General features: G+C 50.7%; 69 protein-coding genes, 1 tRNA gene and 2 pseudogenes (2 of these 72 running past the window's edge). 61 read left to right on the forward strand and 11 right to left on the reverse strand.

Annotated features, from left to right (window positions below):
• Positions 1–517, forward strand: partial view of a S1C family serine protease gene (locus tag IDM48_RS04095; RefSeq protein WP_238398041.1) — the 3' end only. It extends 950 nt beyond the left edge of the window; 517 of the gene's 1,467 nt are visible here — the last part of the coding sequence; the start codon falls outside the window, past its left edge; its stop codon occupies positions 515–517.
• Positions 518–640: 123 nt separating this feature from the next.
• On the opposite strand, the gene IDM48_RS04100 is transcribed toward IDM48_RS04095, so the two are convergent.
• A complete protein-coding gene (locus IDM48_RS04100) occupies positions 641–1,111 on the reverse strand; it encodes a tRNA (cytidine(34)-2'-O)-methyltransferase (RefSeq protein ID WP_068170566.1) in 471 nt (156 codons plus the stop codon).
• Between the two features lie 128 nt (positions 1,112–1,239).
• On the opposite strand from IDM48_RS04100, the gene IDM48_RS04105 reads away from it, so the two are divergent.
• From IDM48_RS04105 to secA, 10 genes are all read left to right on the forward strand, one after another.
• The gene (locus tag IDM48_RS04105) at positions 1,240–2,481 is read left to right on the forward strand and encodes a cysteine desulfurase family protein (protein ID WP_068170564.1); all 1,242 of its coding nucleotides are present in this window, start codon (positions 1,240–1,242) and stop codon (positions 2,479–2,481) included.
• 64 nt (positions 2,482–2,545) lie between these two features.
• Entirely contained in the window at positions 2,546–3,739 is a 1,194-nt protein-coding gene (gene mnmA, locus IDM48_RS04110; protein WP_190618162.1) for a tRNA 2-thiouridine(34) synthase MnmA, read from the forward strand.
• Between the two features lie 81 nt (positions 3,740–3,820).
• Positions 3,821–4,189 carry a chorismate mutase gene (locus IDM48_RS04115; protein WP_068170561.1) on the forward strand — a complete coding sequence of 123 codons (369 nt, stop codon included), beginning with the start codon at positions 3,821–3,823 and terminating at the stop codon, positions 4,187–4,189.
• A 24-nt stretch (positions 4,190–4,213) separates the two neighbouring features.
• The gene (locus tag IDM48_RS04120; protein WP_190618164.1) at positions 4,214–5,311 is read left to right on the forward strand and encodes a uroporphyrinogen decarboxylase/cobalamine-independent methonine synthase family protein; all 1,098 of its coding nucleotides are present in this window, start codon (positions 4,214–4,216) and stop codon (positions 5,309–5,311) included.
• A gap of 64 nt (positions 5,312–5,375) precedes the next feature.
• Positions 5,376–6,065 carry an MtrAB system response regulator MtrA gene (mtrA, locus tag IDM48_RS04125; protein WP_068170557.1) on the forward strand — a complete coding sequence of 230 codons (690 nt, stop codon included), beginning with the start codon at positions 5,376–5,378 and terminating at the stop codon, positions 6,063–6,065.
• Between the two features lie 11 nt (positions 6,066–6,076).
• Positions 6,077–7,837 carry an MtrAB system histidine kinase MtrB gene (gene mtrB / locus IDM48_RS04130; RefSeq protein ID WP_238398043.1) on the forward strand — a complete coding sequence of 587 codons (1,761 nt, stop codon included), beginning with the start codon at positions 6,077–6,079 and terminating at the stop codon, positions 7,835–7,837.
• Positions 7,827–9,515, forward strand: a complete 1,689-nt coding sequence (locus IDM48_RS04135; RefSeq protein WP_190618166.1) for an LpqB family beta-propeller domain-containing protein — start codon at positions 7,827–7,829, stop codon at positions 9,513–9,515. The genes mtrB and IDM48_RS04135 overlap by 11 nt, the downstream gene beginning before the upstream one ends.
• A 288-nt stretch (positions 9,516–9,803) precedes the next feature.
• On the forward strand, positions 9,804–10,490 hold the full coding sequence (locus IDM48_RS04140) for a ComF family protein (RefSeq protein WP_190618167.1): 687 nt from the start codon (positions 9,804–9,806) through the stop codon (positions 10,488–10,490).
• Between the two features lie 120 nt (positions 10,491–10,610).
• Entirely contained in the window at positions 10,611–11,237 is a 627-nt protein-coding gene (gene hpf / locus IDM48_RS04145) for a ribosome hibernation-promoting factor, HPF/YfiA family (RefSeq protein ID WP_068172532.1), read from the forward strand.
• A gap of 260 nt (positions 11,238–11,497) precedes the next feature.
• Positions 11,498–14,143: a preprotein translocase subunit SecA gene (gene secA / locus IDM48_RS04150; protein ID WP_068172535.1), complete on the forward strand. Its 2,646-nt coding sequence runs from the start codon at positions 11,498–11,500 to the stop codon at positions 14,141–14,143.
• Between the two features lie 107 nt (positions 14,144–14,250).
• Here the strand turns inward: secA and IDM48_RS04155 are convergent, their stop codons facing one another.
• Both IDM48_RS04155 and IDM48_RS04160 read right to left on the reverse strand, forming a co-directional pair.
• Positions 14,251–14,802 (reverse strand): Rv3235 family protein, encoded by a 552-nt coding sequence (locus tag IDM48_RS04155; protein ID WP_068172539.1) that lies wholly within the window; start codon positions 14,800–14,802, stop codon positions 14,251–14,253.
• Positions 14,803–14,820: 18 nt separating this feature from the next.
• Positions 14,821–15,546 (reverse strand): LysM peptidoglycan-binding domain-containing protein, encoded by a 726-nt coding sequence (locus IDM48_RS04160; protein ID WP_068172544.1) that lies wholly within the window; start codon positions 15,544–15,546, stop codon positions 14,821–14,823.
• 193 nt (positions 15,547–15,739) lie between these two features.
• Between IDM48_RS04160 and IDM48_RS04165 the strand changes: the two genes are divergently transcribed.
• On the forward strand, positions 15,740–16,288 hold the full coding sequence (locus tag IDM48_RS04165; protein WP_141669436.1) for a histidine kinase: 549 nt from the start codon (positions 15,740–15,742) through the stop codon (positions 16,286–16,288).
• Here the strand turns inward: IDM48_RS04165 and IDM48_RS04170 are convergent.
• Positions 16,285–16,521, reverse strand: a complete 237-nt coding sequence (locus IDM48_RS04170; protein ID WP_151144414.1) for a helix-turn-helix domain-containing protein — start codon at positions 16,519–16,521, stop codon at positions 16,285–16,287. The genes IDM48_RS04165 and IDM48_RS04170 overlap by 4 nt on opposite strands.
• A gap of 216 nt (positions 16,522–16,737) precedes the next feature.
• On the opposite strand from IDM48_RS04170, the gene IDM48_RS04175 reads away from it, so the two are divergent.
• The 3 genes from IDM48_RS04175 to IDM48_RS04185 are packed head-to-tail and all read left to right on the forward strand — an operon-like array spanning position 16,738 to position 20,397.
• On the forward strand, positions 16,738–17,394 hold the full coding sequence (locus tag IDM48_RS04175; protein WP_068172551.1) for an SAF domain-containing protein: 657 nt from the start codon (positions 16,738–16,740) through the stop codon (positions 17,392–17,394).
• An 8-nt stretch (positions 17,395–17,402) separates the two neighbouring features.
• Complete coding sequence (locus IDM48_RS04180; RefSeq protein WP_190618169.1) at positions 17,403–18,776, forward strand: CpaE/TadZ family protein; 1,374 nt, start codon at positions 17,403–17,405, stop codon at positions 18,774–18,776.
• A gap of 52 nt (positions 18,777–18,828) precedes the next feature.
• Positions 18,829–20,397, forward strand: coding sequence for a sensor histidine kinase (locus IDM48_RS04185; protein ID WP_190618170.1), 1,569 nt, complete (start codon positions 18,829–18,831; stop codon positions 20,395–20,397).
• An 84-nt stretch (positions 20,398–20,481) separates the two neighbouring features.
• On the opposite strand, the gene IDM48_RS04190 is transcribed toward IDM48_RS04185, so the two are convergent.
• The gene (locus IDM48_RS04190; protein ID WP_068171655.1) at positions 20,482–20,730 is read right to left on the reverse strand and encodes a WhiB family transcriptional regulator; all 249 of its coding nucleotides are present in this window, start codon (positions 20,728–20,730) and stop codon (positions 20,482–20,484) included.
• Between the two features lie 279 nt (positions 20,731–21,009).
• Between IDM48_RS04190 and IDM48_RS04195 the strand changes: the two genes are divergently transcribed.
• Positions 21,010–21,420 carry a hypothetical protein gene (locus tag IDM48_RS04195; protein ID WP_141669414.1) on the forward strand — a complete coding sequence of 137 codons (411 nt, stop codon included), beginning with the start codon at positions 21,010–21,012 and terminating at the stop codon, positions 21,418–21,420.
• On the opposite strand, the gene IDM48_RS04200 is transcribed toward IDM48_RS04195, so the two are convergent.
• The gene (locus IDM48_RS04200; protein WP_190618172.1) at positions 21,388–25,095 is read right to left on the reverse strand and encodes an FtsK/SpoIIIE domain-containing protein; all 3,708 of its coding nucleotides are present in this window, start codon (positions 25,093–25,095) and stop codon (positions 21,388–21,390) included. The genes IDM48_RS04195 and IDM48_RS04200 overlap by 33 nt on opposite strands.
• A gap of 413 nt (positions 25,096–25,508) precedes the next feature.
• Here IDM48_RS04200 and glf point away from each other — a divergent pair, with 413 nt between their 5' ends.
• The 8 genes and pseudogenes from glf (at position 25,509) to IDM48_RS11725 (ending at position 34,180) form a co-directional block, all read left to right on the forward strand.
• Positions 25,509–26,696: a UDP-galactopyranose mutase gene (glf, locus tag IDM48_RS04205; RefSeq protein WP_190618174.1), complete on the forward strand. Its 1,188-nt coding sequence runs from the start codon at positions 25,509–25,511 to the stop codon at positions 26,694–26,696.
• Positions 26,689–28,725, forward strand: a complete 2,037-nt coding sequence (locus IDM48_RS04210; RefSeq protein WP_238398045.1) for a glycosyltransferase — start codon at positions 26,689–26,691, stop codon at positions 28,723–28,725. Before glf ends, IDM48_RS04210 begins: the two co-directional genes overlap by 8 nt.
• A complete protein-coding gene (locus IDM48_RS04215) occupies positions 28,722–29,618 on the forward strand; it encodes an ABC transporter permease (RefSeq protein ID WP_068171639.1) in 897 nt (298 codons plus the stop codon). The genes IDM48_RS04210 and IDM48_RS04215 overlap by 4 nt, the downstream gene beginning before the upstream one ends.
• 2 nt (positions 29,619–29,620) lie before the next feature.
• A pseudogene (locus tag IDM48_RS04220) lies at positions 29,621–30,382 on the forward strand (ABC transporter ATP-binding protein); the annotation flags it as partial.
• A gap of 594 nt (positions 30,383–30,976) precedes the next feature.
• Complete coding sequence (locus tag IDM48_RS04225) at positions 30,977–32,236, forward strand: TadA family conjugal transfer-associated ATPase (RefSeq protein WP_190618179.1); 1,260 nt, start codon at positions 30,977–30,979, stop codon at positions 32,234–32,236.
• Positions 32,233–33,090 carry a type II secretion system F family protein gene (locus IDM48_RS04230; protein WP_145173388.1) on the forward strand — a complete coding sequence of 286 codons (858 nt, stop codon included), beginning with the start codon at positions 32,233–32,235 and terminating at the stop codon, positions 33,088–33,090. The genes IDM48_RS04225 and IDM48_RS04230 overlap by 4 nt, the downstream gene beginning before the upstream one ends.
• Positions 33,087–34,019: a type II secretion system F family protein gene (locus tag IDM48_RS04235; protein ID WP_068171630.1), complete on the forward strand. Its 933-nt coding sequence runs from the start codon at positions 33,087–33,089 to the stop codon at positions 34,017–34,019. The genes IDM48_RS04230 and IDM48_RS04235 overlap by 4 nt, the downstream gene beginning before the upstream one ends.
• A gap of 35 nt (positions 34,020–34,054) precedes the next feature.
• Positions 34,055–34,180 carry a hypothetical protein gene (locus IDM48_RS11725; RefSeq protein WP_274382301.1) on the forward strand — a complete coding sequence of 42 codons (126 nt, stop codon included), beginning with the start codon at positions 34,055–34,057 and terminating at the stop codon, positions 34,178–34,180.
• A gap of 122 nt (positions 34,181–34,302) precedes the next feature.
• On the opposite strand, the gene IDM48_RS04240 is transcribed toward IDM48_RS11725, so the two are convergent.
• The 4 genes from IDM48_RS04240 to IDM48_RS04255 are packed head-to-tail and all read right to left on the reverse strand — an operon-like array spanning position 34,303 to position 36,892.
• The gene (locus IDM48_RS04240; protein WP_190618180.1) at positions 34,303–35,430 is read right to left on the reverse strand and encodes a tyrosine-type recombinase/integrase; all 1,128 of its coding nucleotides are present in this window, start codon (positions 35,428–35,430) and stop codon (positions 34,303–34,305) included.
• A 52-nt stretch (positions 35,431–35,482) separates the two neighbouring features.
• Positions 35,483–36,130 carry a hypothetical protein gene (locus IDM48_RS04245; protein WP_190618182.1) on the reverse strand — a complete coding sequence of 216 codons (648 nt, stop codon included), beginning with the start codon at positions 36,128–36,130 and terminating at the stop codon, positions 35,483–35,485.
• A 10-nt stretch (positions 36,131–36,140) separates the two neighbouring features.
• Positions 36,141–36,515 carry an ImmA/IrrE family metallo-endopeptidase gene (locus tag IDM48_RS04250; RefSeq protein WP_190618184.1) on the reverse strand — a complete coding sequence of 125 codons (375 nt, stop codon included), beginning with the start codon at positions 36,513–36,515 and terminating at the stop codon, positions 36,141–36,143.
• Positions 36,515–36,892: a hypothetical protein gene (locus IDM48_RS04255; RefSeq protein WP_145173098.1), complete on the reverse strand. Its 378-nt coding sequence runs from the start codon at positions 36,890–36,892 to the stop codon at positions 36,515–36,517. Before IDM48_RS04255 ends, IDM48_RS04250 begins: the two co-directional genes overlap by 1 nt.
• A 162-nt stretch (positions 36,893–37,054) precedes the next feature.
• Here IDM48_RS04255 and IDM48_RS04260 point away from each other — a divergent pair, with 162 nt between their 5' ends.
• Together IDM48_RS04260 and IDM48_RS04265 are read left to right on the forward strand one after the other, a co-directional pair.
• On the forward strand, positions 37,055–37,285 hold the full coding sequence (locus IDM48_RS04260) for a hypothetical protein (protein WP_145173095.1): 231 nt from the start codon (positions 37,055–37,057) through the stop codon (positions 37,283–37,285).
• Between the two features lie 47 nt (positions 37,286–37,332).
• Positions 37,333–37,581 (forward strand): hypothetical protein, encoded by a 249-nt coding sequence (locus IDM48_RS04265; RefSeq protein WP_190618186.1) that lies wholly within the window; start codon positions 37,333–37,335, stop codon positions 37,579–37,581.
• Between the two features lie 170 nt (positions 37,582–37,751).
• Here IDM48_RS04265 and IDM48_RS04270 read toward each other — a convergent pair whose 3' ends face one another.
• Entirely contained in the window at positions 37,752–37,988 is a 237-nt protein-coding gene (locus tag IDM48_RS04270; protein ID WP_145173090.1) for a hypothetical protein, read from the reverse strand.
• Positions 37,989–38,092: 104 nt separating this feature from the next.
• Between IDM48_RS04270 and IDM48_RS04275 the strand changes: the two genes are divergently transcribed.
• The 35 genes and pseudogenes from IDM48_RS04275 to IDM48_RS04435 all read left to right on the forward strand — a co-directional run.
• Entirely contained in the window at positions 38,093–38,875 is a 783-nt protein-coding gene (locus IDM48_RS04275) for a phage antirepressor N-terminal domain-containing protein (RefSeq protein WP_190618188.1), read from the forward strand.
• A gap of 18 nt (positions 38,876–38,893) precedes the next feature.
• Complete coding sequence (locus IDM48_RS04280; protein WP_190618189.1) at positions 38,894–39,412, forward strand: hypothetical protein; 519 nt, start codon at positions 38,894–38,896, stop codon at positions 39,410–39,412.
• Positions 39,409–39,597, forward strand: coding sequence for a helix-turn-helix transcriptional regulator (locus IDM48_RS04285; RefSeq protein WP_190618191.1), 189 nt, complete (start codon positions 39,409–39,411; stop codon positions 39,595–39,597). The genes IDM48_RS04280 and IDM48_RS04285 overlap by 4 nt, the downstream gene beginning before the upstream one ends.
• A 142-nt stretch (positions 39,598–39,739) precedes the next feature.
• A complete protein-coding gene (locus IDM48_RS04290) occupies positions 39,740–39,961 on the forward strand; it encodes a hypothetical protein (RefSeq protein ID WP_190618193.1) in 222 nt (73 codons plus the stop codon).
• Positions 39,954–40,187, forward strand: a complete 234-nt coding sequence (locus tag IDM48_RS04295) for a hypothetical protein (protein WP_190618195.1) — start codon at positions 39,954–39,956, stop codon at positions 40,185–40,187. The genes IDM48_RS04290 and IDM48_RS04295 overlap by 8 nt, the downstream gene beginning before the upstream one ends.
• Positions 40,184–40,969 (forward strand): hypothetical protein, encoded by a 786-nt coding sequence (locus tag IDM48_RS04300; RefSeq protein ID WP_190618197.1) that lies wholly within the window; start codon positions 40,184–40,186, stop codon positions 40,967–40,969. The genes IDM48_RS04295 and IDM48_RS04300 overlap by 4 nt, the downstream gene beginning before the upstream one ends.
• Entirely contained in the window at positions 40,966–41,670 is a 705-nt protein-coding gene (locus tag IDM48_RS04305; protein ID WP_190618198.1) for a hypothetical protein, read from the forward strand. The genes IDM48_RS04300 and IDM48_RS04305 overlap by 4 nt, the downstream gene beginning before the upstream one ends.
• Before the next feature lie 82 nt (positions 41,671–41,752).
• The gene (locus IDM48_RS04310) at positions 41,753–41,959 is read left to right on the forward strand and encodes a hypothetical protein (protein WP_202939907.1); all 207 of its coding nucleotides are present in this window, start codon (positions 41,753–41,755) and stop codon (positions 41,957–41,959) included.
• Entirely contained in the window at positions 41,956–42,333 is a 378-nt protein-coding gene (locus IDM48_RS04315) for a hypothetical protein (RefSeq protein WP_190618201.1), read from the forward strand. Before IDM48_RS04310 ends, IDM48_RS04315 begins: the two co-directional genes overlap by 4 nt.
• Before the next feature lie 37 nt (positions 42,334–42,370).
• Entirely contained in the window at positions 42,371–43,150 is a 780-nt protein-coding gene (locus tag IDM48_RS04320; RefSeq protein ID WP_190618203.1) for a bactofilin family protein, read from the forward strand.
• A 91-nt stretch (positions 43,151–43,241) separates the two neighbouring features.
• Positions 43,242–43,355, forward strand: a pseudogene (locus IDM48_RS11840) (helix-turn-helix domain-containing protein); the annotation flags it as partial.
• A gap of 345 nt (positions 43,356–43,700) precedes the next feature.
• Entirely contained in the window at positions 43,701–44,006 is a 306-nt protein-coding gene (locus tag IDM48_RS11640; RefSeq protein WP_238398046.1) for a hypothetical protein, read from the forward strand.
• Positions 44,003–44,422: a hypothetical protein gene (locus IDM48_RS04330; RefSeq protein ID WP_190618206.1), complete on the forward strand. Its 420-nt coding sequence runs from the start codon at positions 44,003–44,005 to the stop codon at positions 44,420–44,422. The genes IDM48_RS11640 and IDM48_RS04330 overlap by 4 nt, the downstream gene beginning before the upstream one ends.
• A gap of 793 nt (positions 44,423–45,215) precedes the next feature.
• Complete coding sequence (locus IDM48_RS04335; RefSeq protein WP_190618793.1) at positions 45,216–45,584, forward strand: hypothetical protein; 369 nt, start codon at positions 45,216–45,218, stop codon at positions 45,582–45,584.
• Positions 45,584–46,141: a hypothetical protein gene (locus IDM48_RS04340; protein WP_190618208.1), complete on the forward strand. Its 558-nt coding sequence runs from the start codon at positions 45,584–45,586 to the stop codon at positions 46,139–46,141. Before IDM48_RS04335 ends, IDM48_RS04340 begins: the two co-directional genes overlap by 1 nt.
• Positions 46,142–46,345 carry a hypothetical protein gene (locus IDM48_RS04345; protein WP_190618209.1) on the forward strand — a complete coding sequence of 68 codons (204 nt, stop codon included), beginning with the start codon at positions 46,142–46,144 and terminating at the stop codon, positions 46,343–46,345.
• Positions 46,346–46,516, forward strand: a complete 171-nt coding sequence (locus IDM48_RS04350) for a hypothetical protein (RefSeq protein WP_190618210.1) — start codon at positions 46,346–46,348, stop codon at positions 46,514–46,516.
• Positions 46,509–46,688: a hypothetical protein gene (locus tag IDM48_RS04355; protein ID WP_190618212.1), complete on the forward strand. Its 180-nt coding sequence runs from the start codon at positions 46,509–46,511 to the stop codon at positions 46,686–46,688. The genes IDM48_RS04350 and IDM48_RS04355 overlap by 8 nt, the downstream gene beginning before the upstream one ends.
• Complete coding sequence (locus IDM48_RS04360) at positions 46,685–46,945, forward strand: hypothetical protein (protein ID WP_190618214.1); 261 nt, start codon at positions 46,685–46,687, stop codon at positions 46,943–46,945. The genes IDM48_RS04355 and IDM48_RS04360 overlap by 4 nt, the downstream gene beginning before the upstream one ends.
• A gap of 13 nt (positions 46,946–46,958) precedes the next feature.
• Positions 46,959–47,441 (forward strand): hypothetical protein, encoded by a 483-nt coding sequence (locus IDM48_RS04365; RefSeq protein ID WP_190618215.1) that lies wholly within the window; start codon positions 46,959–46,961, stop codon positions 47,439–47,441.
• On the forward strand, positions 47,438–47,953 hold the full coding sequence (locus IDM48_RS04370) for a nucleoside triphosphate pyrophosphohydrolase family protein (protein ID WP_190618217.1): 516 nt from the start codon (positions 47,438–47,440) through the stop codon (positions 47,951–47,953). The genes IDM48_RS04365 and IDM48_RS04370 overlap by 4 nt, the downstream gene beginning before the upstream one ends.
• Complete coding sequence (locus tag IDM48_RS04375; RefSeq protein WP_190618220.1) at positions 47,943–48,416, forward strand: DUF3310 domain-containing protein; 474 nt, start codon at positions 47,943–47,945, stop codon at positions 48,414–48,416. Before IDM48_RS04370 ends, IDM48_RS04375 begins: the two co-directional genes overlap by 11 nt.
• Entirely contained in the window at positions 48,416–48,886 is a 471-nt protein-coding gene (locus IDM48_RS11845; RefSeq protein WP_145176316.1) for an HNH endonuclease signature motif containing protein, read from the forward strand. Before IDM48_RS04375 ends, IDM48_RS11845 begins: the two co-directional genes overlap by 1 nt.
• Positions 48,879–49,403, forward strand: coding sequence for a single-stranded DNA-binding protein (locus IDM48_RS04385; RefSeq protein ID WP_190618222.1), 525 nt, complete (start codon positions 48,879–48,881; stop codon positions 49,401–49,403). The genes IDM48_RS11845 and IDM48_RS04385 overlap by 8 nt, the downstream gene beginning before the upstream one ends.
• Positions 49,404–49,623: 220 nt before the next feature.
• On the forward strand, positions 49,624–49,887 hold the full coding sequence (locus tag IDM48_RS11850; protein ID WP_420803880.1) for a hypothetical protein: 264 nt from the start codon (positions 49,624–49,626) through the stop codon (positions 49,885–49,887).
• A 483-nt stretch (positions 49,888–50,370) separates the two neighbouring features.
• Positions 50,371–50,601 carry a hypothetical protein gene (locus IDM48_RS04395; RefSeq protein WP_190618226.1) on the forward strand — a complete coding sequence of 77 codons (231 nt, stop codon included), beginning with the start codon at positions 50,371–50,373 and terminating at the stop codon, positions 50,599–50,601.
• Positions 50,594–50,944 (forward strand): hypothetical protein, encoded by a 351-nt coding sequence (locus tag IDM48_RS04400; RefSeq protein ID WP_190618228.1) that lies wholly within the window; start codon positions 50,594–50,596, stop codon positions 50,942–50,944. Before IDM48_RS04395 ends, IDM48_RS04400 begins: the two co-directional genes overlap by 8 nt.
• Positions 50,945–51,151: 207 nt before the next feature.
• Positions 51,152–51,571 (forward strand): RusA family crossover junction endodeoxyribonuclease, encoded by a 420-nt coding sequence (locus IDM48_RS04405; protein WP_190618229.1) that lies wholly within the window; start codon positions 51,152–51,154, stop codon positions 51,569–51,571.
• Between the two features lie 166 nt (positions 51,572–51,737).
• Positions 51,738–51,872, forward strand: a complete 135-nt coding sequence (locus tag IDM48_RS11730; protein WP_274382302.1) for a hypothetical protein — start codon at positions 51,738–51,740, stop codon at positions 51,870–51,872.
• 117 nt (positions 51,873–51,989) lie between these two features.
• The gene (locus tag IDM48_RS04410; RefSeq protein WP_190618231.1) at positions 51,990–52,238 is read left to right on the forward strand and encodes a hypothetical protein; all 249 of its coding nucleotides are present in this window, start codon (positions 51,990–51,992) and stop codon (positions 52,236–52,238) included.
• Complete coding sequence (locus IDM48_RS04415) at positions 52,238–52,528, forward strand: hypothetical protein (protein ID WP_190618233.1); 291 nt, start codon at positions 52,238–52,240, stop codon at positions 52,526–52,528. Before IDM48_RS04410 ends, IDM48_RS04415 begins: the two co-directional genes overlap by 1 nt.
• A 142-nt stretch (positions 52,529–52,670) precedes the next feature.
• The gene (locus IDM48_RS04420; RefSeq protein ID WP_190618236.1) at positions 52,671–53,399 is read left to right on the forward strand and encodes a hypothetical protein; all 729 of its coding nucleotides are present in this window, start codon (positions 52,671–52,673) and stop codon (positions 53,397–53,399) included.
• 427 nt (positions 53,400–53,826) lie between these two features.
• The gene (locus IDM48_RS04425; protein ID WP_190618238.1) at positions 53,827–54,048 is read left to right on the forward strand and encodes a hypothetical protein; all 222 of its coding nucleotides are present in this window, start codon (positions 53,827–53,829) and stop codon (positions 54,046–54,048) included.
• Positions 54,049–54,391: 343 nt separating this feature from the next.
• Positions 54,392–54,463: transfer RNA gene (locus IDM48_RS04430), tRNA-Asn, on the forward strand.
• Positions 54,464–54,668: 205 nt separating this feature from the next.
• Position 54,669, forward strand: partial view of a hypothetical protein gene (locus tag IDM48_RS04435; protein WP_190618239.1) — a 1-nt sliver only. Its footprint extends 224 nt past the window's final position; just 1 of its 225 coding nucleotides falls inside the window; the start codon is cut by the window's right edge — 1 of its three bases falls inside, at position 54,669; the stop codon falls past the right edge of the window.

Raw genomic sequence — 54,669 nt, forward strand, 5'->3', positions numbered from 1 at the left:
CAATGTGATCCAGACCGACGCGGCGGTTAACCCCGGTAACTCCGGCGGTGCGCTGGTCAACGCTCAAGGCGAGGTCATCGGTGTTAACGTGGCAATTGCTTCTGCGGGTTCGTCATCTTCTTCCTCATCCTCGGGAAACATCGGTGTAGGGTTCGCCATTCCCATCAACACCGCAAGCCGAATTGCTCAAGAAATTATTGACAACGGGCATGCCACCCACGGCTACCTGGGTGCTTCAGTAGCAACCTCACCTGGAGACAATGATTCTTCGGATACCTTTGGAGACGGAGCAGTTATCAAAGACGTCGTTAGCGGACAAGCTGCCGATAAAGCAGGGCTCAAACAGGGCGACGTCGTCACCGAATTTAACGGTAAGCGAATAAGCGAAGCCATGGAATTGACCGCAGCGGTACGCGAACAGGCAGCCGGCTCCACTGCCACTGTCAAAGTTCAGCGTGGAAATTCTACCGAAGAAATCAAGGTAACTTTGGGTAATTCTGAAGATGCCCAAAAGTAAACACTGCACCAGTACACAGGCCTAGAACTGGTTGATAAAACAGGAATCCCGGTCACTTATTATTATGAGTGACCGGGATTTTGTTATAGGATTCACTGGCGGTTCTAGAAAACCTGATGGTTCCTATTCGAAAGTGGAACCGGCAAACCCCAGCTGACGCCATGCCTCATACACGGCAATTGATGCTGAATTGGCAAGGTTAAGCGAGCGTCGCCCTTCCAGCATAGGAATCTTCACACGCTCGGTAATCTGCTCTGCCTGCTGAACCTCAGCGGGTAATCCCACTGATTCGGGCCCGAACATCAGCACGTCACCCTCACGGTATTTCACATCTGCAAAATTTTTCTCCGCTGTGGTGGTGAAAGCAAAAACACGAGCGGGAAGAAGCGCCGCCCACGCATCCTCCAACGTCTCGTGCACGGTCATGACCGCCAAATCATGGTAATCAAGACCCGCCCGGCGCAAATGAGCGTCTTCAAAATTGAACCCCAGCGGCTTCACCACATGAAGTTCTGCACCGGTAATAGCAGCCAAACGAATAGCATTTCCCGTATTGCCGGGAATCTCAGGAGTATAGAAAAGAATCTTAAACACCCCTTCAGTCTAGGCGCATGAAATAAAGCCTGCAGATGAATACGTGATTCGTGAACCATCTCATGGGCTAAATTCTCAATGAAGCGTAAAATAATCAAGCTAAAGCTCTCTCGAAAAAAGGCACCCTTATGAGTTCTTCTCGCGTATATCTTGACCACGCCGCAACGACCGACGTCCTCGGTCCCGTTGTTGATGCCGTGGCGGAACAAATGAGAGTTGGTGGTAATCCTTCTTCCCTGCACTCTGCAGGACGCCGCGCTCGCGCTGTGGTAGAGGCTGCCAGAGAGCAGGTCGCTTCGGCGGTGGGTTGCGATGCAGCGGAAGTTATTTTTACCTCCGGAGGCACCGAGGCAGATAACCTGGCGGTAAAAGGACTTTTCTGGAACCGGAAGGAAGCGAATCCATCCGTCCGCCGTATTCTGGTGTCTGCTATTGAGCATCATGCGGTATCGGAAGCTGCGGAATTTTTAGAAAAACATGACGACGCCATCGTAGAGTGGATTCCCGTCAACTCTGAGGGAGTAGTAGATCCTGCCAGCGTTCGAACATTGATTGAGAAAGATCCTGAATCGGTTGCACTGGTAACGGTGATGTGGGCAAATAATGAGGTGGGTTCTGTTCAGCCTATTGCTGAGATAACCGCCATCGCTCATGAGTATGGGATTCCTGTTCATACCGATGCCGTGCAGGCTTTTTGCGCGCTTGAGGTGAACTTCCGAGAATCAGGTGTGGACACCATGGCTATCTCCGGTCATAAGATTGGCGGGCCCATGGGTATTGGAGCCCTCATCGCTACGCGCCAGGCAAAGATGACACCCGTTCAGCACGGCGGTGGACAAGAACGTTCGGTTCGTTCGGGCACTATCGATGCTGCCGCTATTGCAGGCTTTGGGGTAGCAGCTCAGTGGGGGAGCGAGAATCTTGCTGAAGAATCTCGCCGCATTGCTCTCTTGAGAAATCGCCTGATTAAATTAGTCCGCACAGAAATTCCTCAGGCAATCTTGCGGGGTCCTGAACCTGAAACAGATTTGCAGATTATGGAGAATGGTCCGCAGAACCGGCTACCTGCCAACGCGCATTTCACTTTTGAAGGGTGCGAAGGTGATTCGCTTCTCTTCTTGCTGGATATGGCAGGGGTGGAGAGCTCCACAGGATCAGCCTGTAACGCTGGCGTACCCCGCCCCTCTCACGTGCTCTTAGCTATGGGAGTCGAGGAAACAGTAGCGCGCGGGGCTCAACGATTCACCCTGGGGCACAGCACCACTGCTGAAGATATTGATCAGCTACTGCAGGCACTTCCTGCCGCTTTCAAACAGGCATATTCGGCTGGATTGGCAGCACGTACCCCTGACGCTTCGATGTGGCACTAAAGTGCTCTGACTTTTCACAGACTTGAAGGTGCGCTGTTGGCGTGCCATATACAGAAGGATTTTTATGAAGATTTTGGCAGCAATGAGTGGCGGAGTCGATTCTGCAGTCGCAGCAGCTCGGGCAGTTGATGCTGGCCACGACGTCGTCGGGGTGCACTTGGCTCTATCGCGGATGCCCGGTACTTTGCGCACCGGTAGCCGCGGCTGTTGCACCATCGAGGATTCGATGGACGCTCGCCGAGTATGCGACAAACTGGGCATTCCTTTTTATGTGTGGGATTTTTCCGAGCGCTTTAAAGAGGACGTCGTCGATGATTTCATCTCTGAATACGAGCACGGGCGCACACCTAACCCCTGCATGCGCTGTAACGAAAAAATTAAGTTCGCAGCCCTCCTTGAAAAAGCTGTTGCCTTGGGCTTCGACGCCGTAGTGACGGGACACTACGCCAAAGTGATAGCTAATAAAGACGGCAACCGCGAATTGCATCGTGCAGCTACCTGGGCAAAAGACCAGTCCTATGTATTGGGTGTACTTACTCACGAGCAACTCAAACACGCGTGGTTCCCGCTGGCGGATACCCCCTCAAAAGACGAAGTGCGTGCCGAAGCTGCTGAACGCGGTTTTTCGGTAGCGAAGAAGCCTGATTCCTATGACATCTGCTTTATCCCTGAAGGGGATACTCGCGCTTGGCTAGGTGATCATATTGCGCTGCGTGAAGGTGAAATTAAGGACACCGAGGGTAACGTTTTAGGTCACCATACCGGCGCTCAGGCATTTACCGTGGGCCAGCGCAAGGGGCTGGCCCTGGGGCGTCCGGCAGCAGATGGTAAGCCGCGGTTTGTGCTGGAAGTCAAACCCAAAACAAACGAAGTTATTGTAGGTTCCCGTGAGTTACTTGCCGTTGATGAGATTCGTGGGATTCGTGCAACCTGGGCAGGTCTGCCTATTGCCGAAGTCACCGAGTTCCTCGAAAAGACGCCGGAACGGGGCGCTCAGAGCGCAGAATTCGAAATTACCTCCCAGGTGAGGGCGCATGCCGATCCCGTGCTTTCTGCTGCTCATATGGAATGGGTGGAGGACGACGAATCTGTGGAAGCTGGAAAGCTACGTTTGGAAATCGTGGTTCGTCTCAAAGAAGGACTCAAGGGTGTAGCTCCCGGTCAAACGGTAGTGATGTACCAGGGCACCAGAGTCTTAGGACAGGCAACTATTAACCGGGCGTATTCATTGAACCGCGCGGATATCCAGGCAGCATAAGGCCCTGATAGATGAGGGAAGTTGCTCCTTTCTTTGAGAAGGGAAAAGGAGCATTTTTCTCCTATCGATTAGGATTGCATCATGAGCGCTTCACAAGAAATTAAAGCTAATGAAGATTTCAATCAGAATGCTTCAAGTTTGCAGAATACCGCCGATGATTCTGTGATGGCTGAGTTGCTCAGCATTCGCCGAACCATTGATAATCTTGACGCCAGCTTGGTTTATATTTTGGCAGAGCGATTTAGAGCCACCCAAAAGGTGGGGCTTCTCAAAGCTGAGCATTCCTTACCTGCCGGTGACCCCAAACGTGAAGAAGAACAAATTAGGCGGTTGCGGTCGTTTGCTGAAGCAGCAGAGTTGGATCCTGAATTTGCCGAGAAGTTTTTGAACTTTATTATTTCCGAAGTCATCAAACATCATGAGCAGATTGCCCGAGAGGCAGCTAACTAGCTCATCCTTTATGAGGAGCCGTGTATGCCGCGAGTTCAAAGAATCGCCCAGTATGCCAGCATCGATCATGAAATGCTGAGCCAGAAGCAGGGGATGGACGCCGGTGTAACGTTTGACCAGCGGTATTTTGTACGTTGTACGGGGTTGGGGAACTGGTCGGGTAGCGATGTCATCGATACAGTCCATCGCGTGCGCGGTGAATTGGGGTCACCACATCTGTCGTATCTTCCTGCTTTACCTGATCGGGGTTATGCGGCGTCGACGTTGGCTCGAAGTATCGCTGTGTTGGACGGCCTCGAAGCAGATGGAGCTTCTTTCGGGTGGCGGTTGGTTTCTGGCTACTCCCGGGAAGCAGAAAAAGCGCGTTCGCTCTTCACTTCTGATTTAAATGCTCTGGCAGATACCGTGGGCAAAGAAAGCGCTTCCGGCAATGCTCTGAAACTGCAATTCTGCGGTCCCTTTACTCTGGCTTCTTCTTTGCATCTGCCGCAGGGGGAGCGCGCCATCGCAGATTACGGTGCGGTACGAGATATTCGGGATGCTTTCATTGCCGGTCTTGGTTCTTGGCTCAAACTGGTGCGTGAGGCTGTGCCGGATGAGCAAATCGTTATCCAGTTCGATGAACCGGATTTGGGAGCAGCGATGGCCGGTCAAATCTCAACAGCAAGCGGGTTGAGAACGTATCGGGCAATCAAACCTGAGATATTAGAGAGTAGCTACGAACTACTGGCACTGGAGATGAAGAACCACAATGTTTTCACTGCAGTTGCGAATGCACCCCACCCATACCTTGCCAGTTTGCAATCGACTGTAAACGCAAGCGCATTTTCTTCCAAAAATTTTGAAGAAAGGGATTGGGAGAAAGTAGCCACCCTGATTGAAGCGGGGCAGCAGGTATGGCTGGGGGTAGCAGATACCCACCAAGTTCAGAGTGTTTCATCTCTTGCCCATTCGCTGTGGAAATCCTGGCGGACGGTAGGCCTCTCTGCTGACCAGTTAAGCGGTCTGACCTTGACGGAGCGAGGAGACCTCTCTGAAATTTCCTCCCCGCAGGCTACAGCGGTGTTAAGACATCTGACCGAGACGGCGCGGGCAGTCTCCGAAATTGCGCAGGACCAGTAACTTTTCACACTTATTTTGGACCCCGCTAAGATGAAAGAGTCTGCTGATTTTTCAGAGGAGAATAATGAACGCAACCATACTCGTCGTGGACGACGACGAAGCTCTGGCTGAGATGGTCGGAATCGTACTAGCTCAAGAAGGCTTTGAAACAGCTATTTGCGAGACGGGCGACCAAGCCGCTGATGCTTTCCGTACTCACCAGCCGGACCTCATCCTTCTCGACTTTATGCTTCCGGGTATGAACGGTATCGAGGTGTGCACCCAGATTCGCCAGGAGTCAGATGTCCCTATCATCATGTTGACCGCCAAGAGCGATACTGAGGACGTCGTGCGGGGGCTTGAAGCCGGTGCAGATGATTATATCGCCAAGCCCTTCAAACCTGCTGAGCTGTTAGCCCGCGTACGTGCTCGTCTGCGCCCTAAAGAAGAGCACAGCAAGGGTCATCTGCTAGTAGGCGGGTTGGAGATAGACCTCGCCGGTCATACCGTCAGCCGCGGGGGAGAGAACATCTCACTGACTCCTTTGGAGTTTGATTTGCTGGCAAATTTGGCGCAGCAACCGGGGCAAGTAATGACCCGCGAATCGTTATTAGATAACGTATGGGGTTACGAAAAATCGGTTGATTCTCGTTTGGTCAACGTTCATATTCAGCGCCTGCGTTCAAAGATTGAGCAGGACCCTGAGAACCCTCAGATTGTTTTGACTGTGCGCGGCGTAGGTTATAAGGCCGTCTCAGATAAACCGCACCGCTAGGACTACCCTTCGTGTCAATTACCGCACCACTGCCGAAGGTGAATGCAGCTCCAGCGTCAGAACTGAATCCTCGGCGTCATCCTATTAAAACTGTCCGTCAACTGTGGCGACAGTCGCTTCAATTCCGTGCTGTGTCGGCAGCTGGTATTTTGATGATGATTGCTTTCATCTTCGTGGGTTCATTTTTGACACATCAGATTGCTAATTCTCTGTTTGATGGTCGCCTCAGCCAAGCACTGGAAGAATCTAAGAGCGGCTTTACGAATGTTCAGTCACTTCTTGATAGCTCTGATGCCACTGCAAATTCGGAGATTGAACGCGACGTTCTGCGCTTTATGACGGTTCTTGAGGTAGACGGCAGTGATTCTAGCCGGCAGTGGATTTTGGTGCCTCACGGAGATCCAGATAATCCCGGTTCAATTACAGCTCACAGCCAGGGTCCTTCTATTACTGCCGATGCGGTTCCTGCGGAGCTGGATGAGGCAGTGCGGAAGGACGACGGCGGTATCTATTGGCAGTCATCGAGTATTACTCAGAATGGTGTAACGCATCCGGTTCTATTTGTAGGTACGTCTATCAAGATTCACCAGAACCCTGACTATGGTCTTTATCTGGTGTATGACTTATCGGCGTCCCAGCAGACCATGCGGTATATCAACCTGGTGATTCTGCTGGCATTCTTGATTCTGCTTGTGGTTGTTCTTTCTATCGTGTGGTTTGTGACGCGAACGGTTATCCGCCCTATTGCCTCCACTGCTATAACGGCCGAGAAACTGGCAGCCGGTGATCTTGACCGGCGTGTGATTGTGCGAGGGGAAAACGAAACGTCTCGGTTGGGTCATTCCTTCAACCGCATGGCAGACGGGTTACAGAACCAGATTTCTCAGCTGGAAACCCTTTCTAGCATGCAGCAGCAATTTGTTTCCGACGTCTCGCATGAGCTGCGTACCCCTTTGACTACCGTCCGTATGGCGGCGGAGATGCTCTACAGCGGTCGTGAAGATTTGAATCCGGCGTACCGCCGTCCCACGGAGCTTCTTTACCACCAGGTAGATCGCTTTGATTCGTTGCTGGCAGATTTACTGGAGATTTCGCGGTTTGACGCCGGTTCCGCCACGCTCGATTGCGCGCCGGTTGATTTACTGGCGGTTATCAACGATGTCTTGCTCGAAGTGCAACCGCATCTTGCGCGAACCGGTACGGAGCTCACTCTCCATACGGACGAGCGACAAATTATGGTGGAGATGGATCACCGCCGTATCGAAAGGGTTTTGCGTAACCTCTTGTTCAATGCAGTGGAGCACAGCGAAGGTAACCCGATTGACGTGTACATCGGCGTGAACGAAAACACGGTTGGTCTTGCAGTACGTGACCACGGTATCGGTATGAAACCTGAGCATTTGGATCAAGTTTTCAATCGTTTCTGGCGTGCTGATCCTTCCCGTAAACGTACGTTGGGAGGAACCGGTTTGGGGCTTTCTATCGCAGCCGAGGACGTGCGTTTGCACCAAGGAACACTGGAAGCGTGGGGCAAGCCGGACGAAGGTGCGTGCTTCCGCATGACCTTGCCGCTGAACCAAGATATTCCTATGGGGTCCTCGCCCGTGCTACTAACAGGTGAACCAGAAAACGGTTCTCTGCGGTCAACTGAGCAAACTGCCGCCACGGGTAGCATACTCACTGTAGCTTCGCTCGATCACGAACTCGATAAGCCTGAACCAAATTCTCGTTATACCGCTGCTTCTTCGGAGGAAGTGCCCGATGAAAATTAGACCTTTGTACAAAGTTTCTTCTTTGGGGCTCATCTTTCTGCTCACAGCTACAAGTTGCGGGAGTATTCCAACTGACGGTTCCGTCAACCACTATGCTGACCCTGCACAGAGTGCCTCGGCTTCTGCGGCGGATATCCAGGCACAGGGACCGAGCCAGAACGCTAGCCCAGAACAAATTGTGCGTGGATTTATAGAGGCAGGTATCGGCGCCCACGATGATTACACAGTGGCGCGTGAGTTTTTGACACCCGAATTTGCGCAGACCTGGCAACCTGATGATAAGACCCTCGTCTATAGAGACCAGGTGAATCTCAAGCAGGGGGGAAAGAGCGAGGACTTCGTCGTCAAGGTACCGGTAACAACTGAGATTGATAAGAAGGGTATCGCTACCTCCTTTGACGCGGCGGAAAACCAGGATGTCAACATTACTGTTAAGCAGGTGGACGGACAGTGGCGTATCGCTTCCGCACCGAATGCCATCGTCATTTCTCGGGCGAACTTCGAAAAGGTCTTTACTCCTTTCACGCTCTATTTTTACGATTCCACGTTTACCTATGCCGTGCCGGATACGCGCTGGTTTGCAGACCGTAGTACGGTTGCGACGTCGTTGGTTCGCGTGCTGTTGCAGGGCCCGGCGCCCTACCTTGAGGGCGCTGTCAGCTCTGCTGTACCCGAAGGCACACAGCTCAATCGGAATTCAGTGCCGGTTAATGGGGGCACCGCAACGGTGGATGTGAATACAGCAGAACCGGCGGCTAATCTCTCCCAGCTTGATATTGAAAGATTCCAAACTCAGCTCACTCAAACGTTGTCCCAGCTCAACGGAGTGCAGGCAATTCAGCTTTCCGTTCAAGACCAGGTTTTGAAGCAGAACAGTTTGGATGATTATCAGGCGCCAGTCATCAATCCCGATGTGGGTCCGCAAGTTGTGGGATTCTCTGGCAAGGATATGAGGATGAGCGAAAACTTCCGCGATGATAGTAATCTGACCACCATTTATACCTCGGATGATGCAATGCAACTTCCCGCTATGGGGTATAAGAGACAGAACTTTGCTTATCTCAACGCTGCCCGCAACTCGCTGAACTGGATTAACTCCAATACACGCAAGACTGTCATGATGGGGGAAATGCTCACTCAGCCATCATTTGATCAATTCCAGTGGTTATGGTCCTCTACTTCTGATGGGGAGGTCAAGGCTATATCTATCGCGAATCGAGAGAATCAAACTCCGCGCACCATTTCTGCAGATTGGCTCAAAGACTACACGGTGAGCTCCTTGAAAATTTCGCGCGACGGCACACGCGCTGTGATTGTGACTCAAAGCGGCGGAGAATCAGCCGTCTGGATGTCGGGTATCAAACGCGGGTCCGACAATACTCCGGAGGCCTTGATGGAACCAATCCGCTTGAGCAGTACCGGTAAGGTCTCAGATGCTCAGTGGTATAGCGATTCTTCTGTGCTCTTGGCTGACTATTCGCAGGGGAGCACAGAGATCGTAAACCTCTCGGGCGAGGTCAAACAGATTGAAACTCTCGATGGTCTAGCAAGCATCTCTGCTGCCCCCGGTAGCGAAACTGCACTGGCGCATACCCAAGATGAAAGCGTCTACAGATTGCTCGACGGGCGATGGTCACGCATTGATATTTCGCTGGAAGACGCTAATTTCTCCGGGTAGTTCATCTATTCACTACAAGTTATCCACAGTTGAAAATAAACCTGGTGTAGCTGATGCTCGGGCGGTGACACTGGAGGTATGCAACTTTTTCCTCAGACACCTCAACTGCGACATCACGCTCATACTCATCGTGATGCGGAGACCTTCTGGGCTCTTCTTTATTCGGTTTACGAACTCTTCTTTCCTCGAACGTGTGCCAGTTGCCTCTCCTATGGGCAGTGCATGGGGCTGGGCAGAGCGCTCTGCACGAGATGCGATTATCTAGTGAGGTATTCGTTAGTGAAAGTTATGCGACCAAAATCAAGATATGCTCTTCCTCCGGTTTTTTCCGCAGGAGCTTATACGCACGAGCTAGCCCGTTGTATTTTAGCTTTTAAGAATGGTGGCAGAACTGATCTGACTGAATATTTTGTGACCGGGCTGGTACGTGCGGCATACGAGATACTCGGACCGCTGAGTAGCTCACCTACAAAAGCAATGGGCATGAGGAATAAAACCTCCTCTCAACAAATTTACTGGGTGCCTATCCCGTCCACCGCCCAAAGTGCCCGACGTCGGGGGTTTGTTCCCGCAGAATTATTAGCTCAACAAACCCTGCGCCAGCTACGAAAGACGCCGCTCACCGAGACCTTTGAATTTCAGCTAGGAAGATTCTTGTGTCAAAAATCGCGTCTTTCATCAGCTACCGGTCAAAAATTGCTGGGAGTGAGCGCCAGACGCCGTCGAATCCTCGATTCTATGAGCATCCGGCCCACCTTAACTAGTGTGTTAGGGCGCGAACGGGATTTGCGGGGCAAAAAGTGTGTGCTCGTAGACGATGTAGTGACTACCGGCGCAACCCTCAAAGCAGCCACCTCTATTCTAGAAAAGCACGGGGCTCACGTGATAGGAGCTATCACTGTAGCGGCAGTCCCGCGGAAAACCTCAGAGGAAACAAAGCGACACAACGTAGAAACCAACTTAACACAACGCTAAGTGCGAAATTTATGTGACTGACAACATATAGTGTTCTATTGTTGTTCATAAGGAACCCACCCAAAGTTCCTGAGCGAATGTTAAATCACAGACGCTACCCTTCAATGTTGGGAGAGAATTGTGGAAATCAACGTAGTTGGACGAAACATTACGGTCTCCAATCGCCTCCGCGAGTATGTCGAAGAAAAAGTTGCTAAATTTGAGCAACTTGGAGAACGCGTGAGCAACATCGAAGTGAAATTCTCGCTAGAAGGTCACTCCGGTCCAGAAACAATTCGAGTAGAAATCACAGTAGAAGGTCAAGGTCCCGTCCTGCGCGCAGAAGCCCAGGGCTCTGACAAATTTGCTGTCTTTGATGAAACCTATGGCAAATTGCTAGAACGTTTACGCCGCGCTCGCGACCGACGAAAAACTCCCAAACACGGCAACAAACGCCCGGTCAGTGTGGGTGAAGCCACTGGTGCGCTGGTTCCTGAGGATTCACCCCTCATAGAATTTGAAGATCAAACTGTTGAAGAAGCCGCTTTCAGTTCAGAAATTTCGCTTGAGGACGACCTCTCTTCACCCATTGAAATCCGTCGCAAGAGCTTTAAAGCAGTTGCACTTACCCCTGAAGAAGCAGTTGACCATATGGAACTGGTAGGGCATGACTTCTTCGTTTACGTTGATAAAGAGACTGGCGCGCCTTCAGCCGTTTACCGTCGTAAAGGCTGGTCCTACGGCGTAATTTTGCTCAAAAATCAGTAAATATTGGGTGCCCAAGCAAACCTAATGTAGATATTTTTTGCAGAGTCGGTAGATAAAAATCTACCGACTCTGCTTGTTTTATATCGTGTAACCTCAAGGGCAAAATGTGCCCAATGTCTTACCGTTAGCCCACAGAAGAAAAGCCATACCTCGTAAATTCTGAGCAGAGAGTAACCTAGAATGGTGAAAGCGTGTCTTCTCTTACCTTTGGGGAGAGACCCGCAACCTCTACTTTCGTTATTACAAGGAGTCAGTTTTCAGTGGCATCTTTCCTAGAAAAGATTCTTCGAGTTGGAGACAAGAAGATTCTCAAGCAGCTCCGCGCTTACACTGATGCGGTGAATTCTCTAGAAGACAGCTTTATCGCCATGAGCGATGCTGAACTCCGCGCTGAAACTGATGCGTTTAGAAAGAGAGCTCAGGACGGCGAATCGCTGGACACCATGTTGCCAGAAGCCTTTGCGGTGGTTCGAGAAGCCTCCAAGCGCACCCTCGGCAAGCGCCACTACGACGTCCAACTTATGGGCGGCGCTGCGCTCCACCTGGGGAATATCGCCGAAATGAAGACGGGCGAAGGCAAAACACTGGTTGCTACCGCACCTGCCTACTTGAACGCGCTCACTGGCAAGGGCGTACACGTGGTCACCGTCAACGATTACCTCGCTGAATATCAAGCAAATCTAATGGGGCGCGTCTTCCGATTCTTAGGAATGGAATCAGGCGTTATCCTTGCAAACCAGACTCCTGAACAGCGTCGTAAAGAATATTTAGCAGACGTCACCTACGGCACCAACAATGAATTCGGTTTCGATTACCTCCGGGATAACATGGCGTGGACTGTGGAAGAGCAGGTACAACGCGGTCACAACTTCGCCATCGTGGACGAAGTGGACTCCATCTTGATTGATGAGGCACGAACCCCGCTGATTATTTCCGGTCCCGCTGCTGGTGAAGCCAACCGCTGGTATGCCGAATTTGCGCGGTTTGCACAGACCCTCAAAGCCGATTATGACTATGAGGTAGATGAGAAAAAGCGCACCGTAGGTATTTTGGAACCGGGCATCGATAAGATTGAAGATCACCTGGGTATCAACAACCTCTATGAGTCTTCCAACACCCCTCTTATCGGTTTCTTGAATAACGCTATTAAAGCAAAAGAGCTCTTCAAAGATAATAAAGATTACGTCGTGATGAACGGCGAAGTCATGATTGTTGATGAGCACACCGGACGTATTCTTTCTGGTCGTCGATATAACGACGGCATCCACCAGGCAATTGAAGCCAAGGAGAAGGTTGAGGTTAAGCCCGAAAACCAGACGATGGCTACTATCACCTTGCAGAATTACTTCCGCATGTACGACAAGCTTTCCGGTATGACCGGTACTGCTGAAACCGAAGCGGCAGAATTTATGAATACCTATGAGCTTGGTGTCGTTCCGATTCCGACTAACAAAGATGTTGCTCGTAAGGATCAGCCGGATAAGGTTTATAAGGACGAAATCGCTAAATTTAATGCGGTCGTCAAAGATATTAAAGAACGCCACGAATCAGGGCAGCCCGTCTTGGTGGGTACAACCAGCGTTGAAAAGAGCGAGTACCTTTCGAAGCTCCTGAAGCGCGAAGGCGTGCGACACGAGGTGTTGAACGCGAAGAACAACGCCCGTGAAGCTGCAATCGTGGCTCAGGCAGGTCGTAAAGGTGCAGTGACTGTTGCAACCAATATGGCTGGCCGTGGAACCGATATCATGCTCGGTGGTAACCCAGAATTCAATGCTGTTGAAAAGATGGAGTCTTTGGGGCTGGATCCCGAAAAGAATACTGAAGAGTATGAGGCCCGCTGGCCCGAGGTTTTAGCTGAGTGTGAAAATGCAGCTCAAGCTGAACACGATGAAGTCACCGCTGTGGGCGGACTCTACGTATTGGGTACCGAACGCCATGAATCGCGCCGCATCGATAACCAGCTTCGCGGTCGCTCAGGTCGCCAGGGCGATCCCGGCGAATCACGGTTCTATCTGTCTCTAGCTGACGATTTGATGCGTCTGTTCAATGGACAGGCTGCGGGTCGCCTTATGGCGGGTGCTCCCGATGATACTGCGCTAGATTCTAAATTGGTTTCGCGTGTTATCGCTTCTGCCCAGGGGCAGGTTGAATCCCGAAACGCCGAGCAACGAAAGAATATTCTCAAATATGATGATGTTCTTAACCGCCAACGTGAAGCTATGTACAAGGATCGCAACGCCATTTTGCACGGTGATGATCTCAAGGAGAACATCCAAAAGTTCACCCGTGATGTTCTGACTTCTACCATCGACGCTGAAGTTAGCACAGGGCATGCCGAAGATTGGGACTTCGCTAAACTCTGGAAGAATCTGGAGAGCGTATATCCTATTACTCTCACTGTTGATGAGTTGGCGGAAGACGCCGGAGATAAGTCCAAAATTACTCGCGACCAGCTGGTCAAGGAAGTTCTTGCAGACGCACAGGTCATTTACGAAGAGCGTGAAGAAGAAGTCGGATCAGAGGCTATGCGAGAAATTGAACGTCGAGTAGTTCTCTCGGTCATTGGTAAGCATTGGCCTGAGCACCTCTACGAGATGGATTACCTCAAAGAAGGCATTGGGCTCAGAGCGATGGCTCAGCGTGACCCACTGGTGGAGTACCAGCGTGAAGGCTATGGAATGTATCAGGCAATGATGGATGCAGTACGCGAAGAAACCGTCAGCTACCTTTATCATCTTGACCTTTCCAAGCAGCGTACTCGCTCGTCCAATATCAAGTTGGATATTCCTGCTCAGCCTAAGTTCTTGCAGTATTCGGCTCCATCCGAATCTGGTGGGACCGAGACGAAAACTCTGGAAAATGAGTTTGTAGATGAGTCAGAAGTGAAAATGAAGCATAGGAAGTAAGACATTTAGTCTTAGTCGAAAATTGGCCTCCGCACTACATGCGGAGACCAATTTTTAGGTCCCAGCTTCAGCATCATCAGGGAACGTGCGGGAACAACGGGCATTGCTTAGGCAATCTCTATCTCAGTGATTTGCCATCTGGAGAAAACCTTTTCTACCCGCAACGCCATCGCTCTCACGCGGGCATAGTCTTGCATAATGAGGGAAACCTCAAAGACCGTGGGAGAAATCTTTTGCGCTTTGGCTCTGCGAGTTTTCGGCATCGTAATTTGGGGTGCAAAAGGCGAGTGATTGAGAGGGACCCGAGCGTATTTTCGCCGTAGGCTATTTGCAGTTACTTTGCTTCTGAGGACAACCCTTTGCTGGCATTCTTTGCTGAGCCATTTCGACACATGAGAAGCTGGACGGCGTCCAGCAAATACCTCAAGCAGAACGACACCTATCCCAGCGCACATTACTTCGATGGCTCTACACTGTGAGTCTGAAGGTTTGAGAGGGATTCCCCGAGAAACTGAGTCAGGTTGTTCTTCTTTGACTATTTTGCGCCTAAATTTCTCGTAGTCTTCGGCTGAAATAGCAAGAAAATTGGTCTGCTTCTCATCTGCTCGGAGATCGGCAGATAGGGATGATTGATTGAGAGGACCATGGGGATGGGACATTGTTTTACTCCTGGATAGTTATGCGTGCGGGGTGAAAGTGGGAATGGTGAGAATCTGGTCAGCGAAGATGGGGTCATCCATTTCTCCGAGATTTACTTGATTCAGGTCATAGATCTGATGAGTGAAGTCCAGCACTTCTGAAGGGGTCGCAGACTCTGGTAGGTGAGCTTGCGCGATACTCCAGAGACTATCTCCGGCGGCCACCGTGTAGGTCGTGGAGGAACCCTCGGGCTCCTCTCTCATACCGGACATGAAAAAGGGGAGAATCTGTGGCGCAGCTTTGTCTGTATCTTTCTGCGTGGATGTCATTTCAACTTTCTGCGTTGTGAGCAGAGGCTGTTCGACGAACGGATGTTCCGCTTCATCGGCTGTAGAGGATTGAAAGAAGGGCAACACCGCCGCATCTGGGGCGCTCACACTGGAAATAGCGCTGGGCTCTGCGCCAGCAGTAATATCTACCGCCTGAGCTGGAGTAGCAAAGATTGATAATCCGAGAACAGCTACCGCTACACGCCGTAGAACGGCTGGAGCCCAATGCGGTAGTTGGACAGAGCCCCCTCCTTCGGCTGTGCAGATAGCTTTTAGTATTCCTAGCAAACCGATAGTCCACCAGAGAATCATCATCCCTGCTACGGAAGCAACGAGGATGATAAGCCCACTTTCTACTGGGTCCAGATTCTTTCCTGATTTCAGTAGCTGCTTCGCTGCCGCAATGGCTAGTAGCGAAAGGATAGGAACGAGCACAAGAAGAAAGAGGTCCCTGGAAAGAGGGATATTAATTTTCGTTCTCATAATCAATCATTTCGTATCGTTTGATGCATTTTGATGCTTTATTTTGATTATGAATGTGTTTTAAGTAATAGTAAAGAGATTTCATGCCCCAAATATGTAGTTCATGTGGGTTCAACGGGGGAGATGCTACTTTTAGAGCATGAGAATGGAGAGAATTTTTCGTGATTATGAGACGCAGTTAGCGGCAGAAAATCAAAGAGTCGTGGAGGCTGAGGCTCGTGATGTGCGACGAAGTGAATTCGCCAAGATTCAACAAGCCGACCGTCTGGCGGCGCAAATAGGACGTTCTGTGCGCGTCAATACGGGCGATTCGTTGCAATGGGAAGGGACTCTTGAATCCCTGGGAAAAGGATGGATTCAACTTCAGTCTCATTCGGAGAATATTTTAATTCCAATGAACTCTGTCAACTGGTGGGAAGGTGGAACGCCATTCTCTACGGTGGAAGCACGTTCTGTTTCTCGTTCGCTATCGCTAGGGTACGCTTTTCGCGCGTTAGCGAGTGCCCGCATTCCTGTGCGTATTTTTCACAACATGGGTGCAGTAACTACTGAGGGAACAATTGAGAGGGTTGGACTCGATTTCGCAGAAATAGCCTTGCACCCCCTCGAAGGGCACTTTCGTGCCCAGCAAATCTCAGGGTGGCGAACGGTGCAGCTTTCTCAGGTTAGTGCCTGCTGTTCGCTGCTTACCTAGGCTGAGGTTTTGGTTTTTTGGTCCTCTGCCTCTTTGGCAGCCTGTTGTTGGGTTCGTTCATATGCTTGCTCAATATATTCTTCGAGTTTAGAAATTTCTACACGCCATTGACCGCGTCCGCCTACCTGAATGGCGGGAAGTTCTCCTTTTTTGACGAGAGCTCGTGCTTGACTCATAGTGATGTTGAGAATTTCGCAAATCTCGGGGAGGGTATGAAACCTTTTCCTAACCATTGTGACCTCTTTGATGTAGTTTGATGCCGTTACAGTAACTATAATCTCGACTCTTGGTGTTTGACTAGGAAAAAGGTTTTTAAGGGGACAAAATGTACATTTGGTTGCATGTCCCTAAAAGTGCGGTTGGTTGCTTTTAGTCTATTTTTAGTAGACATTGCATCGTATGCTGTTGGTCAAATCACTCATCGCAGATTTCGAACACGGGATACCACTATGGCTCAGAAAGTAACCGTCACTCCTCAGGTCATTGCCGAGCGCATTCATAAACCGGGGTGGAAAGATCCTAAGCTTTTGATTGGATTATTGCTTATTTTGCTTTCTGTCCTCGCTGTCATCGGCGTCATGAGAGCTACTAACAAAACTCAGAATTACTACATTGCTGCCCACGACATCAAAGTGGGAGATGAAATTCGACAGGAAGACCTCACTCTCTCAGAGGTGAGATTGGGCGATTCTGAAAACCTTTATCTCTCCGCAGATGATGCACTACCAGATTACGCCCGAGCCAATCAGAACATTCCTGCAGGAGCACTTCTGCAGCAGAATACTGTAAAAGCGCAAGATCATGACGGCCGTCGTCTAGCAACCGTTGTGATGGATTCTACTATTGCGTCTTCCTTTACTACCGGCGACAGAGTAGATATCTGGGTATCGAAGAAAAAGGACAACGGTACTGCCTATTCTGAACCGCAAGTTGTCATGCAAGCCGCTGAGGTGAGCGGCGTCCATTCTGAGGAATCGATGATTGGTAGTACAGGAAAATCTGCTGTGCAATTGCTTGTCACCGATGACGCCCTGGCGGAAGTGCTCAACGCCACCAACAACGAAAACAAGATTAATTTGGTTCCCACAACTTTTGGACAGAAGTAGGTAGCCCGGTGAATGTACCTGTTATTGTTCTTGGCGATATTTCAGGCAAATATATTGAAGCTATCGAAAGCGAACGCGGTATCGTTAGCGTAGCGAGACACGTACATGAGCTCGCTGAGGTTTTGGGTATCGCCCAGACGGGCATTGCTCGAGCCGTTCTGCTCATTAGTGGATTCGAAGATCTAACTGCCTCACTGGTGAATTACCTGGCGGAGAGCGATGTCGGCGTGGTTGCTGTCGTTGACCCAGGGGATCCAGAACCCCTGGAAAATATTCGCTACCTGAGTGCGTTGGCGAACCCTTCAGAGGTTATCGAGGCGCTAGAAACTGCTGCTGAAGAAGTCGAAAATACTCCCGTTAGTGTGAGCGGTCGAGGTCCTCTTTCAGGGGTAGAACTGTCATCTGCGGCCTTAGAAGATGTACAACCTGATAGGCAAGGGAAAATCATCACCTTCTGGGGGCCAGCCGGCGCGCCGGGGCGTAGCACTCTCGCTCTAAACTGTGCGGCAATACTCGCTGACCAACAACATACCGTGTGTATTGTCGATGCCGATACGTATGCTCCGTCGCTGAGCTCGCTTTTGGGCATGATGGATGATTATTCAACTTTGTCCCAGCTATGTCATTTGGCAGATCGAGGAAATCTGGAAACAGAGAAAATTGCAGAGATCATGAGCACGGTAAAGATTGAGAGCGGAACTCTAGATGTGGTCACCGGAATAACCCGAGCTGATCGGTGGCCCGAAATACGTTCCCAAGCGCTCGAGAGCGTGTTGAAAACATTGACTGCAAAATACGACTTTGTGCTAGTGGATGCGGGGTTTTCTTTAGAAGCTGATGAAGAACTGAGCTTTGACGGTGTCGCGCCACGCAGAAACGCAGCTACTTTAACTGCAATTGATCAAGCCGATGAAATTATCCTGGTGGGGGTCGCCGATGCCTTAGGCGTGCCTCGTGTGATGAAAGCAATTTCGGAATTGCTTTCCACCCCCAACGTCCACGTCGAAAAATCTAAAGTGCATGTTTGGATCAACAAAGTCCGCCCCGGTTCCATCGGACCGCAACCGGAGGAGCAGATTCTACATTCTTGGCAGAGATTCGGTCCACAACTTCCCATCGAAGGATTTATTCCGTGGAATCCAGATGCCATAGATAAATCTTGGCTCACGGGGCAGACCCTGGCAGAAAGTGCGCCGTCTTCAGATGTTTGCCAAGCGTTACGAACCCTGATCGAATCGCTGATTATCGAAGAAACAAAAGCGAGGGGAGTTGGTGAGTTTTCGTCTGACAATCTGACCATTGCTACCCGGTCTGCACCAGGTAAAGAATCATCGCATGATCCTTCGAGGGCAAAATGGCGCGCCTGGAAACGTAAATCTTAGAAGGATCATGAGCGACTAAAATCTTTCATGAAGCAACTTTTCTGGAGGGGTAATGTCACTCAACGATTCAAAATTACATGCGGCGTCGCTGGGACCAGGAGACACCGAATGGTTACATTTGTTGATGGGCGATTGGCAAATAATCGCAGACACCGCTCATGCAGATATAGTGCTTTGGTTACCGGACGAAAAGAATCTTCCGGATTCAGAGCACCTCTCAGCAATGAGGGCGCCTGCATTTCCTCGTCACTTTACTAGCGCCGGGCAGGTTCGCCCCTCCACCGTTCACACAGTGTTTTACCGCGATATGGTAGACCAAGAAATGGGGGAGAAGCTGCTGGAAGTAGTCCAGCAAGTGTGGCGGCATCAAAAGACCGAGTACCTTGATGACACTGAAACCTCCGATGAACTAATACTTCGAACCGGTGTGCTTCCCTTGGTCAGACACGGTCGAACTATCGCGGTTCTTACCATCCATACTGAGCTCTTTGGGCTGCGGCGCCCACCTCGTATAGAAACGGTCTACAAGACGGTGGCAGAAGACCTCATCCAAATGGTCAAACGTGGAGCCTGGCCTGAATTCAGCGCATCTGTGGGTACTAGCCGCGGTAACCCGCGCGTCAGCGATGGCCTCCTGACCTTGGATTCTGAAGGAATAGTAAATTTTGCTTCTCCTAACGTTTCCTCTATCTATAAGCGTTTAGGTTTTAGTGGAGAACTTGAAGGAAAACAGCTCGTTGAGATTACACGAAATCTGATGTCCCAGGATGAAACCGCTGATGAAACCCTTCCCCTGGTGCTCAGTGGACGCATGCCGTGGCGCGGCGAAATCAAGGTGCGCAACACGAGTGTCACCTTTCGAGCTATTCCCCTGCGGCAGGAAACATCGTTGGGGGAAGAAAGATATGGTGCCATCTTGCTGTGCCGCGACGTCAGCGAGTTACGACGTCGCGAACTGGAACTGATGACCAAAGACGCCACCATTCGTGAAATCCACCATCGTGTGAAGAACAATCTTCAAACGGTTTCAGCGCTGTTGCGCCTACAATCACGACGGATGAAAACGGGTGAAGCTAAACAAGGGCTAGAACAAGCGATGCGCCGTGTCGCCACGATTGCAATGGTCCATGAAGCTCTTTCCCAGGGCCTGACGCAGAACGTGGATTTTGACGAACTCATTCAACGCCAATTTCATCTGGCTGCCGAGCTAGCATCGCCCGGTCAACACATTCGTACGGAATTGAACGGGACTTTTGGTGAGCTCCCCAGCCAGTTTGCTACTCCACTCGCGCTGGTTATCAATGAGATCGTTGCCAACGCAGTGGAGCATGGTTTAGACGGCGAAACTGGGACAGTTACCCTGACCGCTCTACAAAGCCTCACGGCACAAAATGAACGACAACTCACCGTTACCATCTGTGATGATGGATGCGGAATGGTGAAGTATCCCATTGAAGAAGCAGGGACGTCAGCTTATCGAGAAAATAAGGGCAGGGAGGGGCTGGGCATGCAAATTGTGCGCACACTCGTTGCCAGCGAGCTCAATGGTTCCATTCGATGGGAACCGCGTCAGCCTCGCGGTACAGCAGTTACCATCCGTGCTCATCTGACAACCAACTAATAAATTAGAACAAAGAAAGAGGGGAATCAGCTTGTTAGCTGATTCCCCTCTTTCAAGGAACTTAATACTCGATGTTTCCTAAACTTAGGAAGCGCGACGGGCTCGGGCAGCTCGACGCTTCATAGCGCGTCGCTCGTCCTCACTCATACCGCCCCATACACCGGAGTCTTGCCCTGTTTCGATAGCCCACTGCAGACAGGTGTCCATGACCGTGCAGTTACGGCATACCGTTTTTGCTTCTTCAATCTGAAGTAAGGCGGGACCAGTATTTCCTACGGGAAAAAATAGTTCTGGATCCTTCTCCAGGCAAGCAGCACGGCTACGCCAATCCATGAGCACGTTCTCCTTATTAGAGGCTAACTCGCAAGTATCTGATTGCAACAAATACTATGACAACAAATGAGGCCCCTACGAGTAGAGGCCTTTCTAAACCTCAATAACTTTCCCACGTAAAGAAAGCGTAAACAAGAGGTTTCTAGAAGAAAATTCCTCCGGGAGCTGAGTTATATCTCACAGGTGCAAATAGTGCAAATGAGGTATATAGGAGACCCTAAATTTTTAGCTACTATGGAGTCTAAAGAATCCGCTTTTATTACGAACAGAGGCAAATCTGTGGCATCACTCCAAGCACCTGGTTCTATCAAAGTAGCAGCTGGGGTGGGTTTCCTCGAAGCACTTGCTATTGCCGGTTATTCGGTGATCATGATTATTTCGGCGGGAGCATCTGAGACAGGGATGGGGCGTATCATCGCTCTCGCCATTTTCTTCCTGGTGATTGCAGCTGTCATTGCCTTTTCCGCCTGCAAGCTCTTGGCGGGTAAACCTTCAGCCCGTTCAATGCTTTTAGTCTGGCAATTATTTGCTGTCATCCTAGGAGTACAGACCGTAGTGGGTGGGCAGCTGTTCATTGGCTTGTTAGCTGTTTTTCTTGGCGGACTCGCGATTATGATGCTCTTTTCTTCCTCCGTCAACGCTTTCTTTGAAGCGCACTCATCGGGACGTTCCCTCGATAGGGACCTGTAGAGCTACGCTGTCGCCCTGATTGATGTAGAGGACTCTGCCAGCGGGGATTTGCCCCTCCGTCTTGAGGTCATCAGCTAAATTCGCGCTGGCGAAAAACTCAAGATCTCGGGGGCTCTGCGGCATCAACGCAAATCCGCGGATGGCGCCTATTCCGGCTGAATACAGTGGAAGAGACATCAGACGTGGATTGGGAACTACCGTAAAAAATACGTGCTCTAACTGCGACATATTCTGCAGAATTTTTTGCTGAACCTCGTGTGCCACAAATTGTAAATCGTCCAGAAGGAGCACCAAATGCGGCGTAGTCTCCAGATGTCGCTGGATTTCAGCTAGTTGCTCTGCGGTTGCGGGTATCTTTCCCGAGATTCTCAAATAGGAGTATTCCGGGTTGAGTTGTTGCAAAGCATCTAGCAAAGCTGTTTTGCCGGATAAGCGGGGACCAACGATAGCTGTGCACTGGTGCATAGGGTAAGCGGTTACCATCAGCTCGTTGTGCCGCGTGACAGCGGTACGAAGCACCAGATTCTGCTGTGAGGATAGATGAGCTGGGAAAACAAGAGGAAGTTTTGCAGCTTCTTTTAAAGTAATCTTTAGAGGCAACTGATTCCAGCACTCGTGTGAAGATATTGGTGGGGAGATGTCTCTGGGTAGTGCGCTCTGCGCAGGAATCAATTCTGCAGAGGTAATTTTTGAGTGGGGACTGAATTTCTTGACTAGTTTGCCCTCGACTGAAAAATTATGAGGGGCGGGGTGAAGAATATTCTTGCTGATTGATTTCAACGGATCCTTACTGATAGCTTCATCGCTCAATAACTGAGTAGAAAAGAGCTGGGCCATGCTTCCCTTTAAGCTCGTATGCGAACCTGCTACGACGATATGGTTCTTGGTTGGAGCATTCATGAGTAATCTCTGCAGAGTTCTGCTCGCTTCCAGCTCCTTGACATGCATTTCAAGCCAGCTGTCTAAGCCATCAATAAGAAATAAAATGGGGCGATTGGAAGAGCTTTCCTGGGTAACTTCCCTCCACACCAAAGTTTGGAATTCAGGGTCAAAAGGACCCACAAGTGAACTCACCTGCCATCCCGATTCCTGTACAAAATTTTGGAAATAGGTAAAACTGCTATATTCGCCGCACAAGATATGGGTTTCTATATCCGCAGCGAGCGCCTGAACTGCCAGCGTCCTCAATAATTCCCATCTCTGATTTTGCTCTGCCACCAGGCTAATTGGACCGATTTGACTATCTAGTTCAACCTCGTGATGATCACCTGCTGCGGCAATTTCAACTACGCCTAACAAAAGACGACGGCCCTCTGAAATGGAAAGAGTAGAAGAAGCCTTTCGATGGGGGATTGGTCGATAGTCCGAAGGCGCGCAAACCGCCTGCACACGACTTACATAGTCTGCTAACCGCGCGTCTTCATCTGCAGACTCTGGAATCAAAGTCTTCGAAGATATACCGGTTCCGAGTATAGAAAGCGAGCAAGCTGCCTGCTCAGGGGGCTTTCTGGGCGAATCAATATAAAGAGATTGAAAAGGGATCAGAGAACCATCTGAGTACTTGATATATCCTGCACCCGGTGAACTCAGAGGTATTTTGGCGGCAAGGTCTGAATCTATGACAGAGATAGACTCGGCGCTTGATGCCACCCGCAAACACAGGGTGGTACCGATGTTGGATGTGATATCCGAGGAGACATTCCCCCGCGGTTTCTGAGTAGAGAGAAGCAAATGCACGCCGAGGGATCTGCCGATAGTAGCCACACGCATCAATTCATTCATGCTCTGAGGAAATTGGTCGGTGAGCATTTTAAATTCATCAACCACGATTAACAGCTCAGGGTATTTGGGCTTTTCGTTACGCTTATACATCAGGTGAAGATAATCAGTGTAAGAGCTCACCGCTAGAGAACGGAACAGCCTTTCCCTTTTTTCCAAATCTGCCCGCAAGAATTTGAGTGAACGATCAAATTCACCTTCTTCTAAGTCAGAAAGCACCGCCTGGGTGTGCGGAAGCCTTTCAAATTGACCGAGCCCTGCGGCTCCTTTGAAATCGATGAGGACGAGCGCCAGACGCGACGGCGCGAAAGAGTAGACAAGACTGAGAATGATAGAGCGCAGTAGCTGAGACTTACCTGACCCGGTTGTTCCAGCCAACAGAAGATGGGGGCCATGAACTGATAAATCCAGAATGGTCTCTGCTCCATCGCTTATGCCCACAGGAAATGAGAGGGAACGAGTAAATAAGGAACTTTGCCACCGCTCTTGCGCGGCATCTATATCAAAGAGGGGGTGCTCAGATACAACGACAGAATTCTGTTCGAGAGCAAGTGTAGATAGTTGATTTAGCCAGTTCAAGAACAATTTTTCAAAAGTCCGCGATGCCATCCCGTGAGCAGTACATCTCAGTACTTGCCCGGTATCGAACCGAGGAGCAGGACACTCTGCGAAATGATGGAAACTAAGAGCGAGGTTGTTTTCCGCACCCGAAGTATCTTCATCGAGAATTGTGAGAGGAACACGGCGTTGGAGGAGCTCATCAACCGGCGGGCGATTTCGGTGAGGCTCCAAGAACCGCACTACTGACCCAATCCACCCCTCAAGTTTAACGTCACTCTCCGAAGCAAAAATGAGCCAGTCCTGCTCGCTACCGCCATCTAAATTCGAGGAGGAGCTCATAAGCTCGACGTTTGGTAGTACCTGCAAAAGCTCACATTCCGCAGGAAGAATCCGAAGGAGCGCAGGATCAATGAAAATTCTAGCTCCTTTAGTTTTAAGAATGAGTTGTAAGAGAAGATGCCGAAACACCGACACTGAAACATGAGCGTCAAATACCTGAGCAGAGTTTTTATACAACCGCGAATAGATGGGAACTGACTGCAACATCGGTAAATCCTCAAAACGCAGCTGAGAACTCTCACAGTTAACCTCCCGTGAGCCACGACCCCACGTCATAGCCTCCGAGAGAGGCCGTTTCAACGCCCCCGGGCATTCCAGACCGTGTACGGAATGCGCTCGCGCTTTATCCTTTGCAATGCCATCGTCTAGGATGCGCCGATATTTTTTGGATTGGCCGTGACCGGACTTTAGATTGATACCCAGCATGAGGGATGAAGCTATCGACATCATCAGAAAGAACCACATACCGGTTATTACTGCTATTACTCCTCCCACGAGAAGGGGTAGAACTATCATGGCGACCTGCTGAAAAAGCGGTCGCCGGGGAGGTAAATCCAACGAAAACGGGCTAAAAAGATCTGAGTGGACGACGTCGTGGCGACACTTTGTGTTCTCCACTAGCTCGACGACGGATGACCCCCATATGACTTCTTCGTGAAGTTTGAGTTCATACTCCTCGCTGTCATCGATGATAAATATTCCTGAAGGAGTCATCGAGACTAGAGCGGATTCGGTATCTAGCAGAGGGTCATGTATCTGAATTTCGCCGTTGGTTCGCCCAACCCTGAACGCGGAATTCCGATGCAGCGAAAAACGCTTTCCCATATCTGGCCCAGCAATAACTTGGAGAAAGAGGGCATTTTGCGCAGGCAGGGAAGTCAATATGGGGTGCTCACTCGAAGAAATGATGCTGCCTGCGGGGATATCTTGGAAATGTCGGACGTCGTCCAAAGAACCGGAAGAACTCACGCTGAATGAATCTTCTGTATTGAGCATTTCTCGCAGCCTCTCATGCAAGTGAAGGCCAGAGAGACGCGGATGAGCTTCAACCTTAAGAACTAAAAGATGTTCGTTTTCACTGAGTGCGAGTAAAAATTTTCGGTGCATCTCTTAATAAGAATAAAGCGCTCTCTCTTGTGCAACGGGGGTCCCTTCAACCTGTGGATAACTCAATGAAATCTCAGAAAATCCCTTAAAATTAACTGAATATTTCTGAGTGTTTCGATGTTTTCCCCAGGTGAGCTCAGAAAATTCTCTGAAGAGTATAAAAAATGTGAGTTAGCAAAGCACGTTAGAATAAATCATCAGGTAGTTTTGTCAGAAGGTGTAGATCTGTAGATTCGCTCGCCATCGGTCAAAAATAATTACTTCTAGCGCAGGCTAGGAAACCAGAAGTACAGGAGTATTTTGTGAACGCTGATCTCGTAGTCGTAGGTTCGGGCTTATTTGGTCTGACCATCGCAGAGCGTGCTGCAACCGAACTAGGTCTCAAGGTAGCGCTTCTGGACCGTCGCTCGCATATTGGTGGCAACGCATACAGTAAGAAAGAAGAGCAGACTGGTATTGAGGTTCACCAGTACGGTGCTCACCTTTTCCATACTTCAAATGAACGTGTCTGGGAATATGTCAACCGCTTTACTGACTTCACCAACTACGTTCATAAGGTGTACACCAACCACAACGGCGTGGTCTATCCCATGCCTATTAACCTGGGAACCATCAACCAGTTCTTCAACGTCGCTTATTCCCCTGCTGAAGCAAAAGCACTTATTCAGGAGCAAGCGGGCGAGTTGGCTGGTACCGATCCTCAGAACCTCAACGATAAGGGCATCCAGCTCATCGGTCGTCCGCTCTACGAGGCTTTCATCAAGCATTACACTGCAAAACAGTGGCAGACTGATCCCGCTGACTTACCGGCATCTATCATTTCGCGCTTGCCAGTTCGCTACAACTATGACAACCGCTACTTCAACGACAAGTATGAAGGTTTGCCGGTAGATGGATACGCCGCATGGCTTGAGCGCATGGCCGCACACGAAAACATCGAAGTTCACCTCAATACCGATTTCTTCGAAGACGGTCATGAGTATTCTCGCTCTAACGTTATCGGGCAGGTTCCCGTGATTTACACTGGGCCGGTCGATCGCTACTTCGATTTCGCAGAAGGCGACCTCTCCTGGCGCACCATCGACTTGGAACAAGAAGTTCTTCCCATCGAGGATTTCCAGGGTTGCGCAGTGATGAACTACCCCGATGCAGATCAGCCTTATACCCGCATCCACGAATTCCGCCACTTCCACCCCGAGCGTGATTACACGAAGGACGCCACCGTTATTATGCGCGAATTCTCCCGATTCGCTGAGAAGGGCGATGAGCCATACTACCCGGTGAACACCTCTGTCGACCGCGAGAAGCTTTTGGCATACCGCGACCTTGCAAAGGGTGAAGACAAGGTTCTCTTTGGCGGTCGTTTGGGTACCTACAAGTACCTTGACATGCACATGGCTATTGGCGCGGCACTATCTATGTTCGACAACAAGATTAAGCCTCATTTTGAAAATGGACAGAAGCTCGAAGCAGGCGGGGTGGATGCATAAGATGACTGCTACCCCCACCCCAAAGACGAAGTCTCTTCGTACCTTGCAACGAATCATTCTGCCCGAAGCAGTGCAGACGGACGTCATCCCTCTATACATCGATAGCGGTAGCGCCACTGGTGTTCAACTTCCTACTCGTATGGACGGCGACGCCGCGGACGCCATCGCAGAGGCAGCAGCAGTTCAAGAGTTGAAAACGGACGCAAACGCTCCTTCACGTTCTGCATCTCCCGATGTTTTAGGACGCCGTTCCACCAAAATCGATGCTGGTAAGACAGTTTCATTTGGTACGTATTTCAATGCTTTTCCCGCGTCCTACTGGCGTCGTTGGACAGAGCTAGATTCGGTCAACCTTCAGCTGAGGACCGAAGGCGACGGCATGATCGTGGTGTATAAGTCGAACGCACGTGGTGTGATTCAGCGCGTGGACGCAAAAGTCGTTTCTGGCGTCGCTACCTCTACTTTCCAGCTCACTCTTGCCCCGTTTGGTGATGGTGGCTGGTACTGGTTCGACCTCACAGCCACAAAGAGTGACCTGATTCTGCAGGAAGCTGAGTGGCAGGGCGATATCGAACCACGTTTGGGTCAAGACGGCGGCAAAGCAACTGTTCAAATTACCACGATGAACAAGGTTGAATACTGCATCAATAACATTCGCTCCCTGGGCGAAAATCTCGATGCTTTAGAGTCTGTTCAGGAAATTCTTATCGTGGATCAAGGTACCGATAAGGTAGCCGATCACCCCGATTTTGAAAATGCCGTTAAGCCTCTCTCTGGTAAATTCCGCATTATCAACCAGAGTAATCTGGGCGGATCAGGCGGGTTCGGTCGCGGCATGTATGAGTCGGTAAACAATGGTAGCGACTACGTTTTGTTGCTGGACGACGACGTCGTGGTTGAACCAGAATCAATTCTGCGCCTTATTACTTTTGCCGACTACTGCAAGAACCCCACCATTGTGGGTGGACACATGTTTGACATGTTCGACCGTTCAGTTCTTCACGCATTCGGCGAGGTTGTAAACCCTTGGCGAACTTTCTACGATCGACCCCACGAAGACATGTCCTTGGGTCACGATTTAGCGAAAAGCAACCTGCGTAGCACGCACTGGATGCATCGCCGTGTCGACGTAGACTACAACGGCTGGTGGATGTGCCTCATTCCCACCGAGGTCATCAAGAAGATTGGCTTGTCCCTTCCCCTCTTCCTTAAATGGGACGATGCCGAATACGGTCTTCGCGCTAAGGAGGCGGGCATTGCAACGGTGTCTTTCCCCGGAGCAGGTCTGTGGCATGTCTCCTGGCAGGACAAAGACGATTCGGTGGGCTGGCAGGCATACTTCCATGAGCGTAACCGACTCATTACTGCTTTGATTCACTCACCCTTTGAAAAGGGTGGGTCGGTTCTTCGCGAGTCTCTTTTCCTCGACGTAAAGCATGCTCTGTCGATGCAGTACTACACTGAGGAAGGTCGCTTGTTGGCGATTGAAGATTTGCTCTCAGGTCCTGAACATCTTCATCCTTCGTTGAGCGAACGATTGCCCGTCATTCGCGGCAAGGTCAAGAACTTCCAAGACGCACAGCTCAAGACCAACATTGACGATTACCCGCAGCCCAAGACGAAGAAACCTCCGTTCAAGGGCCGCCGTAATTTCCATGCTCCCGGCTATTCGAAGCTGGTGCCGTGGGCAGTTTCAACAGTGGGACGCCAGCTCTTCAAGCCAGTGGATGAGATGGCGGAGAAAAACCCGCAAATTCAGCTCACCTATGCAGAAAATCGCTGGTGGACTGTCTCAAAATTCGACTCGCTCCTTGTGACCAATGCTGAAGGAACCGGTGTGTTCTGGTACAAACGTGACCCTCAGCAGTTGCGCAAGAATTTGGTACGAGCTACCAAGCTTCATACCAAGCTCTTTACCGACTGGGCAGATTTGCGTAAGCAATATAAAGAAGCTGCAGAACAAGTAGCTTCTTACGAAGCATGGCAAGAGACTTTCAATAAGCATACGGAGTCAGAAATTACTCGATGACTGATATAGCTAATCGAGAGTTTTCAGCCCCCGGTCGAGGCCGGGGGCTGAAGGACGCTCTCAATCACAGATATCTTCTAAAACTGCTCGTAGATAAGGAAATCCAGGTTCGCTACCGCGGATCGGTGCTGGGCATTGTCTGGTCTTATATTAAACCTGCGGTTCAATTCCTGGTCTTTTATTTAGCTCTGGGTATCTTTTTGGGCCTTGAGAAAGGACTACAGAATTATTCTGTATATCTTTTCTCAGGCATTATCGTTATTAATTTCTTCTCAGAGTGTTTTAGCAACGGCGCACGTGCCTTTGTGGTGAACGGGGCATTGATCAAGAAGATTTATCTTCCGAGGCAGCTCTTCTCGCTCTCCACTATTTGGGTAGGAATTATCCACTTTCTTCCCCAAATATTGGTGCTCATCGTAGCGTGTTTTGTGGTGGGGTGGTCACCGGATATCAAACAAATTCTTGCAGCGGCAGTGGGTATTGTTCTCATTATGCTGTTTGGGCTTGCTGCCGGAATGATTTTTGGTGTCGCCAATGTGTTCTTCCGCGACTCTGAAAACCTGGTGGATATGTTTTTGATGATGGCTACATGGCTGTCTCCTGTGATGTATTCCTGGACCATGGTGGCTCGCGAGGTGCAGATTCCTCATATCGAGCAAATCTATATGACCAATCCGCTGAGCGTTGCCGTCGAACTCTTTCACTACGCTTTCTGGCAACCCACATTGAGTGTTGAACAGCAGGGATTCTTGTTAGAGGCAGGTAACTGGCATATGTTCCCGCATCTTCTGACGATTTGGGTGCCGGTTGCATTCGGTGTCTCTATTGTTTTGCTATTGCTGGGGAACTATTTATTTCGCAAGTTCGAGGGTAACTTCGCACAGGAGTTGTAATCATGAAACTGGATATATTTGATCTACCTCCAGTGGCAGCGAACGCCCCGGATGTCATACGTATTGATCACCTTTTTAAACGTTTTGTTTTGCGTCATACGCGGTCGATGAAAGAAGCTTTCATTTGGCTGGTGAAAGGGCGTAAGGGTGATTTGAGCGAAAAGTTCAATGCGCTCAACGACGTCACGATGAATATTCGCCAGGGTGAGCGAGTTGCGCTGTTGGGCTACAACGGCTCGGGCAAGTCAACCTTGTTGAAGCTCATCTCTGGAGTTATGCAACCCGACGACGGAAGTGTGCTAACACGAGGACGCATCGCTGGACTCATCGAGGTCGGTGCTGGTTTCCATCCTGACCTTACGGGCCGCGACAACGTCTTTATGAACGCTGCGATTTTGGGTATGGAAAAAGAACAAATCGAAGCGAAATTTGATGAGATTGTCGCTTTCTCTGAGATCGGCGACTTTATCGATACCGAAGTGAAATTCTATTCATCGGGTATGTACCTTCGTCTAGCTTTCGCCGTGGCTATTCATACTGATCCTGAAATTTTCTTGGTGGATGAGATTTTGGCGGTGGGCGATGAGCCGTTCCAGCGCAAATGCCTCGCAAAGATTAAGGAGCTGTGCGCTAGAGGTAAGACTCTTGTTGTAGTGAGCCATGACCTTGATTTGGTGTCGCAGATTTGTGATCGTGGCGTGGTGCTGGAAAGGGGCGCAGTCAAGTTTGACGGCGAGGCTATGGAAGCCGTAGACGTTATGCGTGATTTGCCTTTTGGCACCACCAAACGGAACCGGTATGAAGGGGACCTGCTGGCTGCCCAGCAGAAGCTGGAGACCATGGAGGTCAGCCGACGAGAGCTAATGCAGGCCATTGAATCAGGTTCAACAGAGACTGTCGTTGTGGCTCTTGCTGATATCGCTGAGGATTCTCAGGCTGAGATTGATGCTATGAGTAATGAACAAAAACTCGAAATAGTAAATTCGGAGATTACCCGCTTGGAAAAGAAACGTGAACGATTGCATCAACTGAACGCATAATTTCGCAGAAACAAATCTCATAAGAAGCGCCAGATGATTCATCTGGCGCTTCTTTCATGCGTAAAGTGTGTGAATTATGACGAAATATGTAGTCTGTTTCACAACTGGGGACAATGCTTGGTGGGAGAGGGGACAAAAACTTTATAGTAGCTTATCAATGTTTCTTTTTAAAAGGTGGCGTTGAAGTGAATCGGGGGAAGTTCAAGAAGTTTTCCACAGCAGCCCTATATTTCTGCTTGTTTGATGTCAATTGTTGCGCATAGATTGTCAGTAATTCTTTCATCTAGTTACGCATCATCAGCCATCAGAGGATTTCACATGCCAGTTTTGGATAAGCTTCCCGGATATAAGCTCTTGGATAGCGACGTCCGCGAAATGATCCGCCATAGCGGCATTGATCCTCTGGCAGACCAGGACCAAGCCGCTCGAATTATTGACCAGTCCATCGCCCAATATGAGTCTCGGATGGTCAAAGGAACCTTGCCCATACTGGATGACTTTGCTCAAATTCGCAAGAACTTGATTGATACGATTTGTGGCTTTGGCTCATTGCAGAAATATCTTGATGATCCCAGTATCGAGGAGATTTGGATTAACTCTCCGTCAGAAATTTTTGTGGCTCGCTATGGCGAATCGGAATTAACCGGGCTTCTCCTGACAGAGGATCAAATTCGCTATCTGGTGGAAAGAATGCTGAAGCAGTCCGGTCGCAGGCTCGATTTGAGTAACCCCTTTGTAGATGCGTCTCTACCGGACGGCTCGCGCCTACACGTGGTTATCCCCGATATCACGCGTCAGCACTGGTCTGTTAATATTCGCAAGTTCATCGCACGCGCGCGTAGATTGAATGATTTAGTTAAACTCGGTTCCCTTACTCCTGAAGCTGCGCAATTTCTCAACGCCGCAGTAGCTAGCGGGCTCAACATCTTAGTTTCAGGTGCAACCCAGGCTGGTAAAACCACCCTGTTGAACTGTCTCACAGCAAGTATCGGTCAGCGCGAGAGAGTCGTAACTTGCGAAGAAATCTTTGAACTTCAGGTTCCTCTGCGGGACGTCGTGGGTCTCCAATGCCGGCAAGAAAACTTAGAAGGAACCGGTGAAATCCCGCTCCGCCGTCTGGTTAAAGAAGCTTTGCGTATGAGACCGGATCGGTTGTTAATCGGCGAGGTACGTGAGGCGGAATCGCTGGATATGCTGATTGCGTTGAACTCGGGTTTACCGGGCATGTGTACCATTCACGCTAACTCTGCGCGCGATGCTGTCACAAAGATGTGCACCTTGCCCCTGCTCGCTGGCGAGAACATATCTAGCCAGTTCGTGGTACCCACCGTAGCTTCCTGTTTCGATGTCGTGGTGCACTGCAGCCGAGATAATCGGGGCAGACGCCGCGTTAGCGAGATTATTGCGCTCGGCAACCGCGTAGAGAATTCAGTGATTGAAACCACGACTCTTTTTGAGCGCCGCGGAGATGAACTGGTGCGCACAGCTTCAGAACTTCCCGCATCCCATAAATTTGAGCGTGCCGGATATACCAGCGAATCCCTGTTCAAATCTGGCGGGGGAGGGGATAAACGATGAACGCCATCATAGGGCTTGTTCTGGGTATCGGAGTATTCCTCGTATGGCTCTCTTTCTGGGAGGCGCCGCAACCCATCACCAAACGGCACAAACCAGAATCTAAAATGTCAGTTCTGCTCCGCCAGGCGGATATTCAACGGATGAGCCCACAGCGGTTTTACGCACTTTCCACGTTGGTGGCGGGATTTCTTGCTCTGTTAATCTGGGTCATTACTGCCCTTAATAATCTGGCTCTCATCACTGCAGTCCTCAGCTTCTTTTTGCCACGATTTTTAGTGGCACAACGTGCAAAGAAAAGGACTGCTGCCATCCGTGAACTTTGGCCCGACGTTGTTGACCATCTTCGCTCAGCTATTAGGGCTGGTCTTTCTTTGCCAGAAGCAATGATGCAACTGCAATATAGGGGACCGGAGCAACTTCGGGAGCCTTTTGAATTGTTCTCTGCCGACTACCGATCTACAGGAGAATTCGTTGCCTCCTTGAACCGGTTCAAGGAGAGGATGGCTGATCCAACTGCAGATAATATCGTCGAGGCTCTCAAAGTAACTCGTGAAGTCGGCGGTACTGATCTGGGCAGATTGTTGGGAACACTCAGCGAATTCTTGAGAGAAAACGCCCGAACTCGTTCGGAAATTGAAGCGAGACAATCCTGGACGGTAAATGCCGCCAAACTCGCCGTAGTTGCACCGTGGGTGGTGCTGTGCTTGATGGCAACTCAGCCAGGTACCGTGCAAGTCTATAACTCATTCCCAGGCCTGATGGTCATGCTCGGCGGACTCATCATCTCGGTGGTTGCCTACCGCGTCATGCTCAAAATTGGAGAGCTCCCTGCTGAACGGAGGGTACTGGCATGAGTCACAAAATCTTGATTGGGTTGTGTCTTGCAGCTGGAATATGGTTGGTTGCATCAGCACTATTAGCACGACGCACGGTTGACTTTTCTGACCGTATTGCACCTCAGATGAAGTCCCAGGAAATCCATGCTTCATTGCGCTATGAATCCCAACAGTCTCAGATGGGCATGGGTGAGAGCTTTGTCGAGGTCCTGCGACCTTTTATACGAACAGCTCTGGCACGGTTCAACCATTCCACTATCAACACCACAGCTTTAGAAAAACGCCTCATTCGTTCTGGCCTAAATCTCTCGGTGTCAAGCTTCAGGGCAGAACAGTTGGTGTGGTCGCTCATCGGACTTGTGGCGGCAGCCCTGTTTATGGGCTTGGGAATGATTCAAGGAAAAATTTCGGTGGCGGGGGCTTTAGCAATCTGCGTCCTTTCAGCAGTAGCCGGTTACCTGGCCCGAGACTGGTGGCTTACACAAACCATTGAAAAACGAGAATCCAAAATGTTGGAAGAATTTCCCGCGCTCGCAGAGCTAATGGCTCTCTCGGTCACAGCCGGTGAATCAGCTGCCGGTGCCTTGGAGCGAGTCTGCCGTTGCTCCAGTGGAGAGCTTTCGGGTGAATTCAAAAAGATTCTTGCTCAGATACGTTCGGGCGATGGTTTGGTGAGGTCCTTGCAAGATTTCTCCGCACGAACCGAAATCGCCCCACTGGCACGTTTTGTGGATGGAATCGTCGTCGCCATCGAGAGAGGTACTCCTCTTTCCGAAGTATTGCGGGCACAGGCTCAGGACGTACGCGATTCTTCTAAACGACAGCTGATGGAAGCTGCGGGTAAGAAAGAAATAGCCATGATGGCGCCCATCATCTTTTGTATTCTGCCGCTTACCGTAGTTTTTGCTCTATTTCCCGGTCTATCCCTTATCAATTTCAAATTCTAAATCTGCGCTTTGCGCTTCAATCTCTAGGAGAAACCATGAAGAAAACAGTCCTTTTCGCTCTCACCATGATGAACGCTTTCTTTGGTCAGGCTGCACCGCAGTACGACGACCAGGAAAGAGGGGATGTCCCCGGCTGGGTTATGATCACAATGATGACGTAGTGAGTTCATTGCAAGGGGTTGCATGAGCTTTATCCACCCCTGTTTTCTATGTGAAATAAGGGTTTTCCTATGCCATAACACCTTGCATGAGATTGCATGAATTGACTTTCAAAGTCGTGAGTTTATAGTGACCCAAGCACACCGCGCGCATCAGATACTCCGCGACGCTCAATATACGAGTGTTTAGTGGTCTGCACGTCATCGTGTCCTAGCTGTAGAGCTGCGGCTTCTGCCCCTAGCTCTCGCTCAATAAGCGTGGCGACGGTTGCTCTGAGTATCTTCGGTGTGCATCCTGCGAATTCAGTCCCGCGTGCTTGGGCAAAATTCTCTTTCAGATTCCCATACTTGACCATACCCCCAGTGGAGGACGGGAAAACGTACTCACTGGTACGGGGGCGTACCGCCAGGATTTCGATAAGCCAGCCGGGGAGCATGACGGCGCGATTATTTTTCGTCTTAGTGTACGGTTGATACTTCGATGCCCCGTTGTTGGTTATAGCGGTAGATCGGATAGTCACCATGCCCGCCTGGAAGTCTATATCTTCCCAGCGTAGGGAAATCGCTTCACCTACACGGCAACCTGTCCCGGCAAGAAAGTCTATAAGGTCTGGCACGTAGGTTGCTGCTTTGTGGCGTGCCGGGTGCGTCTCATAGTAGTGGTGGATGTTGGCGCGTAGTCGTTTTAGCTGTTCGGGGGTGAGGGATTGTGGTGCTGTTTTTTCGCGCTGTATGGGCTTGGAGTGTTCGGCGGGGTTGGTGGGTAGCGCGTCGAGACGTACGGCTTCTGCGAGAATCATTTTGAGCATGGTTCTTAGTCTCATGGCGGTGCTCTTACCTCCCCGGCGCGTGTTCCCTGATTCTACGATTTCTAGGGCGTTGGTGAGTTGTTTTTCTACCCATGAGACGGTGATTTCGCGTAGGCGTATCTGCCCTACCGGGTTTATGTAATTACGGATGATGTTTTCTGAGATTCGGGCAGTGTTCTCAGATACCCCGCTCTTATATTCTTCGTACCAGCGTTCGGTGAAGGCGGCGAGTGTCATGTCTGCGGTGGCTTGTTCAATGGGGCGGTAGGTTGCGGCTTTTTCTTTGAGTGCGTTGGTGGCGGCGGCTTTTGTTTTGCCGGTGGCTGTCATGTCGCGGCGTTTGCCGTTGTCGTCCCGGTAGTATGCGCGGGCTACCCACTTCCCGCTTGGTTTTTTGCGGGTGTTGATTTCACCCAATGTGTTGAGGGGTAGTGGTGGGCGCATTGTTTCCTTTCAGGTAAAGAAATACCCCGGCGATGTCGCCGGGGTATCGAAATTACTGAGCTTCGATGGTGTTCTCTAAAGTTCCGTTCCCCAAGTAATGACCAATGGTTGCAGTGGGATAACCCTGCTGACCCGCTGAACGCAATTCGGTTTGCATAGCTACACACTTCATGTCGCCACTTTGCGAGAAAGCCGCCTCATTGAGATATTGGCCTATTTCCGCGGAAACATCTTCCGAGAAATTACCTGATTCAGGGGTGGCGTAGTTTAGTGACCTCCATACGTGGGGGTGTCCGTTTCCGTTATCTTCGGTGGTGATTACGCCTGTTTCCATGAGCTGTTCTTTGAGCGCGCCTTCGGAGCAGAGCGCCCCCCATGATCCGGTTAGTCCTGTGCCTTTGACGGATTCGTTAATTTTTTCTTGGTTGGTGGCGGGGAGTATGTAGAAGAGGATGTCGTTGCCTTTGAGGGTTGTCCCTGTGAATACGGTTTTGTTGGTTTCGGGTACTGCTGCTACTGGTGTTTCAGTTGGTTCCTGCGTAGGTTCAGTGGTTTGTGTAGGTGCGCTTGATGTTGCGGTGGTTGAGTCTGGTTCTGGGGTGGCTGTTACGGTGACGGTTTTTTCTGGTGCTGGCTCGGTGGATGAGCATCCAGTGAGGGTTATGAGTGCTAGTGCGGTGAGTGCAAGTGATTTTTTCATGGGGGTCTCCTTATGGGGTGTGGTGCTTAATGTAGGTTTCAAGCAGTTTTGGGGTTACGCCTAGCTCAAAGGCGAGTTGTGTGGGGTTGTCAAAGTACATTTCTGCGAGTCTACTAAATTCTTTGCGGTCTATGAGCCTTTCTGCTGCTATACGGTCTGCTTTTGCTTCTGCTTTGGGGGATAGGTGGCGGGGGATGATTGGGGGATCGTATTCTGCGTGGACGATTTCGTGTGCGAGTGTGCAACGGAATTGTATGCAGGTGAGTCCGGGGCGGATGATGATTATCCCGTTCCCTGCCCATAGTCCACGGTTCCCTTTGCCAGGGTTCCCCTCTATGACATGCAGACCGAGTTGGTCTGCATGTTCATAAGGGTCGTAGGGCACTAGTACATTTCACCTTCGTCTAGGTCTTGTTGGTCGTCAGATTCAGCGGCGAGAGCTACTTGGTCTTTCCTGTTTAGTGCTTCTCTTAGTGTTCTTTCGTAGAGCTCTTTCGCTAGTTCTTCGTCTGAGAAGTCCCCTAGTGATGCGGAGGTTCTGGCTTTTCTTGCTTCGAATGCTGTGATGATTTCCAGCTTTGATAGCAGTGTCAGTATGTCTAGGTCGTATGCGCGAGAGATTGATACCAGTGTGTCGGTTGGGATTCTACTTTGTTGTACCTGTGTATTGAAGGTTGGTTTTGGTACTCCTATCTTTTTGCTTATTGCTGAGATGGATGGTGCTTGTGTGGCTTCTAGCAGGAGGTCTGCGTTTGTTTTCATGTCTCAATTATGAGACATGTATAGGTCTAAATCAAGCCGTTTTGTATCGAATCAAAAACATTTCTAAAAAAAATCTTGAAAATGAGTTGCAAACCGAACCAGATGTGTATTAGATTAGAGACATCAACAAAACGTTGAATCAAATTCAATACGGAGGTAACCATGCATGAACTAAAGGTTCATAAGTGGGGCATCCAGAAGCTCAAAGATATTGCTGGTCTAACCAGCGATGAAGAGCTGGCAAAAAAGTTGGGTATCTCGCTTAGTGCTTTGAAACGCATTAAGTACGGAGGCAACGCCTCCCCCCACTTCATTGCCGGTGTAATCGTGAACTTCGGTCAGATGCCTGAAATCTACTACACAGAAGAAGTTTCACAACTTCAAGCAGCTTAATTTTTTCCCCTTACCGTTCGCGGTTCGGGTAGTCGAAAGGACAAGCAATGTTCCTCATGGACATTGACCGTTCGCAGACTAAGACGTATATCAAGGCGTTGCTTTTGGATATGTCTCGTGCGAATGGTGGAGACCTCAGCACGTCCGCCGCTGATAAATGGGCGAACAAGATAAAGCAAGGCAAGTTTGATGCTGATCTGGTGCGCGAGTTCGCACGGGTTATTGGTTATTCAGACCCTACGGGGGAACGTGCCACAAACAACGTAATGCGAGAGCACGGTTTAGCTTTCGCATAAGGAGAGAATTTTGAAGATTCATGAATTTTTAGTAAGCATGGCAAGTTTTGCTTATCTATTGAGAACCTGCACCGATCTACGTTCAAGAAAGAAACACAAACCGGTGCAAGTCACGGTTAGCTCTCCTAACGGTTTATCCGGGGAGGAGATAGCTAGAGAGATGCAAAAAGCTATGAACTCATAATCTGCATTTTTAGGGTAGGGGTTTCAGCTGTAGTTTCGTAGACTACGAGACTGGATATTCTGCCCATATTCTTTATGAGCGTTACGCCGCCGCCGGTATTGAACGCGATGGTTTTATTTGTGCTCATAGCTTCTTGGAAGAACTCGATGAGTTCTTCTGCATTTTTGGTGTCTGTTACTTCGATGAGTGGACTGTTCTCTTCGAATCGAAAATATGCGGTCATCTTTTCACCTCCTTTCTTTGGAGGTTAACGATACATAGGTAAAGCCCCCGGTCTAGTCGCCGAGGGCTTTTGTTTTTCAAATTAGTTTAGAAAGTAGTTTTATTATGTCACAGATTATTCCCGTTGCAGGTACTCCAGGTATCGAGGTTGCAGAGAACGAGATGATTATTTTCAAACCTCTATGTGAGGCTATTGGTATTGACGAGTCTCGCCAGCGCGTGAAATTGCAGGAAGCCGAGTGGGCAGTTACGGGCGTTACGCCCGCAACTGGTGCAGACGGTAAGACTTATCAGATGTTTTCTCTTCATAAAGATAGTGTCCCGATGTGGCTCGCGACCATTCAGACAAGTCGCCTTAAAAATGAGCAGGCAAAGCAGACGCTTATTGCGTATCAGAAGGAAGCGGCTAAAGCCTTGAATGATTATTTCACGAAGGGCGCGGCTATCAATGAGGGGCTTCTCAGCCAGCTTGAGATTGAGAAGCATAAAGAATCAGCCCTCCAGTTACAGTGCCGTGCGCAGGTTGAAACTTTACAGGCGGCTAAAGGGCTCATTAGTGATGACCACTTGGAGGCTAAGGCTCGTATCGTTGTGGCGCGGTCGATGCATGAGGCACCTGTTCTTGACCCGTTGAAGACACCGCTTTATGTGCAGGATTTTTTGAAAGATAAGAATCTTTCAAAGACACAGATGCGTCGTATGGGCGCTTTTGCGAAGAAGGTAAAGGCACGCTTTATTGATGAGCGCGGGTTTGAGCCGCCTAAGTACCCGCTGACTATGGGGAACGGGCAGGTTCGGAATGTTTTGGCGTATACGGAGGCTGACCGTCCGTTGTTGGAGTCGGTTTTTGGTGAGTATTTCGGTTCGCACTTGTCACTGGTTGCTTAGGTTCTAGGAGGTTTTGTAATGGATTTGACCAAATTTTTGAATGATTACCCTGCCCGCCAGGTCAAGGATTACATCGAATTTGATGTTAAGGGCATGAGTGTTGAGGAAGCGCGGGAAGTGTTCGGTCTCCCCAAGGGTGAGTTCGAGGTGATGCTAGAGCAACATAAGGCGGCTGCTGAATCTTTGGTTGCAGATGGTGAGGACTGCGAAGAATCGCCGGTGGTTGATGATTTGCCGCGGAAGTTTTACGCGGTGCGGGTTCTCTCTTATGGGGAGGTTCCTTATGAGGCTTTGAGGCGTTTTGCTGGTCTTTATCCTGACCGTTTTGTGCAGGGTGATTTTTGGTTGCCGTCGTCGCGTCGGGTTTATCAGTCGTTGTCTGGCGCTCAGGGGCGTGCTGGTCTGCTTGCGTTCAATGGTGTTGAGTGTGAGGTTGTGGAGACTACGGCTGATTGGCGCGCGTATGAGACGCGGAAAGAGTATGTGGCTCGTTTGGAGCGTGAGAATGCGGAGATGCGGAAGGAGTTAGGGCGATGAAGAAGCGTTTTTATTCGGCTCGTGAGTTGGTGGAGATGGGGCTTTTTAATTCCACGTCTTATATCTATCAGGAGCGTGCGCGGGGGCGTTTCCCGTTGCGTGCTCTTACTTTTGGTAATCGCCGTGACTTGTTGTTTGATGCGGCGGATGTTGAGGCTTATATCGGTTCGGCGGTGAAAAGGTGAGTAAGGTTTCTGCGCTGTGTTTGGCGCTTTTTTTGTTGGCTTTCGCGGGGTGCGCTTCGGCGGGTTTCCCTGGTAATGGGTTGATGCTTCTGACCGGGATGTTAGGGGCGGCGACGGTTGGTTCACTGAAGGAGGACGCACGATGAATATATATGAGTACAAGACTATTGAGATTCCGAAGATGAATGCTGAGGAACGGTTGAAGCACCGCTGGGAGGCGTACACGGCTTTGAAGGCTTATCATCTTCGGCAGATTGAGGAAGGGTTCGTTCATACTGCCGTTGAAACCCTGGTGAAGGTGGCGGAGTTGGAGAACGAGATTGAGTCTTTGCAGGTAGAGATTGAGGAGGCAAAAAATGATTAGCACAGAGGAACGCGGCACGACTTTTACCCTTGACCGCACAAGTGAGGCGCGGGCTGTGCAGGTTCGGGCGTGCAAGATTCTTACGGATATGTTGCCTGAGTCGGAGCGGGCGGAGATGCTGGCGATGATGGGTTACGGTGAGCCGGTGGAGGAGATGGTGGAGCCGCGTGAGCGCACGCAGGTTTCTATCCATCGTAGGGCTTTCCTTACCGGGGTGAAGCTATGAGCTTGAAATTTAGTGAAAAAGCTCATCGCTATTGGATGGATGGCAAACCGGTGCGTGGAGCAACAACTCTTATCGGGAACGGCATCCCTAAGCCTGCGCTCATGCCGTGGGCTTGCAAGCTCATAGCCGAATGGGTTGAGGCTAACCCACTAGAGATTGAGCGGCTACGAGCATCAGAAAACCGTTACGAGCTAGTGAACACTCTCAAAGGTCTCCCGAATCAGAAGCGAGACACCGCAGGGTTGCGTGGTACAGCGATTCACGACATGGGCGAGAAATACCTTGCAGGTCTTGAAATTGAGATACCGGAAGAGCATGAGTCTGAGGTCATGGGGCTGGCACGGTTCATTGAAGATATGAAACTTGTCCCCATGATTGTTGAGAAGTCTCTAGGGAACCGTGAGCACTGGTATTCGGGGCGTGTTGATTTTATCGGCACGTCCCCGTTCCTGAATGATGGTGAGCCGGTTCTTATTGACTGGAAGACGTCGAACAATGTTTACGGTGACACGGCTTTGCAGTGCGCGGCTTATGCGCGGGCTGAGTTCTGGGTGACTGATGAAGACCCTGACACTGAGCACCCTATGCCGGATATTGCAGCGACCTATGTTGCTCATATAACCTCCAGCGGGGTTTATTTGCACCCTCTGGCGGCTAATCAAGTGGAGATAGATAAACACTTCACTGACTTTCTACACGCCGCTCATACGGCAAAAAACGCTGAGACCCGCAAGGGCTACCTTGGGGAACCAATTTACACACCGGAAGGATTCAAAAAATGACAGAAATCGAAAAGGTTGAAGCACACGAAATCACGCCAGTCCAGCCAACTAAGCCGGGCGATCTGGGCTATTTGCAGGAGTACGCGAAAGACCTCACTAGCGCGTACACGGTGGCTAAGACCATCGCTAACACTTCTTTTACCCCGGCTCATTTCCGTGGGAAACCAGAAGAGGCGGCAACCGCGATGCTTTACGGTGGCGCGCTTGGGCTGAACCCGATTCACGCTGTGAAAGGTATCTACGCGGTGCATGGTACACCGGCGCTATATGCGGACACTATGCTTGCTGTGGCTTTACAGGCTGGGCATCAAATTGAGCGTGTGGAAGCGACTGAGCAGATGGTGAAGTACCGCGCGAAGCGGCGCGGCTCGGACAACTGGCAGGAAGTTGTTTGGACTATCCAACGTGCTGAACGTGCTGGTTACACGTCTAATAAGAAGTACCAGACTGATCCGATTGGGATGTTGTCTGCTAAGTGTAAGTCTGAGGCGGCGAAGCTTGTTGCTGCTGATGCGCTGATGGGTTTGTATTCGGTTGAGGATTTGGAGCTTGAAGAGCTTGATACGGCTGTTGTTTCTCAGCCTGAGCCGGTGAAGAAGCCTCGGAAAACTATCCAGCGGAAGCAGGTGAACGATGAACCAAATTCTGAACCCGGTGCAAGTCGAGCAGAAGATACTGGAAACGTCGAACAGGATAGCTAAGAGCGCGGGGGAGTGCGACAGGCGCTACCGCGCTTTCCTGGCGGCTGAGAGAGCATACGAGCAGGCTTACGCGGGGGCTTATATGTCTTTTGAGGGGCCGCAGCAGGAGAAACGGTACGCGGCTGTGCGTGCGACGGCTGCTGAGAAGGAGGCGTTAGATGTTGCTGATGCGGCTTATCGGTATGCTGACCGGCTGGCTAGGTCTTTGCAAGCGGAGCTTATGTCTTATCAGAGTGTGAATCGTTCGGTGTTGGCGACGTATTCTGCGGCGGGGGTTGGTGAACGGTGAGCAGGGTTAGTAAGAAAGTCACTGACCTTGTTTACCGGCGTGACCGGGGGCTGTGCCTGCATTGCGGTTCGTCTGACGTGACTATCCAGCACCGGAAGAATGTGGGCGCTGGTGGAGCTAAGAAAGATTCACCGCTTCACCAGCCAGCTAACTTGATTCTGCTGTGCGGTGCTTACAATGCGCTTATCGAGTCAGACCCGCGTGAGGCTTCCATTGCCCGGTTTTATGGGTGGAAGATACGCACTATCCTTCAAGCTTACGAAGAGCCGGTGTTCGATGTGAGCACGGGGTTTTGGTACAGGTTGGGGGACACGGGTTCGCGGGCTATCACAGACGTTGTTAAAGATTTTAGAGAGATGGACGCTTCCTTTTAGGGGGCGTCTTTTACTATACCCAAAGGAAAGAAAGAAAATGACTGAGCTTCACTACAAACTAACTGAAGAAACAAAAATCAACGCCTATGGTGTGAAACTGCACCGCATCGAAGCAACCAAAGATTTGCCCCGCTTTGTGGTTTCTGCTGGCGATAAGGGTGGATGGGTAGAGGACACGAAGAATCTCGGTAACGCTTGGGTGTTCGGCGACGCTGAGGTGTACGGCGACGCTCGGGTGTCCGGTAACGCTGAGGTGTCCGGTAACGCTCGGGTGTCCGGTAACGCTTGGGTGTCCGGTAACGCTTGGGTGTCCGGTAACGCTTGGGTGTCCGGTAACGCTTGGGTGTACGGCGACGCTTGGGTGTCCGGTAACGCTGAGGTGTACGGCGACGCTCGGGTGTCCGGTAACGCTGAGGTGTACGGCGACGCTCGGGTGTCCGGTAACGCTGAGGTGTACGGCGACGCTCGGGTGTCCGGTAACGCTTGGGTGTCCGGTAACGCTGAGGTGTACGGCGACGCTCGGGTGTCCGGTAACGCTGAGGTGTACGGCGACGCTCGGGTGTCCGGCGACGCTGACTACATCTACATGACTACATGCACCACAAACACACTAATGACTACTCTTTTCCGTGAAAAAGATGGTGGGCACACTATCCAGATGGGTTGCTGGCGTGGCACTGTCCAAGAGTTACGGGCGCTTTTTGAGTCTGGTTCTTGGGTTGAGACTGAGGGCGCGGATGTGGAACGTTTGCGTCCTGAGATGTTGGCGCTTACGTCGATGTTTGAGGCGCGTGTGAAGTCTTGGGAGGAAAGTTAGGGCGCTCTAGGTGGCGTCCTTTTCTATACCCCTGAAAGGAGGGAATATGAGCAACGAAGCAATCACATGGGCTTTCGGTTTACGGCTCCCTATGAATGAAAAATTCGTGCTCGTAGCACTTGCAGACTATGCAGACGATGAACACTCTTGTTTTCCATCTGTCAATAAGACTTCTGAGCGAGTTGGGGTTACCCCGCCTACCGTTAGAAAGCTAGTTTCAAAGCTCGCTGAGCGTGGGTTGGTGGAAGTCCAGTCGAGGGAACACCCGCATGGCGGGAGCATGTCGAACAGGTACATTCTTGCGGTTGGCAAAACGCTGGATGAATGCCGTCCAACCTCAGTGAATGGAGGGGGGTTAGATTCTTACCCCCCTGCGAATCTGGCGAGGGAGGGGGGTAAATCTGTCACAGGGGGAGGGGTTAGTTCGTCGCAGGGGGAGGGTAAAGCGGTCTTTAGTACAGTAACCCTCAATGAACCCTCAAATAACCCAAAGACTAACCTTGTTGGCGCGCGGAGCGCACCCAAAGGGCAAAGAGTCACGGAAGATTTCATGCCAGCCCAAAAACACATCGACAAAATACGACGAATGAAACCTGGGCTGAACCTCGAAGTCGAGCACACCAAGTTCATAAACTACTGGCTCAGCAAAACAGGTAAGGACGCAACCAAGCTTGACTGGGGACGAACCTGGGAAAACTGGATGCTAACCGCAAAAGAGGAACGCCCCCAGGACTACAAGCCTGGATATCAAAAACGTCTTGAATACAACACACACCGTTTCACCCAGAAGTACCAGCCAGAGAATCCGCTCAACCAGCCTGGATCCATATTCGCCATTGAAAGGGGCACAGAATGAATCTTCCAGAGACAGAGGCTTTCTTGATTTGGCTCAACCAGATTGACCCACGCGTAGAACCTAACGACGCTTCGGCTGAGGCATGGCAGCGGGCGCTTGCTAAGTACCCTGCTGCTTTGTGCCGTGAAGTGGCGCTGGATTGGACTGCTAAGAATAGTGGCGCTCCCCGTCCGGCTCCTATCCGCGATTTGGTGAAGTCGCAGTGGGAGCATCATCTTCGGCTTGAATCTCGCAAGATACTAACGAATGATCCTACGAAGATTAGCTTTCAGGAGTTCAAGAAGCGTAATCCTGGGCGTGCTCTTGCCGCCTATCAGGAGGGGTATAGGCAGACGCATGGGTGTGATGACCCTAGCCCGCCTGAGTGGACTCGTGATGATAGTTCGGCTTCGATTTTGAAGTCTATGAAGTTTTGACCGTCATGTGGCGGTCATTTTTTATGCCCTGAAACGCCCGCCATTAACCCGTACAGCCCCGTACACGCTCCCAGCGAGTGATTGGCAGGGCGAACATTTTTAAACGCTTAGAAAGGAAAAACATGCCAACCCTCTACCGCGACCCAACCTTTAGACACTTCCAACCACCAGAAGACACCCAAACATGCACACAATGCGAAGCACCCGTACTCGACACCGACGTACCAACCGGGCACGAGCCGATCTGCTTCCACTGCCAAACACTCTTAGGGGAGGGATCATGCGAACCTGCCGACACTGCGGGGTAGAAATACCCGCTGAGGCGCACAAACAAAAGATGTATTGCACGAAAGAATGCAAAGCTAAACAAGCAAGCGCGCTCTCTAAGGAGCGCTACCGTGCCGCGCACCCTGTAGATCACCAGCCTTGCCAGCATTGCGGCGGGGTAATCCCGGAGGGTAAGCGGCGTGGCTCTAAATACTGCTCTAAAAAGTGCTATTGGGGTAGTGGCGCGGGTAGAGCAAAAGAGCGTCGCCACGCGGAACCTAAGCCCTTCAAGCCTTGTGGCTGGTGTGGTGAAGCTATCCCCTCTGGGAGATGGATGTACTGCTCGGACCGGTGTATGCACAGCTATCACAACCGGACTTACTTGGCGCGGCGTGCTGATGCTGAGCCGGTGAAGCGTATCAGGTACGGGCTTGACCCCGCTTTGGCGCGATTTATGGCTTCACGCTCTAGTGGCGCTGAGGCTCGCAGATTCATTCAGGAAAACAAAATGAAAGTAGGAAAGTAAATGACTATCAACCGGCGAAACCTCGTCAAAGGCGCTGCATGGAGCGCGCCTGCAATCCTAGCCACCGCGACCGTCCCGGCTTACGCAGCGTCGCAGACCTGCAACAGTAGCCTCGCCCTGGTGAAGCAGGAGTCGGTGGCGGGGGAGTACACCCTCACCGGGTACATGGAAGGCAACCTTGAGGGGCTGACACTGACCGGGCAGTTCCAGAACCTACCAGACCCAACCAACTGGCAGATCAACGACCGAGTCGCGGTTTATACCGGCACCCAGGACTACCTTTTCTTCACCGCAACCACCACCGCCACAAAGGCCACCATCGGCGGGAAATGCGCGACCACCGTTGCCGCAACCAAGGAGAAAAACTAATGAGCAACAACGAATACCCCGCAGAACTTTTTGAAACTACTTACGCCTGCGCGGTAGACCCTAATTCAATGGAGGCACTGCACCGGAAACTTGGTTATGACCTTGGCAAGAAGCACGCCCTGGCTGATACCGGCGACTGGCATAACCTCACGGGAGCTATCAAGGCTGGTGAGCCTATCGACTTTGAGAAGCTAGACGGTCAGAAAGTGCGAATCACTAATGGTCAATCTTCCGCGGAGTCAAAAATATACCGGAATGAATACTATCTGATAGATAGACCAACCGGGTGGTACTGCATGTTTGGTGATGCTTTCAGGGACGCCTGGAAAGGTTCGGATGGCTGGACTCTTTGGCTTGACGGTGAAATCCCCATGAAGAAACAAACCGCTGACACTCTGCCATTTGGGACTAGTTTCAAAGACTCTCACGGGCATGAGTACGTTGTTGTGGCTTATGGGAGGGTGCAAGCCCTTTATGGGAACTGCAACGTGACACCGGCGAAAAACATTGTTGTCGTTGAGGTTTTTGGCATGTACGGGCAGAAAGAGAGCGAATAAATGAAGCTACCTAAAACAGTGAAAATTTGCGGCGGAGAATACGAAGTAACCGCGTCCTGCTGTGGTGAGGGGGCTAAACTGCTCACTACTTTTTCGTCGCGCCAGCAAGCTGATGAAGCACGGCTAGACCATCTGGACATGTTCCATGATGATGATAACCCGGCTGAACCTGAGATTTTAGACTTCACGAAAGAGAGCGAATAAATGAAGCTAACAATAACCATCACGAACACATCTGAAGGTTGGAATGTTCAAGCCACAGAAGAATTGCAAGATGATACGACTTTTACGGATCGTATTGCGGCACTTTCTTTCGCCCGCAATGTCATCGAAAAAGCAGAGAAAAAAATATTAGATAAGGCTATCAATGACTGAGTACACGCGAGAGCTTTCTAAAGACATCCTGGAACGCCTACAAACCCAGAGGATAGTAGGGAATCAGACGGGTGCATCGCAAGCAGATGTGAGCATTACCGAAGCTCTAACCCTGCTCGCTGAGATTGAGCGGTTACAGGCTGAACTCAAAACCGCTAAGGAAGCGGCATGAGCGTCCGGTGTGAAGCTCACATAGCTACCCCTAATGGTCACGTTTTCTATACCTCTGACCACCCAATAGCAGACGGCATGACCCTCGAAGAGTACCTGCACTACATCAGGTATGAGCGCACACTCTACACCCCGGGGGAGCACGCCACATACACGGTGGACTGGCCCCAGGAAAACATCGTCGTGGAAACCTGCAAGCGTGACGGGACAGTAACGACCCGCCGGTTCTACGACCCCGACCAACCCGAACTCTTCTAAAGGAAGGAGAGAAATGCGAATCACGCAGAAACAGCGAGAAGAACAGCTCAGCCTCTGGCAAGAAGAACTCACCCGGCTAGAACAGCTCGACGGGGCAGACCTCACCAGGGCAGGTAAATCAATGCTCGCACACCAGATACTCACAGCACGCCAAAACATCGAGTACTTGGAGGCGGGCACCGTGGACGGTGAGACCTGGGAGGCGCCCACACCTCAGAAACAACCCGTGCCGAGTGTGGAGGAAAAACGGCGTAAAGCCACCTGGAAACTACAAAACGCCCGGCAGAGAGGAAGAAGGCACGCGGCACTAGCCGAAACCAGCAACCCCCCTGAGACGCGCCTAGACCCAGGCGAGCTATCCATCCCAGGGCGCGCCGGTAAGAGCTTAAATCGTGACCTCGACCAGCTTAAAAAGCACCGCTATCACCTTGACCGGGTACACCACTACCGGAGACAAGAGCAAAAAGCATTAGAAGCATTGGAGAAACTGAAATGAACCTATCTGATTATCAGGCGCGTGCCCTTGAAACCGCGCTACCCACCGCGCTCACACCGGACTATCTTGTCCCGATGATTGTGGGTGAGGTAGGGGAACTATTCGGCGCACTGGCAAAATCAGTCCGAGACGAATGGGACGAAGAACGCACGTGCAAGACTCTAACTAAAGAATACGGGGATGTCGCTTGGGGCGTAGCGGTACTCATGCGCCAAGAGAAGCTAGTCCCATTCCCTGCAGCAACCTCAGAATTTGGTGCAGACCCCGAAGACTTCCCCGATGACCGCATCGAGGCAATGGCAATGCTCAACCATGCGTCGCTAACCATCATGGAGCGAGTACAGAAAAAGCAATCCATCCTACTCCTGGTGCGCATCCTATGGACGATGCTCATGGACTACTGCGAGCTCGTCACTGGCTCGTCTTTTGACGAGGTGCTGGAAGCTAACCTTGCGAAACTCGCTGACCGTAAACAGCGCGGCGTAATCGGCGGGAGCGGCGATGAGCGATAAGCACGAAACCTTTATCGACACCGTAAACCACCCACAGCACTACACTTCGCACCCGTCAGGTATCGAATGCTGGCAAGTCATCAAACACCTGCCTAAAGAGCTTGCCGACGTTATCAAATACCTGTGGCGAACTGACCTGAAAAACGGTGCAGAGGATATCCGAAAAGCGGTCTGGTATCTCAATGAGAACGGGTACATCACTTTTCAGATACTTCAGAAGTGTAAGGAAATCTTTGAAGAAAACGCTATCTACGCAGAGATCGCGTGGAGCTTTGAAAAAGTAGACATAACCCCGACGAACAACCAACTTGCGATTGGCCGGAAGGTTGGGCGCACGATACTTGGTGATGCTTTGGGGCTTATCATGTCTGGCGTGAACGGGTCTGAGCTGAATGATTTTCTTCAAGATGCTTACGCGCTGAAGAATCGAATCAACGAAGAACTAGAGAAAGAAGAAAACTAATGGCGAACAGGAGAACAAGAATTTCTCCTGACGAAAGGTTCTGGGCGAAGGTTGAGATACCCGAAGATAAAACAAAATGCTGGCTCTGGACCGCAGGAAAAATCAAACAGGGTTACGGGGGGTTTCATCCAGATAAGGACAAAACAGTTCTTGCCCATAGATGGTCATATGAACGGTGCAAGGGGGAAATTCCCGATGGCCTTTTTATAGATCATCTTTGTCGTAACCGCACTTGTGTCAACCCGGCACATTTAGAAGCCGTAACCAATGAGGAAAATCTAGCTCGTGGTTACGGCTTTCGTTTACGCAATGGCATGAGCGATTCATGTAAACATGGACACAAGTACACCCCTGAGAACACGTATAGGAATCCCAATAGATATAGCGATATACGCTGTAGGGAATGCGCACGAATTCGCGATATAAGGCGCGGGCGTGGTAAGAAAAAGGAGAAAATAACTAATGGCTAATGACACTCAGATTACAATCGTGGGTAACCTTACCGGGGATGTTGAGCTTAGGTTCACCCCGAATGGTGCGGCGGTTGCTAACTTCACCATCGCATCCACACCCCGCGTTTTTGAGCGTTCAAGCGGTGAATGGAAAGAGGGCGAGACTCTATTCCTGCGTGCAAGCGTGTGGCGTGAAGCCGCTGAAAACGTTGCAGAGACCCTGCGTAAGGGTATGCGCGTCATCGCACAAGGCAACCTGAAATCACGCTCTTACGAGACGAAAGAGGGGGCGCGCCGAACCTCTATGGAGTTGGAGGTATTGGAGATCGGCCCGTCGCTTCGTTTCGCTTCTGCAAATGTGAACCGCAATCAGCGTTCAGGCGGTCAGCAGGGCGGCAATTACGGGAACCAGCAACAGGGCGGTTTCCAACAGCAGTCCCAAGCACAACCGAATACTGACCCTTGGACTCAGAACGCGGGCGGGAACTACAACTGGAATCAGCAAGGCGGTAACGATGAAGAAATCCCCTTCTGATAAAACCCGACATGCGAAGATACAGATCATCATTCCTGAACGTGTCGCGGAACGCGCAGCTACCCGATATGAAGTAGACGAATATGGTTGCTGGATTAGTACCTATTCAGTTGCTTCGCATGGTTACGCACAAGTCGGTTGGCAAGATGCCAGATACAGACAGGTAGTGACTGCACATAGAGCGTCATGGGTTTACTTCAACGGTCAAATACCGGACGGTATGACCGTAGACCATATGTGCAAAGTACGAAGGTGCGTGAACCCGTTACACCTACGAATAATGTCCAATGTCGCCAATGCTAGAGGCGGCGGCGGACTACATAAACAGAAACCAGTGCCCACGGACAAGAAATGTGCTCGTGGGCATGTTGTTTTAAGTTACCCGTCCGGCGCTCTTCATTGTCGTGAGTGTGCTCAGGAATGGGCTAGGCGTAAACGGTTTAGGCAGTCTTTGTCGAAGTCAGGGGTTGGTCTGGCTTCATAACTAAATGATGATTCATGCACCTTACGGGGTGCATTTTTTGTGCCCACTCCACACCAAGGGGTGGGCACACCCATAAGAAAGGGAGACCCGATGCTAAACAAATTTCTCTGCTTTATCCGACTACATGATTACAAGCTCACCGGGGCGTTCCTCACCTGTGAGCGGTGCGACAAAACAATCTCAGCCTATGAGGGTGGCGAGTACTAATGAGCGAACACAAAACTCATCTGGTGCTACGGCGTGAGCACACCGCCATGTATCAGTGCCGGGCGTGTGGGCGGTTGTTCCGTCATACGCCTACGATGGCGCGCAAATTGGCTGACCACCACGAAAGGACAGGGCAATGACTCTTGCAATGCAAGCCATAGATGCGTGTCTGCTCTCAGCCCTCATCATGAAATGGGGCATGGACAGGGCACTCGACCTCTACCCACCATCACACCAGCCGCTTACACCTGTGGATGTACTTGAAAGGAAAGGCTAATGGCTAAGCCACTGCAGTCACGAACAACTTTTAAAAGCAAAGCCTCTGCTCTCGCGTGGGCCGATAAGGAGCGTGTACGTCTCGCTAATTTAGAGCGCGAGTGCGTGGATATTCTCAACGACCGGGATGACGAGGTTCTTACCTTGCGCGTGGAAAACCGGGCACTCAAAGAAGCACTAGCGAGAGCAGAGGCTCAACGCGACTTTTACGAAAGGAAAACCCTTGAATAAGTACGCTATACCGCAAGCCGACCCTGAAAACATTTACAGTTTCACGGATAAGTTCGGGGACACCCTGAATGTTGTCCCGGATGGTTCGGGCGGAATCCTTTTCGAGATAGAGCACGCCGGGGAAACCGTTTCAGTGAACATGACCGCTGATGTTGTGCCAGCTCAGATTATGGCTATGTTCCAGTACGCCGTGGACTCTACAGGTATGCGCCCGCATGAGCTGAAAGAGAAAGCTATCAAGGGCGGTCTGCTTCGTCCCACACGGGAACCGAACCGGCAGGAGCGCCGCCGGGCTAAAAAGCCGGTGTTCAATCCCGGCGCAAGTTTCGGGGTGAAAGCATGATATTCGGGTTTATCGCGGGTACTGCTTTCGCCGTATTCCTTATCGTCTGTGTATGCAAAATCGCTGTGTTGTTTGTGGATAGAAGTTTAGAGACCAGATCATGGTTTCTTTCCGCTATCTGCCTCACCGGCTACGGTCTTTCATGCCTATTAGTTTTTGTTATCGCTGTGGCTTGGCTACTTGGTGCTATTGGGACGGTGTTTTTTTATGCAGGAGGTTAGTTTCTTCGTACCAGGTGTGCCCGTCCCGCAAGGCTCAAAAAACGCCGGGGTGCGCAATGGACGAGCGTTCATGTATGAAGCCAACAAAAAGCACAAGCCCTGGCGCAAAAAAATACAAGACGCCGCAGAGCAGTACCGGGGCGCTTTTGCCGGCGAGACCCCGGTACATATCGAAGAGACATATGTCTTTGAACGTCCACCGTCCGTGAAGCCTTCTAAGCGTCCGCACATGTGCGTGAAACCTGACCTGGATAAGCTCGAACGTTCTACCGGTGATTCGGTGAGCGCCGCGAAGGTTTGGCAGGACGATTCAAGGGTGGTTAGCCGGTTTAGCCAGAAACTTTATGAAGACGAAACGCACCTACCTTTGGGTGCGCACATAACTATCAGAGAGGTAACAGAATGACACCGGAAGATTTGCCTGTTGGCACACGATTTGTTGGTGTACACAAATACCAGCCAAGAGGGAAAGAGGTTTGGGTGCGCCGTGAGTACGACTTGAACCGGGAAGGTACTTGCACTTGCACCGGTCTGGGTAGCGTGGAAATCATCAAAATTCTAGGGAGCGAATAATGCAGGTTCTTGTTGATACTCACGGTTATAAGGCTCGTTGCCGGGAATGTGATTACGTGACCCCGTACTATGCGCAAGCTGCGGGCGCACGTGAGCACGTGGCAGAGCATGAGGCGGTAGAGCATGGCGATTAGGTTAGGTGAGAAAGTTTTTCACCCTGGACATGGGTGGGTTCCTTTGATTGTTGGATGTGATTGTCCTGATTGCCCACCTGTTGAGGGTGGGCTTTCCTCTACCCAAAAGGAGGACTCATGAGTGAGTATCTTCGCCGGTTTCTCCGGGATTACCCCGGCATGGCAGATGCCCAGCACGTGTACCACGTGGAAACAGAATACAACGTAAGCAGAAATGGAGCACGGCACATTATCGGGGTGAGCGCAAAATCTAGCGTCCATTTCACTCGGTTAGACACCGAAGAAGTCGCATCAATAACCCTACCTATGGACGAGGTGGGGTTATTTCTTTACGGCCTGGAACTCTACAAGATGGGGAAAAAGTAATGTCGCAACCCGGTACACATGAATACCACAAAGAATGTGAAAAAACTCTTGCAGACATCAGACGCGAAAGAGAAAAAAGGAATGCTGAGTGGGAGAAAAAGATTGAAGAAACATTCACTAATTCCGGGGAAGAAGCCGCACAACGAATCGCGGATGGGATGAGGCTAGACAACCTCCGCTTTGACCAGCTGGAGATGCTCTTCCGATCCAATATGCAGTTCGCTATGCTCTACGAAATCAACTCCACTCTTAGGGCAATCAAGAATCAAGTGATGGGACTGAAATCATGAAATGGATTCATTTTGCGTTCGTCATTGGTGCGGTCATCTGCGTAGGAGTGCATCATGCCTTACCGCAGGATAGTAAAAGCTCCTCAGCGTTCTTCTATTTAGGTTTAGGTTTTATCGTTCTTATGGCTGTTGGGAGCTTGCTATGACTTATTGCCGTCACTGCGGGGAACCCCAAGACTCCGTGTCCCTCTGCGGTAAATGCCTCATCAAAGTACGCGACCTCTGCGACCGGGCAGGCGAAGCACTCAAAGACCTGGAAGATGAGATAGCTAAGACCACGGCGAAAGCACCAACAGGTTCAGGCGGGGGTGGGGACAAGACTGTTATCAGTTTCCCCGCCCTTTCCGCTAAAGACAACCTGGTACTGGCAGTGAAGGCTTTACAGTCGCGTGCCGGGGCAGACATGACCGGCAAACCATCTGACTTGAAAGCGAAAGCCTACGGTCTACAGAAACCCGGTAAAGATACCGCTGGCGACCCGCTCCACTACCTAGTGAACGACCTCGCCACGGATCTACGCAAAGCACTCAGCATCATTGATGTACGTCAAGAGAAAGAGCTGCTAGGGCGGTGCTCCTGTGGTGAGCTAGTCAAGGCGTGGGCTGGTACGGAAATAGCGAAGTGCCCTCAATGCGGCAGGCAAGTGTCTAAGGGTGAAGCATCCGAACGATTGAATAGCCAGGTCATGGACGGTCTCAACGGGGCATGGCTCAAAGATGCAGACATGGTCATCGCGCTAGAACAATGCGAAATGCCCGTTAGTATCAAAACCATCCAATCCTGGGTGAAAAGGAAACACCTAGTAAGGGATGGGCAGAATCGGACGTGCTTCAATGATGCTGTGCACTTAGCAGAAAGGACACGCCGATGATGGTAACGACTTGACCCCATTAAAGGGTGCAGGTATAGTATACGTTATAGTGCTTGAAGTCTAGATAGAGAGCACTTGACCGGCTGGCGAGTCCGGTCATTTCTTGTTTAACGAGTGCGCATCCTTTCAAAGCTGGGTTTCGTTGGCATAGTATTTCCTTTCAAGTGGTTGTGTAGATGATTCACCCCCGGTAACTGTTCATCACGGTTACCGGGGCTTTCGTCATTTAAGGGGTGAACATGGGAAACATCGACCCCGTAATAATCGCATGGATGAAACGCCGCGACCGCGTAAAAGAAGCCAACGACCGGGTAAACAGATTCAACACCGCACCAGGGCTAAAACAATTCACCGTCCCAGAGGACAAACCACTGGTTCACGGGAAAGCGGATCATACTGCTTGGGAAGCTATCGGGAGGGTAAGCCGATGAAAGTGATGCTAGAAGACGGGCGCGAACTTGAGCTCGCAGTGGACGACGGTGAAACCCTCACTGATGTTGTTGTTATCGGGCACGTCCAAAAAGATGGGTACTCAGGTATCACCTATGCCACTGCTGATAGTTTCGGTGATGGCGCATCAAACATTGTGGTCGCTGGAATGCTGGAATACGCGCGCGACGCTCAAAGGACGGCGGAAGATGTTGACTGATGAAGAACGCGAACTCTTGGACTGGTAACAAGACAGGCACACCCCGGTAATCCTATCCTCCGACTTCGTAGAGCCAGACCTCACGGACTGCGACTAAACAATTCCTCCATGGTGGTACCGAGGTTAATCACCCACCCGCTCAATGGTAAGAGACGACACCAAATACCAGATAACTAAATAGCGCCGGCGTATTCGTACTCGCCGGGCGTAGCGCGTGGAAGAAGAAACCACCAGGTTCGTGACCTGGCACGCGCACAAGGTCTCATAGATAACAAAAGACATTGGGGACTATGAGACCCTAGCGTACCAACCTTGATGGGGGTCAAAGGACAGTGCGAGCATATCTCTCATAGCTCAACAGGCAGAGCGCACGGCTGTTAACCGTGATGTCCTGGTTCGAACCCAGGTGAGAGAGCGTAACCCTCTGCTGGTACACCAGAAAGATTGGGCTGGCTAAACCAACAGAGGGGACACAATCAACAAATGAATAGAGGTCGTATGATGTATGAATACGAGAGCACTATTACATCTGCTATAGAACACATATTCGAATGGTTCAGCGAGGCATCACAGCAAACACGGGACGACTTCGTTTTAGTGAATGATTAGGAGGCAAAGATA

It is taken from the genome of Rothia amarae (genome assembly GCF_014705945.2).
GTDB classification, from domain to species: domain Bacteria; phylum Actinomycetota; class Actinomycetes; order Actinomycetales; family Micrococcaceae; genus Rothia; species Rothia amarae.

Coding starts and splice junctions, on each gene's coding strand:
- IDM48_RS04105 (WP_068170564.1), top strand. CDS start 1,240: ATGAGTTCTTCTCGCGTATATCTTGACCACGCCGCAACGACCGACGTC.
- mnmA (WP_190618162.1), top strand. CDS start 2,546: ATGAAGATTTTGGCAGCAATGAGTGGCGGAGTCGATTCTGCAGTCGCA.
- IDM48_RS04115 (WP_068170561.1), top strand. CDS start 3,821: ATGAGCGCTTCACAAGAAATTAAAGCTAATGAAGATTTCAATCAGAAT.
- IDM48_RS04120 (WP_190618164.1), top strand. CDS start 4,214: ATGCCGCGAGTTCAAAGAATCGCCCAGTATGCCAGCATCGATCATGAA.
- mtrA (WP_068170557.1), top strand. CDS start 5,376: ATGAACGCAACCATACTCGTCGTGGACGACGACGAAGCTCTGGCTGAG.
- IDM48_RS04135 (WP_190618166.1), top strand. CDS start 7,827: ATGAAAATTAGACCTTTGTACAAAGTTTCTTCTTTGGGGCTCATCTTT.
- IDM48_RS04140 (WP_190618167.1), top strand. CDS start 9,804: ATGCGACCAAAATCAAGATATGCTCTTCCTCCGGTTTTTTCCGCAGGA.
- IDM48_RS04155 (WP_068172539.1), bottom strand. CDS start 14,802: ATGTCCCATCCCCATGGTCCTCTCAATCAATCATCCCTATCTGCCGAT.
- IDM48_RS04165 (WP_141669436.1), top strand. CDS start 15,740: ATGGAGAGAATTTTTCGTGATTATGAGACGCAGTTAGCGGCAGAAAAT.
- IDM48_RS04170 (WP_151144414.1), bottom strand. CDS start 16,521: ATGGTTAGGAAAAGGTTTCATACCCTCCCCGAGATTTGCGAAATTCTC.
- IDM48_RS04175 (WP_068172551.1), top strand. CDS start 16,738: ATGGCTCAGAAAGTAACCGTCACTCCTCAGGTCATTGCCGAGCGCATT.
- IDM48_RS04185 (WP_190618170.1), top strand. CDS start 18,829: ATGTCACTCAACGATTCAAAATTACATGCGGCGTCGCTGGGACCAGGA.
- IDM48_RS04190 (WP_068171655.1), bottom strand. CDS start 20,730: ATGGATTGGCGTAGCCGTGCTGCTTGCCTGGAGAAGGATCCAGAACTA.
- IDM48_RS04200 (WP_190618172.1), bottom strand. CDS start 25,095: ATGCTCAATACAGAAGATTCATTCAGCGTGAGTTCTTCCGGTTCTTTG.
- IDM48_RS04210 (WP_238398045.1), top strand. CDS start 26,689: ATGCATAAGATGACTGCTACCCCCACCCCAAAGACGAAGTCTCTTCGT.
- IDM48_RS04215 (WP_068171639.1), top strand. CDS start 28,722: ATGACTGATATAGCTAATCGAGAGTTTTCAGCCCCCGGTCGAGGCCGG.
- IDM48_RS04225 (WP_190618179.1), top strand. CDS start 30,977: ATGCCAGTTTTGGATAAGCTTCCCGGATATAAGCTCTTGGATAGCGAC.
- IDM48_RS04230 (WP_145173388.1), top strand. CDS start 32,233: ATGAACGCCATCATAGGGCTTGTTCTGGGTATCGGAGTATTCCTCGTA.
- IDM48_RS04235 (WP_068171630.1), top strand. CDS start 33,087: ATGAGTCACAAAATCTTGATTGGGTTGTGTCTTGCAGCTGGAATATGG.
- IDM48_RS11725 (WP_274382301.1), top strand. CDS start 34,055: ATGAAGAAAACAGTCCTTTTCGCTCTCACCATGATGAACGCTTTCTTT.
- IDM48_RS04240 (WP_190618180.1), bottom strand. CDS start 35,430: ATGCGCCCACCACTACCCCTCAACACATTGGGTGAAATCAACACCCGC.
- IDM48_RS04245 (WP_190618182.1), bottom strand. CDS start 36,130: ATGAAAAAATCACTTGCACTCACCGCACTAGCACTCATAACCCTCACT.
- IDM48_RS04255 (WP_145173098.1), bottom strand. CDS start 36,892: ATGAAAACAAACGCAGACCTCCTGCTAGAAGCCACACAAGCACCATCC.
- IDM48_RS04260 (WP_145173095.1), top strand. CDS start 37,055: ATGCATGAACTAAAGGTTCATAAGTGGGGCATCCAGAAGCTCAAAGAT.
- IDM48_RS04265 (WP_190618186.1), top strand. CDS start 37,333: ATGTTCCTCATGGACATTGACCGTTCGCAGACTAAGACGTATATCAAG.
- IDM48_RS04270 (WP_145173090.1), bottom strand. CDS start 37,988: ATGACCGCATATTTTCGATTCGAAGAGAACAGTCCACTCATCGAAGTA.
- IDM48_RS04275 (WP_190618188.1), top strand. CDS start 38,093: ATGTCACAGATTATTCCCGTTGCAGGTACTCCAGGTATCGAGGTTGCA.
- IDM48_RS04280 (WP_190618189.1), top strand. CDS start 38,894: ATGGATTTGACCAAATTTTTGAATGATTACCCTGCCCGCCAGGTCAAG.
- IDM48_RS04285 (WP_190618191.1), top strand. CDS start 39,409: ATGAAGAAGCGTTTTTATTCGGCTCGTGAGTTGGTGGAGATGGGGCTT.
- IDM48_RS04290 (WP_190618193.1), top strand. CDS start 39,740: ATGAATATATATGAGTACAAGACTATTGAGATTCCGAAGATGAATGCT.
- IDM48_RS04295 (WP_190618195.1), top strand. CDS start 39,954: ATGATTAGCACAGAGGAACGCGGCACGACTTTTACCCTTGACCGCACA.
- IDM48_RS04300 (WP_190618197.1), top strand. CDS start 40,184: ATGAGCTTGAAATTTAGTGAAAAAGCTCATCGCTATTGGATGGATGGC.
- IDM48_RS04305 (WP_190618198.1), top strand. CDS start 40,966: ATGACAGAAATCGAAAAGGTTGAAGCACACGAAATCACGCCAGTCCAG.
- IDM48_RS04310 (WP_202939907.1), top strand. CDS start 41,753: ATGTCTTTTGAGGGGCCGCAGCAGGAGAAACGGTACGCGGCTGTGCGT.
- IDM48_RS04320 (WP_190618203.1), top strand. CDS start 42,371: ATGACTGAGCTTCACTACAAACTAACTGAAGAAACAAAAATCAACGCC.
- IDM48_RS11640 (WP_238398046.1), top strand. CDS start 43,701: ATGCCAGCCCAAAAACACATCGACAAAATACGACGAATGAAACCTGGG.
- IDM48_RS04330 (WP_190618206.1), top strand. CDS start 44,003: ATGAATCTTCCAGAGACAGAGGCTTTCTTGATTTGGCTCAACCAGATT.
- IDM48_RS04335 (WP_190618793.1), top strand. CDS start 45,216: ATGACTATCAACCGGCGAAACCTCGTCAAAGGCGCTGCATGGAGCGCG.
- IDM48_RS04340 (WP_190618208.1), top strand. CDS start 45,584: ATGAGCAACAACGAATACCCCGCAGAACTTTTTGAAACTACTTACGCC.
- IDM48_RS04345 (WP_190618209.1), top strand. CDS start 46,142: ATGAAGCTACCTAAAACAGTGAAAATTTGCGGCGGAGAATACGAAGTA.
- IDM48_RS04350 (WP_190618210.1), top strand. CDS start 46,346: ATGAAGCTAACAATAACCATCACGAACACATCTGAAGGTTGGAATGTT.
- IDM48_RS04355 (WP_190618212.1), top strand. CDS start 46,509: ATGACTGAGTACACGCGAGAGCTTTCTAAAGACATCCTGGAACGCCTA.
- IDM48_RS04360 (WP_190618214.1), top strand. CDS start 46,685: ATGAGCGTCCGGTGTGAAGCTCACATAGCTACCCCTAATGGTCACGTT.
- IDM48_RS04365 (WP_190618215.1), top strand. CDS start 46,959: ATGCGAATCACGCAGAAACAGCGAGAAGAACAGCTCAGCCTCTGGCAA.
- IDM48_RS04370 (WP_190618217.1), top strand. CDS start 47,438: ATGAACCTATCTGATTATCAGGCGCGTGCCCTTGAAACCGCGCTACCC.
- IDM48_RS04375 (WP_190618220.1), top strand. CDS start 47,943: ATGAGCGATAAGCACGAAACCTTTATCGACACCGTAAACCACCCACAG.
- IDM48_RS11845 (WP_145176316.1), top strand. CDS start 48,416: ATGGCGAACAGGAGAACAAGAATTTCTCCTGACGAAAGGTTCTGGGCG.
- IDM48_RS04385 (WP_190618222.1), top strand. CDS start 48,879: ATGGCTAATGACACTCAGATTACAATCGTGGGTAACCTTACCGGGGAT.
- IDM48_RS11850 (WP_420803880.1), top strand. CDS start 49,624: ATGACCGTAGACCATATGTGCAAAGTACGAAGGTGCGTGAACCCGTTA.
- IDM48_RS04395 (WP_190618226.1), top strand. CDS start 50,371: ATGGCTAAGCCACTGCAGTCACGAACAACTTTTAAAAGCAAAGCCTCT.
- IDM48_RS04405 (WP_190618229.1), top strand. CDS start 51,152: ATGCAGGAGGTTAGTTTCTTCGTACCAGGTGTGCCCGTCCCGCAAGGC.
- IDM48_RS11730 (WP_274382302.1), top strand. CDS start 51,738: ATGCAGGTTCTTGTTGATACTCACGGTTATAAGGCTCGTTGCCGGGAA.
- IDM48_RS04410 (WP_190618231.1), top strand. CDS start 51,990: ATGAGTGAGTATCTTCGCCGGTTTCTCCGGGATTACCCCGGCATGGCA.
- IDM48_RS04415 (WP_190618233.1), top strand. CDS start 52,238: ATGTCGCAACCCGGTACACATGAATACCACAAAGAATGTGAAAAAACT.
- IDM48_RS04420 (WP_190618236.1), top strand. CDS start 52,671: ATGACTTATTGCCGTCACTGCGGGGAACCCCAAGACTCCGTGTCCCTC.
- IDM48_RS04425 (WP_190618238.1), top strand. CDS start 53,827: ATGAAAGTGATGCTAGAAGACGGGCGCGAACTTGAGCTCGCAGTGGAC.